We start from the raw sequence: 55,903 nt of genomic DNA, 5'->3' as shown, positions 1-55,903 counted from the left end.
GCCCGAAGGGACCCCCCTCCAGCCCTCCGCCCTTCAGCACCAGTGCCTGCCCGCTGTCGAGCACCCGCCGCAGCACATCCGTGAGCCAGGTGTTGCCGGCCGCGACCCTGCCGAGCCACTGCTGCTCACCGGCGTCCATGTGGGCGAAGGACACGGGTGTCAGTTCCTCGGGAAGACGCAGATGCACGATGCACCCCTCGGCGATGGCGGGAACGGCCGTGCGGGCCACCCTCCGCACGGTGCTCTCGACATCAAGGCTCGAATCCATCTGCAGCGACGCCTCCGCCAGGAAGGCGTCACTGACCTGACGCACCTCGTCGTCGCGCCGTGCGATGGTGCGCCTGTCCGAGACCATGGCGACCTCGGCCACCTGCTTCAAACGGGTCCGCAGCGTCTCGTCGACCGGGTCCCGGTCCGCGGTGCCGACCATGAACGATGCCCACTCGCCCCGCCCCAGCGGCACGGCACACTCGGTCACGCTCCGCGCACCGGATGCCTTCAGCACCTGGACGTGCGGCAGGGCGGCGTCGAGCCCCGACACCTCGCGAACGGTGACGGTGGGATCACCCTCCGGAGCCCCGGCGGCACCCCGGTCACCGTAATCCCGTTCGATCTCCACGAGCGACGGCTTCGGCTTCGACAAGGTGACGCTGCGTAGGTGGTGCAGCACTCCGCCGCTCCAGCGGGTCCCCACGACGACCAGCACACCGGGCATCCGCAGCAGCATGTCGTAGAGGGCACCGGCCAGCCCCGCCACGTCCTGCGCCGTCTCGGCGACGCGCCAGAGCTCGTGCAGACGGACGGACCACCATCGGTCATCCACCTGACGGGAAGCTCTGCCCTCGTGCTGCTCCACCGCTGATCCGCCGTCCCGTATCGCTGCTCTCGGCCCCGGCCCATCAGGAGAAACGCTATGCCAACCTCACGCCGGGCGCCTCCGCGTGAGACCCGAGGCGTTCATCGACGCCGCCGACGAGCAGGCCCCGATCGAGCGCGCACGGAGAAACGGCCGGTGGTGCCTTCGGCATGCTCGCGACACGTTCGCGATGCAACGTTCGGCGGTCGGTGAGCGTCTCAACGGGTGTGATGGATCTTCCTGAGACCACGAACCCCGTCGACACCCAGGACGAGCACGAGGACGAGCGGGTGCGGACCGGCCCGTGGTGGCACCACGCGCTGTGGGCGGCGCTCGTCACCGCCGCAGGAGTGACACTGGGGTGGTTGGGCGCCCTGTTCCGCATCGGCCCGGAGGAGTACGGCCTGCCGCCCGCCGCGCCGGGAGCGCTCTGGCCCTACCTGCTGGCCTGGGCCGTGATCGGCCTGGTGCTGGGCGCCGTCCTGCGGTTCGTGGCGGCCAGGGTGCCGGTCTACTCACCGGCGGAGGTCCTCCTCGGCACCGTCATGATCGGCACCCGGCTGTCCCTGGGCTGGCGGCCGGAGCCCCTCGAGGTCGCAGGCCTCGCCGCGGCCGCGCTGCTCCTGGTGACCGTATGGTGCGCCGTCGCGCTGCGCGGGGCAGCCGTCGTGCGACGTTCCCAGGACGATTCCGACGAAGCCGATGAACCCACGTCCGTGCGCCGCTCGGACTGAAGATCAAGTTGAGCGACGGCCACCGCAGTCCGTCGGAGACATGGAAGTGATCGGCGCGATGCGGGAGACCGTGGGCAGGGTGCAGGTCATCACTGAGGACGGGATATCCGGCATGGCTTGAGGTCCGTTCCAAAACGGAAACAGGTTCACGCCGGACGACGCGCACCGATGTCGCCGGGGACACCGGTGCGCGTTCACGCCCACGACCACCGGGACCGGCCTCCGCGAAGAACCCCGCGACCACCATGCTCGGCGAGCGGCCGGAGACCGGGTCCTACGTGCGGAGCTGGTTGTAGGTGCCGTAGGCCATCGCCTGCTGGCCCCACCTGTTCGGATGCGCCGGTGCGAGCTTCGTATCGATGGGCTCGATCCACCGGTCTGTTTCGTTCTGGCACATGTCATGGCCGATGGTCATCGCGTACGTGTCGGCGTACTCCGCTCCGGCGCTCCTGGCCCGGTCGGCGAGGGCCTGGTTGAGCTTCTTGTTCACATCGCGGAGGTAGGGCACGTCGCCGTCCGCGAAAGGGACGCCGGGACGGCAGGCCTTGCCGTCGTTCGGCACGAGCGACGGATATCCGACCACGAGGACCCGTGCCTTCGGCGCGAGGGCGCGTATGTACTGCAGGGTGACCGTCAGCTTGGCCGCCGTGGAGTTGATGCGCGTGGTGATGGCATCGCTGCCGGACGCGTTGTACCGCGTCTTGCAGGGGCTGCCGGTCGGATCGCCGAAGCTGCCGACGACGCAGTTGGTGATGATCTCGGTGAACCCGATGTCATTGCCCCCGATGGTCAGCGTGACCAGATCGGTGTCGGCCGACAGGGCGCTGAGCTGGGCCGGGTTGGTGCCCTGAGCCTTGGCCATCTCTGCCGTGGTGGCACCACTGCAGGTCATGTTCTTGAAGGACTTCGCCTTCACCGCGCCGGCGATGATCGCGGGGTAACCCTCCCCGGTGCGGTCACAGCCGGCGTCCTCCACCAGGCCGAGACCTGCGCCGGAGCCGTACGAGTCGCCGAGTGCGACGTAGCTGTCGTACGTCTGATCGGCCGGCTCGGCAGCGGATGCGGCCGGGGCCATGAGGCCACCGATCAGCCCGGCTGTGGAGCCGAGCGCCGCCACAGTCAGTGACGCGGTGCGGACGGTGTTGCGGAAGGTGCGTGCGAGTTGAGTCATCGGGCCTTCAGAGAGGGGGAGTTGACTGCCTGCGGCACCGACTATGAAGGGATTCGGATGTTCGGGGTTCCCTCTCTGACGCACCAGTTCCGCTCGGTCTCAGGCTTCGATCCCGTCGGGTGACAGCTCGATTCCGCCGCAGGGCAGTTGCTCGTTCACGGCGGGACTTCATCGGCGCGCTCGCTGCCTCCGGCCGTTCCCACCGCCCGGGAGATGGCCAGGCTCGCCGTCCGCAACGCGACTTGAGCGGCGACCCGGGACCCCCCTTCGTCGGGGGCGACCAGTGACAGCGCGCCCAGTGAGTCACCGCGGCGGTTCAGGATCGGGGCGGCGACCGTGGACATCGTGGTGGGCCCGGTGCGCAGTGGGTTGGGCACAGTCATGGCACATACGCCCTCCTGGCGGATGGTGGCCATGAGCCGACGGAGGTGCCCCGCGTCGGTCGCACCGGCCAGTACCTCGTCCTTCACCTGCGCGGGGGCGTGGGCAAGCAGCGCGATGCCGATGCCGGTGCCGGTGAGGGGGAGTCGGCCGCCTACGCGGTACTTGACCGCTGCCGCGTTCCGCGCTGACAGGCGCTCGACGAGGACGGCCTCGTGGCCGTCGCGTACCGCGAGGAGGATGTGCTGGCCGGTGACCTGGTGCAGGTCTTCCATGAACGGGAGCGCGGCGGCGCGCAGTCCGTGACCGCGGGGCGCCAGCGAGGCGATCTCGAGCAGTCGCAGACCGACGACGAAATCACCGTTGTCGAGGCGTTCGAGAGCGCCCACACCTGACAGTTGGGTCGCTATCCGCGACGTGGTGCTCTTGGGCAGACCAGCCCTAGCCGCGAGCTTGTGGAGCGGCAGCCCCTCCCCGGCCTCGGCGAAGGCACCCAGGATCCGGAACGCTCGCTCCAGGATCGGCTCACCGTGCAGCGGTCGTCCCGAGGTCCGTACCGGCGTGCCACTCATCGGAACAGCCGGTGCTCGGCGCTGGTCACGACTCGAATACTAGCGCCATGACTCACCCGAACGACGGTGCGCGGAGACCGGTTTCGATCGCAGGCCTCGGCCCCTGGGCCACTCCTGCACGGGTTCGCCGGTGATCGACGGAGACGGCAAGGAACCCGTGCCTCAGCACAGCGTGGAGAGCTGTGTCCACCAGTGCGTGCACGTGGACATCGGAAACCAGGAGAAGGAGCCGGCAACAATGACTGATCCCGCACCGCGCAACGTCCATGTCCCGCACAACTACCCCGAGCGGCAAGCCGATCTCGGTGAGATCACCATGAACTACGCCGAGGCCGGCAGCCCGGACAAGCCCGCCGTGCTGTTGATCCCCGAGCAGACCGGCTCATGGTGGGGATACGAGGAGAGCATGCGGCTGCTCGCCGAGGACTTCCACGTGTACGCCGTCGACCTGCGGGGCCAGGGGCGCAGCAGCTGGACCCCGAAGCGGTACAGCATCGACAACTTCGGCAACGATCTGGTCCGGTTCATCGCTCTGGTGGTGAAGCGCCCCGTCATCGTCGCGGGCAACTCCTCAGGTGGCGTCCTCGCGGCCTGGCTGTCGGCGTACTCCATGCCCCGGCAGGTCCGGGCCGTGTTGTGCGAGGATGCCCCGTTCTTCGCCTCCGAGCTCGTCACCACGTGCGGCCACTCGGTCCGCCAGGCGGCGGGCCCCTTGTTCGAGCTGTTCCGCACCTACCTCGGTGACCAGTGGACCGTCGGTGACTGGGAGGGCTACCTCCGCGCCGCCGGCGCCTCGGCGACGCCGATGGCGCGGTCCTTCGTGGCGGAGGAGATCCCGCAGCACATGAAGGAGTACGACCCGGAGTGGGCGCGGGTCTTCTGGGAGGGCACCGTCGGATTGCACTGCCCGCACGAGCGGATGCTGCCCCAGGTCAAGACGCCGGTGCTCCTCACGCACCACATGCGTGGCATCGACCCGGACACCGGGGACCTGATCGGAGCGCTCTCCGACGAACAGGCCGCCCGGGCCAGGCTGCTCATGGAGTCGGCGGGAGTGAAGGTCGACTACGAGTCGGTGCCGGACGCGGTGCACACGCTGCACCAGTTCGACCCTTCCCGGTACGTCGAGATCTTCAGGCAGTGGGCGGCCACGCTGGCGGAGTGACCGGTGGTGCGCTCCGCGGAGATCGTCGGCCGGCGGATGCGCGAGCGCATCGCTACACGTCATGATCGGCGAAGGAGAGGGAGACGTACGCCTTCACCTGAGTGTCACCGAACTCCTTCTGCGCTTTCCGAAGGCAGGCGCGCACATACGCCAGGCACTCCCGTACGAGGAGGGGCGTGCGTTCGTCCGTCGCAGTGGGCAGGTCGTAGTCCGTCATTCCCCTCCCTTTGATCGTCACCCATTCCGCAGCTACGTTCCGGAAGCAACACCTTCATCCGAGGATTGCTTCGCACGCTTGTCCGTTGTCTGGAACGGCGCGTCTTGACCCACCTCGCTCACCAGCTTTCATAGTCCTCGATGAGGCGGGCCACCAACTGATGGAGGGCCGCTGCCCTGTGCGGGTCCTCCCGCTGTACGCGTAGGGCCTGTTCGGTCGCACGGAGCCGGAGCCAGGCGCCCGGCTCCTTGTCCATCACCGCGTCGACCAAGGGCCGGGTGATCAGTGCCAGGTACTCGGCCAGTCGCAGCTTGGTGGCCGGGGCGGGAGGCGCGGGGTCGGGAGCGCTGTACCCGGTCGTCAGGTATCGGGCCGGGTCGGTCAGGCTCCAGCCGGTGACCGCCCCGGTCTGGATCAGGAGCGTCAGACCGGGGGCGATCTTGACCCGGGCGTCCAGCGGGGTGTCGAGGACCGCGAGGTCTCGCAGGCAGGTCAACTCCGTTGCTTCGGGATCGCAGCACAGCGTCTTCGTCCGTGCGAGGGCGAAATCGCGTACCTCCTCTGCGAGGAGGCCGCCCTGGACGGCTCGGGGCTCGGCGGGCAGACGGATGTGGGCCTGTACCGGAGCGGACGCGGCGGGCAGGTGGAGCCCTACGGCGACCATCTGGCGGCTGCTGTTGTCGAACAGGAGGTCGTCATTCTCCGAGCCCAGCCATTCCTGGCTTCCGAAGGTGCCGGGGAGCAGCCGCTCGAACCCCGCCCGGTCGGTGAACTCACCGACGACCAACTGGGGAATGTCGAGGGCGAGGCGTGGAATGGAAGTGAGCGGGGTGTCCGTCACCATGGCGCGGAGGGTGTTCAGGGCGATTTCCACAGGTCTACCACCTTCACCGGATCTGCTCGGCTATCCGATCCCGTCAGTGCTGTCCCCTCAGCCGTCGAGCCCCCGTTCACGTGCCACCGTCCACTGGCCCCGGTGCTGGTCACGGGTTCGAAACACCGTAGGACACCACGCTCGGCATGAACCAGCGGTTCCGCGACGCCGTCGATCCCCTGCTGCATCCCGTCGGCCGGCGCTTTGCAACGTGAGACCGGGGTCGACGGGGCGAACGACTGGCGGCGCGGGCTCATCACGCCGAGCCGACGGTGCGCACGCACGACGTAGCGTGGCCTGGACGACAAAGAAGCCCCCGGCCGCCGGCCTGGGGCTTTTCACGGAGCGGGTGACGGTCTCCATGCGGCCATCAGTCTTCGTGCGGAGCCTCCAGTTCCTGGAGTCGTTCGCCGATGTCGTCGCCCCATGCCTGTGCCCACTGCCGTAGCCCGGTGATTGCTTGCTCGTCGAGGCCGTAGGCGGCGAATTCTGTGTCGTCGATCCAGTCGGATCCACCCAGTCGGGCTTGCAACTCGCTCAGGTCGAAGGAGTCGCGCGCATGGCGCCGCCCGAGCTCTTCGAGCTCGACATGTCTCCAGCGGTCCGCAGCGGCCTGCACGTCGATCAGGTCTCTGGCGAGTCCGCGGTCGGCGAGTGCGCGGACCTTGGTCCCGACGACATCTTCGAGGGACAGCACCAAGCCGTGCTCTGTGTGTACGGGTGGCCGCCAGAGGGCTTCCTTGAGGATGTCGACCTCACACTCTTCACGGCTGACGGGATCGGTGACGATCAGGCGTGCGGAGAGCAGGTCTGTTTCCAGAGCGCTGACCTGCCACCCGTGTTGTTCCAGGCCGGCACGCACTGCAGCAGCAATGTCCTCATGCGATCAGGGTTCTCAGTGGCGACGTCGAGGTCTTGGCTGAGCCGGTCGACCAGGCCGTGTGCCTGGACCGCGTAGCCGCCGGTAAGCGCCAGAGGGTATGCACCCCCTACGGCGAGCACATCTGCAAGCAAGCGACGGTGCAGGTCGGTGAGGTTCACGCAGCGGCCCGGGCGCTGTGAGCCAACTCGTCGAAGGAGCGTTCCCAGACTTCACGAACATCACGGCTGATCAGTGTGCGCAGTGTTGGCCACAAGCTGACGAGGAGGCCGCGATTGAGATACCGGACCAGATCATCGTGCTGGCCCTCGGCCAGGACGATGCGGTAGTAGCTCATCCGTAGCCGGGGCTGGTCGAGGTCGAATGTGGTCAGGCCCGACCACGCCAGGTGAAGTGGCAGGCTTACTGTGCCGTGCTCGGGACCGGCAAGCTCGGTCAGTGCTGCGGGCACACGCCGGGCGAACTTGGCACGGCGGAGATCGGAAAGACTGGGCTGTGATGCCATACCCCGACTATCCAGGGAGAGGCCACCGGGGCCGACCGGACGGTGACAAGGCGCGGCACACAGAGAAGCCCCGGGCCGCTGGCCTGAACCTCCATCATGGAGCGGGTGACGAGAATCGAACTCGCGCTCTGAGCTTGGGAATCAACGGTTCTTGAACGGTCGTATTGGCCCTGACCTGCATTTTGGCTGAGACGCACGAGGTTGGGATGGTCTTCGGACGCCGTACCTGACCGCTGTTGTCCGCTCTGCTGGGCACGGATGGGGCACGAGCAGAGGGGGCCAGGGGGTCCTCACGCCCAAGCCGAGCAGTCCTCCAGCGAGATCTCCGCGACGGCCGCGTCCGTAACAGCCTCCAGGCCCGGGATATAGGGGCGGACGTCGGGAAGCGGGGTGCAGAAGGTGACGTTGGAGGTGAGGAGGGCCTCCTCGGTATCGGCGAAGGAGAGGGAGACGTACGCCTTCACTTGAGTGTCACCGAACTCCTCCTGCGCTTTCCGAAGGCAGGCGCACACATACGCCAGGCATCTCCGGACGAGGAGGGGCGTACGTTTGTCCGGTGCGGCCGGGAGGTCGTAATCAATCATTCCCCTCCCATTTACCGTCGTCTCCTCCGTGAGTCGGTCGACGTAGGTGCCAGGCGCCTCCGGACGGAGGTCGGTCAGCACGCGCCCACCGGCGGCCGTGAGGGACCACCCGCGCTCCACGACCTCAAGGAACATAGGGGGAATGTCCCGATCGCTCAGGTCGGTGACGTCTGTCCGAAGGATCTCCCGCATTCGAGGATTGTTTCGCATGCCTATCCCTCGCCGAGTGCGGCGAGCCCCTTTCTGATCCCTGCGATGAAGCCCGGACTGCTTCCGACAGCTTTCTCGACGCTGCGTGGAAGCCCTTCGAATTTTCCTGTATCGAAGTCGTACTGGTATTTCGCGCCCTTGTTGCTCTGGTCCTGGAAGTGGAGCTGCCCCGCTCGCCCGCCGGGGTCGGGGTTTTCCACGTCGATTCGGTACGGCCCATGGTTCCACAACGTCTTGCTGGTGATCTGTGTGCCGTTGGCCCCGATCATTCCCTTGGCATCGGGGTCCTTGACGCCGTAGAGCTCGCGATTCGCCTCGATTCGTCTCTCGACGACGTCAGGGTGGTACGGATCCTTCTGAAAGCCCGGGGACGAGGTGTACCCCTCGCGGAGGGGGTCGTACGGGGCGAGGCCGAGCGGGTCGCACCAGCGGTAGGGGTTGTGAACGTAGGCGAACGCGTTGGGAGCCGGTTCGAGCCCAAGAGGGTCGGGTGTGAGGTACCGGGCGGTTTCCGGGTCGTAGTGGCGGTTGACGTTGTAGTGCAGACCCGTTTCGGGATCGTGGTACTGGCCGGGGAAGCGCAGAGGGATGTGAGCTGTGCTGTTCCTGGCCCAGGTGGTCGTTCCCCAGAGAGACGTCCGCGTGCGCCAGGCGAGCTCGCCGGTCTCGTCGATCAGCTCGGTCGGAGAGCCGATGAGATCGGTAACGATGGCGAAGTACCGTTGGTCGATGGTCGACTGCGCGCTATCCCCGGCCAAGATGCGCTCGCTCTTTGCCAGCGGCCGCACGCCTTGGTGGTCCCACGTGAGGGCGACGGTGTGAGGCACGTCCGCCGAGGTGGTGGTCTGTTCGCAGAGGGTGGAGCCGTCCCAGGTGAACCTGGTCTCCTCCACCACGGTTCGCCCGTCGCCGCCCAGCCGCTGCTTGCGGGTTCGGCCCCGCCCTTGTCCCGCAGGGACACCCCGGTGACCCGCGCTTCGACCGTGGCCAGGACGAGGTTATAGCCGGCGGAATGGACGAGCGCCAGGGGTGTGCCGTCGTCGGTGCGGTCGATGCTGATGATGTTGCTGTTGCGGTCCGAGACCTGCAGGAGCCACGCAGTACCATTTTCGCCGGGCTCCGTTCCGGGAGGGCCGACGAAGTGCTTGGTCAGCCGGCTCTCGGGGTCGGTGAGCGTGTAGTCGCCCCCCTTGTCGCGGTTGAGAACCCTGCGTGAGGTGCCGGGACGCTGGCAGGCTCGCTACCCCGGAACCGACGGCGTACTGCGCGCGGCCCCGGAGACGTACGAGACCAAACGCGAAGCCGAGCTGTTCCTCGCCCAGGTCCAAGCCGACCAGGCCCGGGGCGACTGGATCGATCCGACCGCCGGCGAGGTGCTGTTCGCCGAGTACGCCACCCGCTGGATCGATGAGCGCGGCGTCGCGCCCACCACCGAGGAGCTGTACCGGCGGCTGCTTCGTCTCCACTTGGCGCCGACGTTCGGCAGCCAGTACGTCAACGCCATCAGCCCAGCCAAAGTCAGGACCTGGCGCGCAGAACGGCGGAAGGCGACCGGCGCCACTACGACCGCCAAGTCGTACCGTCTCCTGAAGGCCATCATGCAGACGGCCGTAGAGGACGACCTGATCCGCAGGAACCCCTGCTTCATCCGTGGGGCGGGCCGTGAGGACGCGGACGAGCGACCGGTGGCTACCGTTGAACAGGTCTTCGCCCTGGCCGAGGCCATCGGCATCCGCTGGCGGCTGATGGTCCTACTCGGTGCCTTCGCCTCCATGCGACCGGAGGAGCTGGCCGAACTGCGCTGCTCCGACGTTGACCTCGACGCGGGCTCGGTACGGGTCCGGCGGGCTGCCCCGGAGCTGAACACCGGGCGCCGGGTGATCGGCGATCCCAAGTCCCGAGCGGGTAAGCGGGAGATCATGTTGCCCGGCTTCATCGTCCTCGACGTCCGTCGGCACCTGGAGTGGTTCGCCCAGGAAGGACTCGACGGTCTGGTCTTCGTGGGGGAGCGAGGCGCCGCCCTGCGCGGCACCACCTTCGGCCGGAAGTGGCGCAAGGCCCGCGACGCAGTCGGCATGCCGAAGGAGTTCCGCTTCTACGACCTCCGGCACACCGGCAATACCCTCGCTGCTGACACCGGCGCCAAGCTGAAGGACCTCATGGTCCGCGCCGGCCAGTCCTCGGAACGGGCCCAGCTGATCTACCAGCACTCCACGAAGGCGCATCAGCGCAAGCTTGCCGACGATATCGACGCCGATGTACGCCGGCAGCGCACGACGGTGCGGGGCCCAGGTGGAGGCACGACCCTTGTCCACAGGTTCTCAGTTCTGCCTGCGGGGGGAACTGCGCGGGTGAGGTGACAGGCCCAAGGGGAGGTCCAGACTGGACCTCCACCTGCTGCCTCTCAGCCCTTAAAAGGGAGGCTCGGCTGCGGGGCTGGCCTTCGAGGGTTCCGCTGCCTCGATCAGCTTGTTGGTCAGTTCGACGGTGGCGAGGTACCACCAGAAGATCCAGTCGAGGAAAGCGTCGCTGTAGTTGGCGAGTTGGTCCGCGCGACGGTGACGCAGGCCAAATCTGTTGGCGATTTCGAACAGCGCGCCGTCGTCAGGCTTTCCCAGGTCCTCGCGGATCAGGGCGCGGCGCTCCTCCAGGATGCCGACGGCGGCAACGATGGCCGACCGCTTGCTCTCCAGAGATGCGTCGCGGGCGCGGAAGAGTGCGATGGCATGCCGGACGCGGTCGGTGACGGCGGGAGGACTGTCTTTGAGGACATGGTGCACCAGCTGACGACGCGCGTCGTCGGTTATGGCAACAAGCCGCCCCAGGTCCTCGCCTTCAGCCGCGAGCTCGTACTCGATCCCGGCTTCACGCAGTAGATCGTTGATCTCCGCGCGATAGAGGATGCGGGCCGGTCCGTTGTGGAACTCCGAGTGGTGCCAACCGCAACCGCTATAGGAGTGGAAGCTCCGGCGTCGGGGACGGCTGACGAGGTCGTGGAAGACCTCGATCAGACCGTAGAAGGTGTCCTCGTCCCAGGTGGTCGGAGTCAGGGGCCACAGGTCTGGAATGCCCAGGCGCCGTTCAATCAGCGCAGAGGCGTCGGGCAGGTCGTCCGACCCGTCGACGCACTCCTCACCGAACTGCTCGACCAGGTAGCCGTCGTCCGCGAAGTCGGCGACGATCCGTGCGAAGTCACGGCGCGCATCTCGATCGGTGCTCCCGTCGGCAATCAGGCCGCGTCCCTTTCGCTCCGGCCAGTAAGGCCGGGGCGCGAGTGCGGGCCGTATCTCCGAAGCGCGACTGATGAGCTCCGAGAACCAGTTCTCGCGCGTTCTCGTCAGGGTCCGGCTTTCCCGCGTGGTGGCCCAGGGATCACCGAAAGCATCGACCTCTCGGAAGTCCGTCACCGCTGTTGACCCGACCATCGCCTCGGTCAGGAGCCACTCCGCACGGTCCTCCCACTGAGAGGTCGGCGTCCTCAGGATGCGTTCCCCCTCTGACACGAACAGCGATGTCGGCCACACCAGCTCGTAGTTGCTCACATCCACGATCACGGCGCCATCATCACCCATTCCTGCGCAGAGCGGAGCGGGCTTCAAGGGTATGCGTCGGGCCGCCAGCCTCTGTCGGGACCATGTCGAATTTCCGGCGTGCAGGCGCAATCCTTCGGTTCGTGAGCGAGCTAGATCAATCTCACTCAGGTTCACGATCCGCGATCAGGGTCTGGATCGGCCTCCATCGTGACGCCGTCCGAGGTCCCATATGGCACGCGACCACCTGGAGGTCTAGACAACAATGAAGCCCCAGGTCTCCGACCTGGGGCTTCATGCAAGAGCGGGTGACGAGAATCGAACTCGCGCTCTGAGCTTGGGAATCAACGGTTCTTGGGCTGACAGAGGGGTCCTGAACTGGGGTTTCGTGGCGGGCGGGTGGATGGGCTCTTGTCTCTGACAGCCGTATCTGACCGCTGTTGTCCGCTCTGCTGGGCACGGATGGGGCCCGTCGACTGTGGGGCATCAGTCTGAGGTTCTGTGCTGGAGTGGGTGACGGGAAAACGGAACGGGAGCCACCTGTGCTGCAGACGCTCCGGTGGCTCAGACATCAGGCCCAGAAGGCTTCGGTGACGACGATCTGGGGATCGGCGCGGCGCCGCATGAAGGTGTAGATGAGCCAGCCGCGTCCGCCGGCCAGGTCCACGATGTGGGGGCCGCCGGGGCTTGTAGAGGCCAGAGGTCGGACGGTCATCCAGTGCGGGAGCGAGGCATCGGCGTCGATTCCCCGGAAGTACGGGTCTTCGGCAGTGATCAGTTCCGCACGGGCACTCATGACCAGGTCACTGCCCTCGGCGGGCATGCTCTGGAAGTCGTGCTGCGCCTGCTTCGTCCAGTCCATTTGCCAAGGCGGACGGAGTGGTTCGTCGATCACTCTCCGGGCTTCCTCTCAGCGGCTTCGTGCCGGAGGCGGCTGTACTCCTCCAGAAGCCGGATGGACTCCTCGGGGTCCTCGGACTCGGCGGCACGAGCTTCGAGATCGCGAAGGTGCGAATCGAGGACGGGATTCCGGGCGATGGCGTACTGCGTCCACCACAGGCGCATGAAGGCGGGCACGGGCGTGATGTTGAAGGCGTCTCCGATGACGCGCTTCCAGTGCGCCTCAAAGTCCGGAAGGAGGTGCGGAGTGTGTTCCTGAATCGCCAACCGAAGGGCTTGAGGCGTGTGTTCGGGCATGGGCGGCAACCGCAAGGGTTCCCCCTCGTACCCATCAAAGTGGAGTGCGTGGGCGGGCATGGTTCGTGCTCCTTGGTGTGGAGGATGGGTCAGGCCGCCTTGGGTCGGTCCTCGCGCGACTCGTGCCCGCGGGCCATCTGCTCGAACCACTCGGCCGGCACCAGGTAGGCGACCGTCTTTCCCTTGCGGGTGATGGCGGCGGCCTCGCCGGCGATCCGGGTCCGGTCCAGGATCTCGCCCATCCCCTTGCGCAGGTCGATGGTTGTGTACGTCTTCGTCTCCATATGCTGAAGCATATAGCAACTATCATAGTTGACATACATGCCCGTGGGGTGTGACGGCTGGAGAAAGCCAACGGGCGCGTCGGGTGCAGAGCGGGCGCGGGGTGCCTGAGATTGGGCTTGTGGCAAAAAGAAAGCCCCGGGCCGCTGGCCTGGGGCTTTTCATGGAGCGGGTGACGAGAATCGAACTCGCGCTCTGAGCTTGGGAAGCTCATGTTCTACCATTAAACTACACCCGCGAAGCGTGCCGGTGATCGGCTCCGCATCGTCGCACACTCTACCCCATCGCAGGCCCCCGGCGCGATCGCCGTGGGGTCCCTGTGTCGTTCCGTGGGGTGGACGCGGTTGTGGGTGGCGGGAGTTGGGGGCGTAGCGTGGGTGGTCGGAGTGCCGCCTGGAGTGGCGTCCTGTTCATCCCCTAATGTGGCGGTCTCGTCCAAGGCTGGTTGGGGAAGGGACTTGATGGAGTCGATGGAGCGCACCGTCGTCCGCTGTGCCGAAGGGCACGTTTTTGCTACCTCGTCGTTTCCGATGCAGCAGCTCGGATCCGGCCGGATCGGCCCCGGGAGGCTCATCCGCTGTCCGCGCTGTGCGCGGTTGAGGCAGGCGGTTCCCGTGGTGTTCGAGGAGCGGTAGAGGGCGCCGCAGGGCGTCGTAGGTGTGAGGCAGGCGCGCGCGGGGCGGTCCGGTTGGGGTCGGCTCGCGCGTTCTGCGTATCCTCGGTGCGTGCTTCTCTCAGATAAGGACCTCCGGGCCGAGATCGATGCCGGGCGGGTTCGCATTGACCCGTTCGACGCTTCGATGGTGCAGCCCTCGAGCATCGATGTGCGGCTGGACCGCTACTTCCGGGTGTTCGAGAATCACCGCTATCCGCATATCGATCCCGCCGTCGAGCAGCTGGACCTGACCCGTCAGGTCGAGCCGGACGGCGACGAGGCGTTCATCCTGCACCCCGGTGAGTTCGTCCTGGCCTCGACCTACGAGGTCATCTCGCTCCCCGACGACCTGGCGTCACGGCTGGAGGGGAAGAGCTCGCTGGGCCGGCTCGGGCTGGTGACGCACTCCACGGCCGGGTTCATCGACCCCGGTTTCTCGGGGCACGTGACCCTGGAGCTGTCGAATCTGGCGACGCTGCCGATCAAGCTCTGGCCGGGAATGAAGATCGGGCAGCTGTGCATGTTCCGGCTGACGTCCCCTTCCGAGTTCCCGTACGGATCCGAGCGTTACGGATCGCGCTACCAGGGCCAGCGAGGGCCGACCGCCTCGCGTTCCTTCATGAATTTCCATCGGACACAGGTGTGATGCGGCATGGCTGGTGAAGAGCGGGAGAACCTGACGTACGAGACCTTCGGGCTCGCCGTACGTGAGCTGGCGCAGGCGGTGGCGGACGACGGGTACGAGCCGGATGTCGTGCTGAGCATCGCGCGGGGCGGGGTCTTCGTCGCGGGCGGTCTGGCGTACGCCCTGGACTGCAAGAACATCCACCTGGTGAACGTCGAGTTCTACACCGGGGTCGGGACCACACTGGAGATGCCGGTCATGCTGGCGCCCGTTCCCAACGCCATCGACTTCACTCGGAAGAAGGTCCTCATCGCCGACGACGTCGCCGACACCGGCAAGACGCTGAAGCTGGTCCGCGACTTCTGCATCGACCACGTGGCCGAGGTGCGGAGCGCGGTCATCTACGAGAAGCCCCAGTCGCTGGTGAAGTGCGAGTACGTGTGGAAGAAGACCGATCAGTGGATCAACTTCCCGTGGAGCGTCGAGAAGCCCGTCGTGCGCCGTGAGGGTCAGGTACTCGACTCCTGAGCCTGCGGCACAGGGACGTGAAGGTACGGCAGGAACGCGAAGGGCCCCGGTGCGTCGCACCGGGGCCCTTCCGCATGACCGGTCAGATCGTGCCGAGCTTGATGATCGAGAGCAGCCCGATCAGCTGGATGGCGGAGGCGCCCAGGGCCTTCGGCCACGGGAGGTCGTGCGACTTGCTCACCATCGACGTGAACAGCGCGCCGGCGGCCAGCCAGGTGATCCAGCCGAGGATCTGCACCAGGGAGTTCTCGCCGCCGAGGAAGAGGGCGAAGACCAGGCGCGGGGCGTCCGTGATCGACATGATGAGCATCGACAGGCCCACGGTCGGCTGCCAGGAGCCCGTGCCGCCGAGCTGACGGGCCAGGGTGTGGGTGACCGCGCCGAGGACCAGTCCGCCGATGACGAAGCCGACGCCCGTGAAGATCACGTACGGGGCGACCGTGGAGACCTCCGCGTGGATCGCCTCGTCGCGCGCCTGGTCGAAGCCGAAGAGCGCGAGCAGACCGTAGATGAACGTGACGGTGATGGCGGTGCCCCAGACGGGGTAGTCGCGCATCTGCCAGAACGTCGGTCCCGGACGCAGCACGATGCCGCTCAGCAGCTGCTTCCAGTGCAGCCGCGGGCCCGAGGGCTGTGCGGGGGCCTGACCGGCCTGGTAGGTGTCCCCCGAGCCGTAGGGGTCCTCGTTGATGCTGAACGCCTGGGTGTGCCCCGGGGCGTTGGCATACGGGTCCTGCTGCGAGGGCTGGTGGTGCGGGTCGCCGAAGTACTCCGGTTCGCCGTGTCCGCCTGCGTGCCCGTTACCACCCCCGTGTCCGTTGCCGCCGTGCCCGCCGCCGTACGGGGCGCCCTGGGGGCCTCCGTACGGTGCGCCGTTGCCTCCTGCCGGGGGCCACGACTGCCCGCCGTACGGCGGCGGTGACGCCTGCGTGCCGTACGGCTGTTGCTGCTGCGGGTGTTGTTGCGGTGTGCGGTTGTCCCGGCCGCGTCCGATCCTGAATCCAGCCACGCATCGAACGTACCTGGTCCATGTGGGTGCGGTGTGGGGGCCGGGGGAAGACGGGCCCCATTGCGGCCTAGCTGTGACATCCCTTAGGGGAACCCTGGGGGGTCAGCCACCCCCCGGGACGCGCGTTCGCCACGCGCGTCCAGCACGCGCGGAAGCGGCCGGTCCTGCCCCCGAGGCAGGTCCGGCCGCTTCCGTGGTGGGAGACAGCTGTGGTGGGGGACGGCTACTGGACGGGTTCCGGTTCGGGCTGTCCTGCGGTCTCCGCCTCGCCCGCCGGGTCGGCCGGGGTCTTCACCGACTCCAGGAGCAGCTGCGAGACGTCGACGACCTGGATCGACTCCTTGGCCTTGCCGTCGTTCTTCTTGCCGTTGACCGAGTCGGTCAGCATGACGAGGCAGAACGGGCACGCGGTGGAGACGATGTCCGGGTTGAGGGAGAGGGCTTCGTCGACGCGCTCGTTGTTGACGCGCTTGCCGATCCGCTCCTCCATCCACATCCGGGCACCACCGGCGCCGCAGCAGAAGCCGCGCTCCTTGTGGCGGTGCATCTCCTCGTTCCGCAGACCCGGGACCTTCGCGATGATCTCGCGCGGGGGCGTGTAGATCTTGTTGTGACGGCCCAGGTAGCAGGGGTCGTGGTACGTGATCAGACCCTCGACCGGCGTCACCGGGATCAGCTTGCCCTCGTCCACCAGGTGCTGGAGCAGCTGCGTGTGGTGGATGACCTCGTACTCGCCGCCGAGCTGCGGGTACTCGTTCGCGATGGTGTTGAAGCAGTGCGGGCAGGTCGCGACGATCTTCTTCGTCGCCTTCGCCTTCTTGGTCGAGTCGTCCTCGTCGTCCTCGCCGAAAGCCATGTTCAGCATCGCGACGTTCTCCTGGCCGAGCTGCTGGAACAGCGGCTCGTTGCCCAGACGACGGGCGGAGTCACCGGTGCACTTCTCGTCGCCGCCCATGATCGCGAACTTGACGCCCGCGATGTGCAGGAGCTCCGCGAAGGCCTTCGTGGTCTTCTTGGCGCGGTCCTCCAGGGCGCCCGCGCAGCCGACCCAGTACAGGTAGTCGACCTCGCTGAGGTCCTCGACGTCCTTCCCGACGATCGGGACCTCGAAGTCGACCTCCTTGGTCCACTCGACGCGCTGCTTCTTGGCCAGCCCCCAGGGGTTGCCCTTCTTCTCCAGGTTCTTGAGCATCGTGCCCGCCTCGGACGGGAACGCGGACTCGATCATCACCTGGTAGCGGCGCATGTCGACGATGTGGTCGATGTGCTCGATGTCGACCGGGCACTGCTCCACGCACGCACCGCAGGTGGTGCAGGACCACAGCACGTCCGGGTCGATGACGCCGTTCTCCTCGGCGGTGCCGATGAGGGGGCGCTCGGCCTCGGCGAGGGCTGCCGCGGGGACGTCCTTGAGCTGCTCCTCGGTGGCCTTCTCGTTGCCCTCCATGTCCTTGCCGCCGCCGGCCAGCAGATACGGCGCCTTGGCGTGCGCGTGGTCGCGCAGGGACATGATCAGGAGCTTCGGGGAGAGCGGCTTGCCGGTGTTCCAGGCGGGGCACTGCGACTGGCAGCGGCCGCACTCGGTGCACGTGGAGAAGTCGAGGATGCCCTTCCAGGAGAACTGCTCGACCTGGGAGACACCGAAGGTGTCGTCCTCGCCCGGGTCCTCCCAGTCGATCTCCTTGCCGCCGCTGGTCATCGGCTGCAGCGCGCCGAGGGCGACGTCGCCGTCGGCGTTGCGCTTGAACCAGATGTTCGGGAAGCCGAGGAAGCGGTGCCAGGCGACACCCATGTTGGTGTTGAGCGAGACCGTGATCATCCAGATCAGCGACGTGCCGATCTTGATCATCGCGGTGAGGTAGATGAGGTTCTGCAGCGTGCCGAGGGCGATGCCCTTGAAGGCGAGTACCAGGGGGTACGAGACGAAGTAGGCGGCCTCGTAGCCCTCGACGTGGTGGATCGCGCCCTCGAGGCCGCGCAGGGCCAGGATCGCCAGGCCGATGATGAGGATGACGTACTCGACGAAGTACGCCTGCCAGGCCTTCGAGCCGGTGAAGCGGGACTTGCGGCCGGCCCGTGAGGGCAGGTTCAGCAGTCGGATGGCCATCAGCGTGACGATGCCGAGCACGGTCATGATGCCGATGAACTCGATGTACATCTCGAACGGCAGCCAGCCACCGACGATCGGCAGCACCCAGTCGGCCTGGAAGAGCTGTCCGTACGCCTGGAGCAGCGTCGGCGGCAGGGTCAGGAAGCCGATCGCGACGAACCAGTGGGCGAAGCCCACGATCCCCCACCGGTTCATCCGGGTGTGGCCGAGGAATTCCTTGACCAGGGTGATCGTGCGCTGCTTGGGGTCGTCGGTGCGGCTGCCTGCCGGCACCGGCTGTCCGAGACGGACGAACCGGTAGATCTGCGCGACGGCTCGGGCGATGAGCGCAACGCCGACGACAGTCAGCACCAGCGACACGATGATCGCGGCGAGTTGCATGTGGGGCTCCTCGGGCCTGCGAGGGTGGGATCCAGCGCGTACAAGTGATTACTAAGCAGTAACTTAATCAGTCTGTGCTGACACTATCCACTTATTCCGCCGCGCTGTAGCCGGGCAGTCGGTGATCTGTGTCGCTCAGGTGAGCCTTTCCCCGGCGGTGTGGCCGGCGCAGGGCCGCGCGCACCGGGATGCGTACGGATTGCGCCAGGATCGCCAGGTCGAGGCCCGTCCCATGATGCTCTGCGTAATGGGCGTCGAGGAGGGCGGGTTCGTCCCAGGGCATTCCGGAGCGGGCGCGGACCTGGGTCAGGCCGGTGAGTCCGGGGCGCAGGGCGTGCCGCCGGCGCGCTTCGCCCGGTCCGAGGCGGGCGGTCTCCTCCGGAGTGAGGGGGGCCGGGCCGACGAGGGAGAGCTCTCCCGTCACGACGTGGGGAAGCCGGGACAGCAGGTCGAGCCGGAGCAGCCGGGTGCACAGCGAGCGGAGCTCGAAGGGGTGGCCGCCGAGTCCGATCCTGGTCTCGCGCCGCAGTACGCCGGTCCTCCGGGGGTGCAGGGCGAGGGCCAGGGTGGCGACGGCCAGCGCGGGGACCGTCAGCAGCAGGAGGGCGGTGCCGAGCGCCAGGTCGAGGGACCGCTTCGCGGTCAGGGCCGACAGCGCCGCGGCGGCACGGTTCACCGCCGCGCCGGTCGCCGCGGCGACACGGGCACCCGCCGCCGCTCCCGCCGCCGACGTGGCGGGGGGTCGTGCCCTTCGTGCCGCAGCCTGCTTCGCGTTCCGCATGACACCTGCCCGGAGTCGGTGACGTGACGGTATGACCGTCTCGATGCATTTTGTGACAGAACGATCCCACGGTGCGATGGTGGGTGGGGTGTGTGTGACCTGCGGCGCATGCGGGGTGTCGCGGACCGCGGAGGTCGCGGAGCGGATATTTCGCCGCCCGGCGTGCGGAATTGCCTGGTCAGGGCTGTGATGAGCACATAAGTTGAGCGTAAGTGGCTCAGGTCCTTTGACTCCGGGGTGGGTGTCATGCATCCTTGAGTCAGATCCACTCAAGTAGTCAGTTGGAGGAATTGAAATGGCACGTGCGGTCGGCATCGACCTGGGCACGACTAACTCCGTCGTCAGCGTTCTCGAAGGCGGCGAGCCCACCGTCATCACCAACGCCGAAGGCGCCAGGACCACGCCGTCCGTCGTCGCCTTCGCGAAGAACGGCGAGGTGCTGGTCGGCGAGGTCGCCAAGCGCCAGGCGGTCACCAACGTCGACAGGACGATCCGTTCGGTCAAGCGCCACATGGGCACTGACTGGAAGATCGAGCTCGACGGCAAGAACTTCAACCCGCAGCAGATGAGCGCCTTCATCCTGCAGAAGCTGAAGCGCGACGCCGAGTCCTACCTGGGCGAGAAGGTCACCGACGCGGTGATCACCGTCCCGGCGTACTTCAACGACTCGGAGCGCCAGGCGACCAAGGAGGCCGGTGAGATCGCGGGCCTGAACGTCCTGCGCATCGTCAACGAGCCGACCGCCGCCGCCCTGGCGTACGGCCTCGACAAGGACGACCAGACGATCCTCGTCTTCGACCTCGGTGGCGGCACCTTCGACGTGTCCCTCCTGGAGATCGGCGACGGCGTCGTCGAGGTGAAGGCCACCAACGGTGACAACCACCTCGGTGGTGACGACTGGGACCAGCGCGTCGTCGACTACCTGGTGAAGCAGTTCGCCAACGGGCACGGCGTGGACCTGTCCAAGGACAAGATGGCTCTCCAGCGTCTCCGCGAGGCCGCGGAGAAGGCGAAGATCGAGCTCTCGTCCTCGACCGAGACCACGATCAACCTGCCCTACATCACGGCGTCCGCCGAGGGCCCGCTGCACCTGGACGAGAAGCTCACGCGCTCGCAGTTCCAGCAGCTGACCGCGGACCTCCTGGACCGTTGCAAGAACCCGTTCCACAACGTCATCAAGGACGCGGGCATCCAGCTCTCCGAGATCGACCACGTCGTTCTCGTCGGTGGCTCGACCCGTATGCCGGCCGTCGCCGAGCTCGTCAAGGAGCTCACGGGCGGCCAGGACGCCAACAAGGGTGTGAACCCGGACGAGGTCGTCGCCATCGGCGCCTCGCTCCAGGCCGGTGTCCTCAAGGGCGAGGTCAAGGACGTCCTGCTCCTCGACGTGACCCCGCTGTCCCTCGGCATCGAGACCAAGGGAGGGATCATGACGAAGCTCATCGAGCGCAACACCACGATCCCGACCAAGCGGTCCGAGATCTTCACGACGGCCGAGGACAACCAGCCGTCCGTGCAGATCCAGGTCTACCAGGGCGAGCGCGAGATCGCGGCGTACAACAAGAAGCTCGGGATGTTCGAGCTCACCGGTCTGCCGCCGGCCCCGCGCGGTGTGCCGCAGATCGAGGTCGCCTTCGACATCGACGCCAACGGCATCATGCACGTCGCCGCCAAGGACCTCGGCACCGGCAAGGAGCAGAAGATGACCGTCACCGGCGGCTCCTCGCTGCCGAAGGACGAGGTCAACCGGATGCGCGAAGAGGCCGAGCAGTACGCCGACGAGGACCACCGTCGTCGCGAGGCCGCCGAGTCGCGCAACCAGGGCGAGCAGCTCGTCTACCAGACGGAGAAGTTCCTCAAGGACAACGAGGACAAGGTCCCCGGCGACGTCAAGACGGAGGTGGAGACCGCGCTCACCGAGCTGAAGGAGAAGCTCAAGGGCGAGGACACCGCCGAGATCCGTACCGCCACCGAGAAGGTCGCGGCCGTCTCCCAGAAGCTGGGCCAGGCGATGTACGCCAACGCCGACGGTGCGACCCCGGGCGCCGAGGCGCCGGGTGACGGCCAGGCCAAGGCCGCCGACGACGACGTCGTCGACGCCGAGATCGTGGACGACGAGAAGGACACGAAGGGCGGTGCGGCGTGACCGAGGAGACTCCGGGCTTCGACGAGAAGCCTGACGTCCCCTCCGGCGCCGATGCCGACGACGCCGAGCCGAAGGCCGCCACCCCCTCCGAGGAGGAGGAGACGGCGGCCCCGGCCGGGGACGTACAGCAGACAGCGGCTCTGACGGCTCAGCTGGACCAGGTCCGTACCGCGCTCAACGAGCGCACGGGCGACCTCCAGCGGCTCCAGGCCGAGTACCAGAACTACCGGCGTCGGGTCGAGCGCGACCGGGTCGCGGTCAAGGAGGTCGCCGCGGCGAATCTCCTGACCGATCTCCTGCCCGTGCTCGACGACATCGGCAGGGCGCGGGAGCACGGCGAGCTCGTCGGAGGCTTCAAGGCGGTGGCCGAATCCGTGGAGACGGTCGTCGCGAAGATCGGCCTCCAGCAGTTCGGCAAGGAGGGCGAGCCCTTCGACCCGACGATCCACGAGGCCCTGATGCACTCGTACGCGCCGGACGTCACCGAGACGACCTGCGTGGCGATCCTGCAGCCCGGGTATCGCATCGGCGAGCGCACCATCCGCCCCGCGCGGGTGGCCGTGGCCGAGCCGCAGCCGGGCGCCACGCCCGCGGCGGCGAAGGAAGAGAAGGCAGACGACGAGGAGAGCGGTGGCACCGAAGAGGTCTGACATTCCGTCCGACCACTGCGGTGAACACCGACGGGGCGTGCGGCCGGCCACAGGGCCGGCCGCACGGCCGATCGTCCGGAAGGAGGGACGTCGATGAGCACGAAGGACTTCGTCGAGAAGGACTACTACAAGGTTCTCGGCGTCCCCAAGGACGCCACCGACGCCGAGGTCAAGAAGGCGTACCGGAAGCTCGCACGCGAGAACCACCCGGACGCCAACAAGGGTGACGCCAAGGCCGAGGAGCGCTTCAAGGAGATCTCCGAGGCCAACGACATCCTCGGTGACCCCAAGAAGCGCAAGGAGTACGACGAGGCGCGCGCCCTCTTCGGCAACGGAGGCTTCCGGGCAGGTCCCGGCGGGGCGGGCGGCAACTTCAACTTCGACTTGGGCGACCTCTTCGGGGGCGCCCCCGGCGGTGGCCAGGGTCCCGGCGCCGGCGGTTTCGGCGGAGGCGGCGGCGGCGGTCTGGGCGATGTCTTCGGCGGACTGTTCAACCGCGGCGGCGCGGGCACACGTGTCCAGCCCAAGCGCGGCCAGGACATCGAGTCCGAGGTGACGCTCAGCTTCACCGAGGCGGTCGACGGGGCCACGGTCCCGCTGCGGATGTCCAGCCAGGCACCCTGCAAGGCGTGTTCGGGCACCGGCGACAAGAACGGCACCCCTAGGGTCTGTCCGACGTGCGTCGGCACAGGTCAGGTGTCACGCGGCACCGGCGGCGGATTCTCCCTGACCGATCCCTGCGTGGACTGCAAGGGCCGGGGGCTCATCGCCCAGGACCCCTGCGACGTCTGCAAGGGCAGCGGGCGGGCGAAGTCGGCCCGCACGATGCAGGTCAGGATCCCCGCAGGGGTGTCCGACGGCCAGCGGATCCGGTTGCGCGGCAAGGGCAGCCCGGGCGAGCGCGGCGGTCCGGCCGGCGACCTCTACGTCGTCGTCCATGTCGACGCCCACCCGGTCTTCGGCCGCAAAGGCGACAACCTCACGGTCACCGTGCCCGTCACCTTCCCGGAGGCGGCACTCGGCGGCGAGGTGAAGGTCCCCACGCTCGGCGGCCCTCCGGTCACCCTGAAACTCCCGGCCGGTACGCCCAACGGGCGTACGATGCGGGCCCGGGGCAAGGGCGCCGTACGCAAGGACGGCACCCGGGGCGACCTCCTGGTGACCGTGGAGGTGGCCGTGCCCACGGACCTCGGCGCGGACGCCCAGGACGCGCTGGAGGCCTACCGGAAGGCGACCGCGAGGGAGGACCCGCGGGCGGAGCTGTTCCAGGCTGCGAAGGGAGCTTGAGATGGACGGCCGTCGACGCAATCCGTACCAGCTGACCGACGAATCACCGGTCTACGTGATCTCGATCGCGGCCCAGCTCTCGGGCCTGCACCCGCAGACACTGCGCCAGTACGACCGCCTCGGTCTCGTCTCGCCCGACCGCACGGCCGGGCGGGGTCGGCGCTACTCGGCCCGTGACATCGAACTGCTGCGCACCGTCCAGCAGTTGTCACAGGACGAGGGCATCAACCTCGCGGGTATCAAGCGCATCATCGAGCTGGAGAACCAGGTCGCCGCGCTCCAGCAGCGCGTCGCCGAGCTCTCGGCTGCGGTGGACGGCGCGGCCGTCGCCATGCAGCAGCGCGAGGCCCAGGTGCACGCCTCCTACCGGCGTGACCTCGTGCCGTACCAGGACGTGCAGCAGACCAGTGCGCTGGTGGTCTGGCGGCCCAAGCGGCCGAAGGACTGAAACGCCCGACGGCTGCTCGGCGTCCTACGGACCTCGCGGCCCGTTCCCGGAGTTCAGGCTCCGGGGGCGGGCCGTCGTGCTGCCGCCCCGGAGCCGGCGTCGGCGATGCCCGACCGCACGAGGAGCGCGCCGAGATGGGTGCGGCTGTGGGCGCCGAGCGTCTGCGTCAGCTTGGAGATGTGGGAGCGGCAGGTACGCACACTGATGCCCAGCTTCCGGGCCACGACGTCGTCGACGTCACCCTCGACCAGCAGGCGGGCGATGCTCTGCTGGACGGCCGTGACGGGGGTGCCGGGGGCGGCCGAGGGCAGTTGCTGTGCGAAGGGGACTGCCTGGGCCCAGAGGACCTCGTAGACCTGGACGAGGTAGGCGACCAGGGCGGGGTGGCGGAGCTGCAGCGCCATGGCGCGATCCGGCGTCGCGGGGATGAACGCGACGTCGCGGTCGAAGATGATCAGCCTCTCCACCGTCTGCTCGGTGGTCCGCACCTGCAGGTGGTCGGGGGATATCTGTGCCAGGTAGTCCCTGACGTTGGTGCTGTAGCGGGCCGGATGCTGGTAGATGTGCCGGAGCCGAGCGCCGTGCCCGATGGCGGTCCTGGCGTTGGCGATCGCCCGCTGCATGCCGCGCAGCGGCCGGTTGCTCCCCGGCTGCGCGGTGAGGACCTGTTCGGTGGCGGAGGCACTCGCCTCGTGCAGGGCGGTCTCGATCGCAGGCCTGCCCTCGAGCACCGTGATCGCCAGGTCGGGGTCGGCGCTGGCGACGCCCGCCAGGGGGGCCAGCGACCTGCTGAGCGTGGCGGCGAGCTGCACGCGTTCGTCCAGCTCCCGGGTGAGGGGCTGGAGCAGGTGAGCCAGGGCGGCGGACGGGTGCACGGGGCGCATCCACGTGTCGTCCCGCGGATCGGGATGGACGACGGCCATGTCGATCAGACACGGGACGGAAGCCAGTGCGGTCCTGGGGATACGCCCGGCACGCACCGCCTCCTCGTACAGGCGGACGGCCGGGGCGCACAGCGCTCTCGAACTGTGCGGATGCGCTTGGTTTGCCTCATCCGTAGTGATTTGGTGACCCCTCACTTCGTGCAGTGCAACAAGATGACGGTGGTGGAAGCGCGGCGGCCGGGGGAGTGTGGGTGGTGCGGGGGACGCCGGTCTTCCCCTTCGGTTGGGGGTGCTCCGCACTCCCTTCCGAAGGGGGGCTGCGCCCGACGGCCCGGGGGTGGGGACGTCAGGGGGCCGGCCGGTCAGGAGTCCTGGTCCAGGATTCCTGACCGGGCTATGAGGTAGCCGAGTTGGGCGCGGCTGGTGCTGCCCAGGGTGGCGGACAGCTTGGCGACGTGCGCCCGGCAGGTGCGGACGTTCATGCCGAGACGGCGGGCGATGGAGTCGTCCACATGTCCTTCGACGAGGAGTTGGGCTATGGAGCGCTGAACACCGCTGATCCCCTTGGGCGGTGGATCGTACCGGACCTCCCCGAGCAGCGGGGACGCACGGCTCCAGAGCTGCTCGAAGACCTTCACCAGGTAGTTGACCAGGCCCGGGTGGCGGAGTTCGAGAGCGACCCCGTCGTCGTTCTGGGCGGGTATGAAGGCCACGGTCCGGTCGAAGACGAGGAGGCGCTCGATGAGCTCCTCCAGGGTGCGGATCTCCACCTTGCCCTGGGACAGGCGTGCCGCGTAGGCGAGCGTCCCCTGGCTGTGCCGGACGGTGTGCTGGTAGAGGGTGCGCATGCTGACGCCCCGGTCGACCACCGACAGGGCGCGTTCCAGGCCTTCGCTGAGGCGGTCCTCGCCGCGGTCCCCACCGGGCTGGACGGTGAGTACCTCGGTGCGGCACTCGGCGGTGGCCAGGTCGAGTGCGGCGTTGATCCTGTTGCCGCCCTCCAGCACCGTGATGGCGTGGGTGGTCGGTGGGTCCTGGGCGCTGATGTCCATGAAGGGCTCGAAGGATTCGGCCAGCGCGACGGAACGCCGCCTGCGCTCCTTGATCTCGCGCTCGATGGGATGCAGGCGCTGGGCCAGTGCGGCGGACGGAGGGACCGGGCGGAGCCAGGCCGTGTCGTCCGGGTCCGGGTGCAGCAGCGCGAAATCCATCAGGCAGGGGGCGGGGCCGACTTCCGCGCGCGAGATCCGCCCGGACCGAAGAGCGCTGGCGTAAAGGCGTTTCCCCTCGTCGCACAGCTCGGTGACCCCATGGGGATGTGTCCCTGTTGTGTCACTTGTAGTCATATCTCCACCCCCCAGGTTCCTGAACATGCAGGAACATGATGCATCGTCCTGGTGGCGTTGTGTGGTCCGGGTGAGACATCGTCGTGGATGCGGGGGAGAGGAATCCACACGTGAGGACGAAGCCGACTATGGATAAGCGAAAGCTTCGCTCAGTGCTTGCCGCCGCTTTCGTCGCGGCCCTGGGCTTCGGCGTGGCGGGCGGCCTGGCCGGCAGCGCGGCCGGGCCCGGCGAGATCAGCTGGTCGGAGCAGGCTGCTGGGCCGGGGGAGATCAGCTGGTCCGTGGAAGCGGTCGCTGAGCCCGGTGAGATCAGCTGGGGCAAGCCCGCGTCCGGTGAGATCAGCTGGTCCACGCCGGCCTCCGCCCCCGGTGAGATCAGCTGGGGTGCGCCCGCCGCTGTCCCCGGCGAGATCAGCTGGTCCGTGCGGGCGGTCGCTGATCCCGGTGAGATCAGCTGGGGCATGCCCGCCTCCGGTGAGATCAGCTGGAGCGCGCCGGCAGGCGTAGCGAGCGCATGACCACGCCCCCGGACGACCGCACCTTCCGGCGGGAGATGGCCACGGCCTATCGGTCAGGGTGGCATTTCATCGATCTGCTCACGGCACTTACCCGCCAGGGCGATTCGTTGATGGTCACCCTGTTCGGAGAGCCGATTCTGGTCGTGATGGAAACGGATGATGATATCCGTGCCTATCGCTGTCTCCGCCGGCCTCGCGGAGCGCCACAACCTGTTCGCTGTGCCGTGAGGTACGGCATGATTTTCGTGAATCTCGATCAGCGCGACCACGAGCTGTTCGAACAAGAAGCCATTTCCGCCACCCCCCGCAGTGCCTGAACGATTCCCCCGTCGTTACATATCGTTCTGGCACTTCCCCCACACAACGGCGCCATCGTGACCTGAACACGGTGGCGCCGTTGTGCTGCCCGGACATCGCCGGGAAAGAGCATGGAACGCTCAGGCGTTTCCGAGGGCCCTGTCGACGGCGATCTCGATGACGATGCGCTCGGGGTTGTGCCGCGGGGTCCGCTCGTAGCGCTCCGCGTAGCGCCGTACCGCGTCCTGGATCTCGTCGGGCTCCGTGCGGACCACCGCCAGGCCCTCCAGGGTCGCCCAGCGGCGCCCCTGCATCTGGCAGACCGCGACCCGTGCCCCGTCCGGGCCCGCCGCCAGCACATGGGCGGCCTTCCGCGTGTTCCTGCCGGTGATGACGCGGGCGATGCGCGTCTCCGGGTCGTACGTCACGCCGACGGGCACCACATGAGGTGTGCCGTCCGGGCGGAGCGTGGTCAGGGTGCACACATGGCGCTCCCGCCAGAAGGCGAGGTACTCGGGGCCGGGGTTGCGTACGTCAGGCATGGGGTCAGCCTAGATACAGGGAGACCCGGGGGCCGAGACGGCACCCCCGACAGCCTTGAGTGGAATAGACTCAACTTTGTGCCCGTTGTTCCAGTCAAAGCCTGTGACGTACCAGTACCGAGGAGGAGACAGCGCCCGTGGACGCCGAGCTGACCAACAAGAGCCGGGACGCCCTCAACGCGGCCACCAGCAGGGCCGTCAAGGACGGACATCCGGACCTGACCCCCGGGCATCTGCTGCTTGCACTGCTCGCGGGCGAGGACAACGCGAACATCATCGACCTGCTGGCCGCCGCCGACGCCGATCAGGTGGCCGTGCGCGAGGAGACCGAGCGGCTCCTGGGCGCACTGCCCAGCGTCACCGGTTCGACCGTCGCGCCACCGCAACCGAGCCGGGATCTGCTCGCCGTGCTCGCCGACGCAGACCAGCGGGCCAAGGAGCTCGGTGACGACTACCTCTCCACCGAGCACCTGCTGATCGCCCTCGCGGCGAAGGGCGGCCGCGCCGGTGAGATCCTCGACGGACAGGGAGCCAGTGCCAAGAAGCTGCTGGACGCGTTCGAGAAGAGCAGGGGAGGGCGCCGGGTGACCACTCCCGACCCCGAGGGCCAGTACAAGGCCCTGGAGAAGTTCGGCACCGACTTCACGGCCGCCGCGCGCGAGGGCAAGCTGGACCCGGTCATCGGCCGCGACCAGGAGATCCGCCGCGTCGTGCAGGTGCTGTCGCGCCGTACGAAGAACAACCCCGTGCTCATCGGTGAGCCCGGTGTCGGCAAGACGGCCGTCGTCGAAGGGCTCGCCCAGCGCATCGTCAAGGGCGACGTACCCGAGTCCCTGCGGAACAAGCGGCTGGTCTCCCTCGACCTCGGCGCGATGGTCGCCGGTGCCAAGTACCGGGGTGAGTTCGAGGAGCGCCTCAAGACCGTCCTCTCCGAGATCAAGGAGAGCGACGGGCAGATCATCACCTTCATCGACGAGCTCCACACCGTCGTCGGCGCGGGCGCCGGCGGTGACTCGGCGATGGACGCGGGCAACATGCTCAAGCCGATGCTCGCCCGTGGTGAGCTCCGCATGGTTGGGGCCACCACGCTCGACGAGTACCGCGAGCGCATCGAGAAGGACCCCGCCCTGGAGCGCCGCTTCCAGCAGGTCATGGTCGCCGAGCCGTCCGTCGAGGACACCATCGCGATCCTGCGTGGTCTCAAGGGCCGCTACGAGGCGCACCACAAGGTCCAGATCGCCGACTCCTCGCTGGTGGCCGCCGCGACGCTCTCCGACCGCTACATCACCTCACGGTTCCTCCCCGACAAGGCCATCGACCTCGTCGACGAGGCGGCCTCCCGGCTCCGCATGGAGATCGACTCCTCACCCCTGGAGATCGACGAGCTCCAGCGGTCCGTCGACCGGCTGCACATGGAGGAGCTGGCCCTCAAGAACGAGAGTGACGCGGGCTCCAAGCAGCGCCTGGAGAAGATCCGCCGCGACCTCGCCGACAAGGAGGAGGAGCTGCGCGGCCTCACCGCCCGCTGGGAGAAGGAGAAGCAGGGCCTGAACCGCGTCGGTGAGCTCAAGGAGCGCCTCGACGAGCTGCGCGGCCAGGCCGAGCGCGCCCAGCGCGACGGTGACTTCGACACCGCGTCCAAGCTGCTGTACGGGGAGATCCCCGGCCTGGAGCGTGAGCTGGCCGAAGCGGACGAGGCCGAGCAGGAGGCCGCCGAGGACACCATGGTCAAGGAGGAGGTCGGCCCCGACGACATCGCCGACGTCGTCGGTGCCTGGACCGGCATCCCGGCCGGACGCCTCCTGGAGGGCGAGACCCAGAAACTGCTCCGGATGGAGTCCGAGCTGGGCACGCGCCTGATCGGCCAGACCGAGGCCGTGCGGTCCGTCTCGGACGCCGTACGCCGTACGCGTGCGGGGATCGCCGACCCCGACCGGCCCACCGGCTCGTTCCTGTTCCTGGGGCCGACCGGGGTCGGCAAGACGGAGCTGGCCAAGGCGCTCGCCGACTTCCTGTTCGACGACGAGCGGGCCATGATCCGCATCGACATGAGCGAGTACGGCGAGAAGCACAGCGTCGCCCGGCTCGTCGGCGCCCCGCCCGGCTACGTCGGCTACGAGGAGGGCGGCCAGCTCACGGAGGCGGTCCGCCGCCGTCCGTACAGCGTCGTACTGCTGGACGAGGTCGAGAAGGCCCACCCCGAGGTCTTCGACATCCTGCTCCAGGTGCTCGACGATGGCCGGCTCACCGACGGCCAGGGCCGGACGGTGGACTTCCGCAACACCATCCTGATCCTCACGTCGAACCTGGGCAGCCAGTTCCTGGTCGATCCGCTGATCGAGCCCGAGGCGAAGAAGCAGCGGGTCCTGGAGGTCGTACGGGCCTCGTTCAAGCCCGAGTTCCTCAACCGGCTCGACGACCTGGTCGTCTTCTCCGCCCTGTCCGGCGACGAGCTGGCCCACATCGCGGGGCTCCAGGTGGCACGTCTCGCAGGCCGCCTGGCCGACCGCAGGATCCACCTCGACGTCAGCCCGGACGCCCTGGCCTGGCTCGCGGAAGAGGGCAACGACCCGGCGTACGGCGCCCGGCCGCTGCGCCGGCTCATCCAGACGGCGATCGGCGACCGGCTCGCGAAGGAGATCCTCGCGGGCGAGGTCAGGGACGGCGACACGGTCCGGGTGGACCGGGCCGGTGACGGACTGATCGTGGGGGCGGCGCCCCAGGCGAAGACCCTCTAGGCGCCCTGCGTCCCCGGCCGGAGGACCTCGTCTCCCGGCCGGGGACACACGTCTGTGCGCGGGCCGGGGCGGTATTCATGCGTGCATGCCGCACGCTTCGTCGGTGGAAAACCCATGAATGTGAGCCATAAATTTCGCTTCCGTGGCTGAACGGCAGATACCGGCACGGGCGGGCCGTCGGTTTTTGTGCCGGGGCGGTACATATTCGTAGCCTCGGCCGGAGTCCGAGCGGACCGGTTTGCGAATGATCGTGTTCTGCGCGATACCGGGGAAAGCGGCCCCCTTTTTCCTTTGCGGCAGGGGCGCTACACCGTATGGGAAAGCCGGTAAGGTACGCGCATGACGGAGCGGATAACCGGCGAGGCGAGTGCGGAGCCGGAGCCGAAGAAACGCAGAAGCGACGGTCTCGCACGCGTCAGTGAATTCCGTGCGCTGTGGGTGGCATCCGCCCAGTCCGTGCTGGGCGATCAGCTGGCGAGAGTGGCGCTGTCGCTGCTGGTGTTCGAACGCACCGAATCGGCCGGCTGGACCGCGGCCACCTATGCCCTGACGACGCTGCCCGCTCTGCTGTCCGGGGTGCTCCTCTCCGGTCTGGCCGACCGTTTCCCCCGGCGCACGGTCATGATCGGGTGCGACCTCGTGCGTGCCGCCCTCGTCGGGCTGATGGCCCTGCCCGGTACGCCCCTGCCGCTGCTGGCCGGGCTGCTGGTGCTGGCGCAGCTCGCCGAGGCGCCGTTCGGGGCGTCGCAGGGCGCCCTGATGCCGGCCGTCCTGGGCGAGCGCCTGTACGAGCAGGGCCAGCGGGTCATGCTGATCACCCATCAGGCGGGACAGCTGGTCGGCTTCGCCGTCGGCGGGGTCCTCGTCGTGTGGCTGGGCAGCCATCTCTCGCTGGGGCTGAACGCGGCGACCTTCCTGATCTCCGCGGCCCTGATCAGGCTGGGGGTGAAGGCGCGGCCGGTCGACGCCGGTACCGACGCGCGGCCCAAGCGGATGCACACCCAGGTGGGGAGCGCCGTCGCGCTGATCTGGTCGGACCCCCGGCTGCGGTCGCTGGTCGCCCTGGGCTGGCTGGCGGGGTTCATCATGCTGCCGGAGGGGCTGGCGGCCCCCTTCGCGGAGGAGGCCGGCGGGAGCGCCGCGTCGGTCGGTCTCCTGCTCGCCGCGCACCCCGCGGGGATGGTCCTGGGCGCCGCCCTCCTGGGACGTGCGGGCTTCGGCGCCGAGCGGCGCCGCAGGCTGCTCGGGCCACTGGCGGTGGGTGCGAACCTTCCGCTGGTCCTCTACTGGGCGGGCCCCGGCGTGGGGACGGCCCTGCTGGCGCTCGTGGTGTCGGGTGTCTTCTCCGCGTACCAGATCACCGCGGGGGCGACCTTCGTCCTGCTCACCCCGGCCGGCCAGCGCGGTCAGGCGCTGGGACTGGCCAGGTCGGGGCTGACCGCCATGCAGGGGATCGGCGTCGCGGCGGGCGGCCTGGCGGCGGAGCTGTGCGGCTCCTCGGCCCGGACGATCGGAGGGGCGGGGATCGTCGGCACGCTCTGCGCGGTCCTGGTCGCGGTTTCCTGGTCTCGGGCCAGGGAAACGGGCACGGGAACGATTCCCCTGAGCGCGTAGGACTACCGGCCGCGATCGCGGCTAGGGTCGAAGCCAGGCAGGCAACCACGTGCGATCCACAGGAGTACCCAGCGATGTCTATCGACCCGTCCTCGATCCCCAACTTCGGGGGCAAGCCCGAACCGCAGACGGCAGGGCCCGAGGGCCCCGTGGTCCCCGACCAGGACCTCGTCAAGCAGCTTCTCGAGCAGATGGAGCTGAAGTTCGTCGTCGACGACGAGGGCGACCTCGCCGCGCCGTGGGAAGACTTCCGGACGTACTTCATGTTCCGCGGCGAGGAGGAGCAGCAGGTCTTCTCGGTCCGGACCTTCTACGACCGCCCCCACGACCTGGACCAGCGCGCGGTCCTGCTCGACGCGATCGACGACTGGAACCGCCGCACCCTGTGGCCCAAGGTCTACACGCACGCCCACGAGGGCGAGGAGGGCGCCACGGCCTCCGTGCGGCTCGTCGGTGAGGCGCAGATGCTCATCGGCACCGGCGTCAGCCTGGAGCACTTCGTCTCCTCGACGGTCAGCTGGGTGCGGGCCTCGATCGAGTTCGACAAGTGGCTCGTGGACCGTCTGGGCCTGGAGCCCGACGAGAAGAAGGCCGAGGCCGACGACGCGGCCACGGAGCAGTCCCCCGAGGCCTGATCCGGCCGACGGAGTGCAGAGGCCCGGTACGGGGCGTGGCCGGTGCGGCCGGAGCCCCGTACCGGGCCTCTGACGTGCGCGGTCAGGACGCCCGGAGGCTCGCCAGCCGGGCGACCGCCTCGGTGAGCACGTCGTCACGCTTGCAGAAGGCGAATCGGACGAAGGGGGCGCCTTCCTCGCGGTGGTCGTAGAAGACCGCGTTCGGGACAGCGACGACGCCGCAGCGTTCGGGCAGCGCGCGGCAGAAGGCGAAGCCGTCGGTCTCGCCGAGGGGGCGGATGTCGGCGGTGACGAAGTAGGTGCCCGACGGGCGGTACACGTCGAAGCCCGCCTCGGCGAGCCCGGCGGAGAGCAGGTCCCGCTTGGACCGGAGATCGGTGCGGAGATCGGTGAAGTAGGTGCGGGGGAGCCGTAGCGCCTCGGCCACCGCGTACTGGAACGGTCCCCCCGACACGTAGGTGAGGAACTGTTTGGCGCTGCGGACCGCCGACGTGAGCGCGGGGGACGCGGTGACCCAGCCGACCTTCCACCCGGTGAACGAGAAGGTCTTGCCCGCGCTGCTGATGGTGACCGTGCGCTCCCGCATGCCGGGGAAGGACGCGAGGGGGATGTGCTCGCCCTCGAAGACGACGTGTTCGTAGACCTCGTCGGTGACGACCAGGAGGTCCCGTTCGCAGGCGAGTGCGGCGACGGACGCCAGCTCGTCCCTGGTCAGGACGGTGCCGGTCGGATTGTGCGGGGTGTTGAGCAGGATCAGCCGGGTGCGGGGCGTGACGGCGGCGCGCAGCTCGTCGAGGTCGAGCCGGTAGGCGCCCTCGTGGGGCCGGAGCGTGACGGGGACGCGGGTGCCGCCGGCCATGGCGATGCAGGCGGCGTACGAGTCGTAGTACGGCTCCAGGGCGATGACCTCGTCTCCGGGCTCCACCAGGGCCAGCAGGGAGGCCGCCACCGCCTCCGTGGCGCCCGTGGTGACCAGGACCTCGGTGTCGGGGTCGTATTCCAGTCCGTAGTGCCGTTGTTGGTGCTCCGCGACCGCGGCGCGCAGTTCGGGGACGCCGGGGCCCGGTGGGTACTGGTTGCCGCGGCCGTCGCGCAGTGCGCGCACCGCGGCCTCGCGGACCTCCTCGGGGCCGTCGGTGTCGGGGAAGCCCTGGCCGAGGTTGATCGATCCGGTCCGCACGGCCAGCGCCGACATCTCCGCGAAGATCGTCGTGCCGAACTCGGTGAGGCGGCGGTTGAGCAGCGGTCGTCCCTGTGTCATGGGCGCCATCCTGTGCCGAAGCTCTGGAGTTGCTCAAGTCTGCTTTGGCTCCGGCGGGGCGCGGGAATCGAACGGTCAGCGCGACGCGGGGGCCTCGTTCCGGGGGCTTCGGGGGTTCGGGGGACAGAAGGACGTGAGGTCGGTGGAGTTGTTCGTTGTCATCGTGTTCCTGGTGATCGTGGCGGTGTGGGTCGCACCCCTGGCCCTGCGTTCGAGGCGCAGGCGGAAGTCGGGGGTGGGGCAGGGCTGGCACAGCGGCTCCGGCGGTGACGCGGGAGGCGGAGGAGGCGAATCCCACGGCGGCGGCTGGTGGGGCGGAGACAGTGGCGGCGGACATTCCTGCGGGGGCGGCAGCAGCAGCTGCGGTGGTGGCGGGGGCGGCTGCGGTGGTGGCGGCGGCAACTGAGACGGGCCCGCCCGCCCGCACTGGGTCGGGGCGGGTGTGACGGAGGCGCCTGGTGGGACACAACTCCCGCCGGGCGCTGTTTTGTTGGGATTCCTGGAACAGGTGAACCGTCCTGCCCCCTGAGGGATGGAAACCACGGCAGTTGGGCAAAAACGCTGTGAGCGCGACGTACTTCGTGATTGCATCGATGTATTGAACATTCAGCCCCCGGGCCCGTGTCGGGCCGGATCGGGCTCCTCCTCCCCCGAGCGCCGACGGGGGGACTTCCTGTCCGTGTGTCCCTGTGCGTTTGCGGAGCCGATCCATGCTCACCACCCTCCATACCACCTACTCCGATACTCGCGCCGCAGATCTGGCATGGACCCTGGGGCGGGAGCCGCTGCCCGCCCTTGCCGCACTCGACCTCGAACTGGCGGGCGCGAAAGTCCAGCTGAGGCTGCTCGGCGCCTCCCATCAGGTCCTGCTGGAGGAGAAGGGGCGCACGTGCTCCGAGACCGTGGCCTGTCTGCCGGGCAGCAGCACACCGCTGCCGCTGGGTGTCGCGAAGAGCCTCGGGGACTGGGACTACGAATTCGCGGCGCGCGTCGAGACGCTCTCCGAGGGCTCGTTCGCCGGTCGCGCCCAGGAACTGCTCGCGCTGGTGAGCGATCACCCGCATGGGCTGGCGGGGACGTTTCCCGGCAGTCCCTACGCCTTCACCGCGATGCTGGCACAGCGGACGGAGGGTCAGGTGCGCTGGCGTACCTGGCACGCGTACCCGCAGGAGGGGCAGTTGGTGGTGACCCGGACGAGAGTGGGGGCGCGGGTGCCGGCTGCGGTTTAGCACCCGTGTGGGTGACAAGCTGCGACCTCCTCGTCACGTAGCGTTCGTTTCATGATCGACCAGCGGACACCACTGCGTGCGGAAGCGACGGCGCTGTCCGTACGGCCGGGAACCGGCCGGTTCCTCGTGCTGGCCGTGGTCTTCGTCTGCGCGGCGTGCGGTCTGGTGTACGAGCTCGAACTGGTCGCGCTGGCCTCGTACCTGATCGGTGATTCGGTCACGCAGGCTTCCGTCGTGCTGTCCGTGATGGTGTTCGCGATGGGCATCGGGTCGCTCCTCGCGAAACGTTTTCGCAGCTGTGCCGCCGTGGGATTCGGCCTGGTCGAGGCCGCGCTGGCGCTCGTGGGCGGCACCTCGGCCCTCGTCCTGTACGCGTCCTTCGCCTGGTTCGGGGAGTCGCGTTACGCGCTGGTCGGCTTCTCGCTCACGATCGGGATCCTGATCGGAGCGGAGATTCCCCTGCTGATGACGATGATCCAGCGGGTCGACCGGCAGGACGCGGGCGGGGCCGTAGCGGATCTCTTCGCAGCCGACTACGTGGGGGCGCTGGTCGGCGGGCTCGCCTTTCCCTTCGTTCTGCTACCGATGATGGGCCAGTTGACCGGGGCACTGTTCACCGGCGCGGTCAACGCGGCGGCGGGCGGCGCACTGGTGCTGTGGGTGTTCCGGCGCGACCTGAGCCGGCGGTCGCGACGGCTGCTGATCGTCGTCAACATCGTGGTGATCGTCCTGCTGGCCACGGCCTCCGCCCTGGTGGACGAATTCGAGCGGGCGGCGCGGCGCGCGGTGTACGGCGACGAGGTGCGGGTCGCCCGGCAGACCGAGGTGCAGGAGGTCGTCCTCACCGGTTCGGGGCGCGGCACGCTCGACCTCTACCTGGACGGCCGCCTCCGGGTCAGCTCCCGGGACGAGCACCGCTACCACGAGGCACTCGTGCACCCGGCGATGAACGGGGCCCATCGACGGGTGCTCATCCTGGGCGGGGGAGACGGGCTGGCCGCCCGTGAGGTGCTGCGCTATCCGGATGTCGCGTCCGTCGTGGTGGTCGAGCTGGATCCGGCCGTCACCCGGCTGGCCCGTACGGATCCGGCGCTCTCCGGGATGAACGGGCACGCGCTGGAGGACCCCCGGCTGACGACGGTCGCCGGGGACGCCTTCACCTGGCTGAGGTCCACGCGCGACCGCTACGACGTGGTGATCTCGGACCTACCGGACCCGGGGATCACCGAGAGCACGAAGCTCTACGCCGCCGAGTTCTACGGGCTGGTCGCCGGGGCGCTGGACCCGGGAGGCCGGCTGGTGGTGCACGCGGGTCCGCCGAGCAGCAGACCGAGGACGTTCTGGACGGTGGAGGCGTCGGTCCGGGCGGGCGGCCTGGAGCCCCTGCCGTACAGCGTCGGCGGGCGCCTCTCGGGCTTCGCGGCGGGCCCGGACCGGGCCAGGGGCGGGGCGGGGGCACCACGGGACTGGGGATTCGTGCTGGCCGCGCGGCAGACGGTGGGCCGGCTCGGCATCGCCCCGGGGGCGCCCGCCCTGCGGACACTGGGGGAGCGGGAGCTGCGGGCCGGCCGGAGCTCGGCGGAGCGGGTACGGCAGCACGGGGTGGTGCCGTCGACCCTGGTCCATCCGCGGTACCGGGAAGAACCCTGAGCGCGGTGGCCCGGCCCGGGTCCTGCGGTGTCCGGGTGCCGAAGCGCTGACGGGACGGCCGGGGCTGAGTAGGCTCGGGCGGTATGGAGCATGAGGTGTTCGTTCCGGTTCCGGTCCCGTCCCTGCGGCGGACGCTGGGTGATCCCGCCCGTGTCGCGCGCTGTGTGCCAGGACTTCAGCGGGATGCCGACGCGTCGGCGGGCCCACTGGCGGGCCGGCTGAAGTTCCGGGCCGACGGCCACACGATCACGTATCGCGGTGCGCTGACCCTCCGGCCGGCCGGTGGGGGTGACTCCGGGAGTGACTCGTTCTCCGTGATCGGGGAGGGAGCGGAGGCCCGGGGCACGGGCTCGGCGAAGCTGGACCTGACCGTCGTCCTCACGGAGACGGACGGGGGGACGACGATCGGATTCACCGGCACGGCGAGCGGTGACGGCCGCATCGTGGACCTGGACCCGGACGCGGCACTCGCTGCGGCGCGGCGGCTGCTGGACCGCTTCACGCAGCAGCTGGTGACGGAGTCCCTGGCGGAGCGGGACGGTGAGCCGAAGCCGGAGCATGCGTCGGAACAGTCCGAGCCGACCGAGGCACCGGCGCCCGCGCCGGATGCGTCCGCGGAGTCGCCGTCCGGGGAGCCGTCGCCCGAGGAGCCGCCGTCCGCCGAGCCGCCGTCCGGTGAGAAGGGGGCCGTGTTCGACTCGCCGGTGCCGCCGCCGTCGCTCGACCCGTCGGCGGAGGAGCTGGAATTCACCGTGCCGGACGAGCCGCCCGCCGAGGCCGCGCACGCCCGTCGCACCATGATCGGCCGTAGCACGGAGGAGGTCGACCACGCCCCGCCGCGCGGCCGTTACGCCCCCGTGCCGTCGCCCGAGGCGGGTGCTGCGGGCATCACGCTGCGCTGGGCTGCCCCGGCAGCCGCCCTGGCGATCGCCTCGGCCGTGGTGCTGGGCAGGGCCCTGCGGCGCAGAAGGCCGTGAAGAGCCGCCCCGCGCCAGTAGTGTCGGAGGGTGAGCAGAGTTGTGAAGAACGCCCGGCTGACGGCCGGCGACGTCGAATTGACCGTTGACCCCGTTCATGGCTGCCGGATCAGCAGCCTGCGGATCGGGGGAACCGAACTGCTGCGCCAGGGCGAGCGGTACGGCTGCTTCCCCATGGTGCCGTGGTGCGGCCGTACCGAGAACGGCCTGTTCCGCAACGGCGGCGAGCCGCACCAGTTGCCCTTGAACTCCCCGCCGCACGCCATCCACGGCACCGGCCGCGACACCGCCTGGAAGCTTGCCCGGCAGGACGAGGCCGAGGTGGCCTTCTTCTACGACCTGGCCGACCCATGGCCGTACGAGGGCCGGGTCACACAGTCCTTCGAGCTGACCGAGGAGTCGCTGACGCTGAGTCTCGGCATCGAGGCGTCCGGGGATTCGTTCCCCGCGCAGGCCGGGTGGCACCCCTGGTTCCTCCGGAACCTCGGCGGCCAGGACGTGCGGATCGCGTTCGACGCGGCCTGGCAGGAGGAGCGCGGCGACAACCACCTGCCGACCGGCCGGCGAATCGATCCCCGGCCCGGTCCGTGGGACGACTGCTTCGGGATGCCCGACGGCGTCGACGTGAAGCTCACCTGGCCCGAGCAGCTGGAGCTGACGGTCAGGAGCCGGGACGAGTGGGTGGTGATCTACGACCAGCAGGCGGAGGCGGTCTGCGTCGAACCGCAGTCCGGGCCGCCGAACGGGCTGAACACGACCCCCCAGCTGGTCACCCCGATCGAGCCCCTGGAGATCACGTCGACGTGGAGCTGGGTGCGGCTCTGAGCCTCCGCAGCAGCGCTTACCCTCGTTGACATGACTGACGTACGCGCTGAGCTGCTCCAGCAGATCAAGGACAAGGCCGTGGTGCACGGCAAGGTGACCCTCTCCTCGGGGCTGGAAGCCGACTGGTACATCGACCTGCGCCGGATCACGCTGGACGGCAAGGCCGCGCCGCTGGTCGGCCAGGTCATGCTCGACACCACCGCCGAGCTGGACTACGACTGCGTCGGCGGTCTGACCCTGGGTGCCGACCCGGTGGCCACCTCGATGCTGCATGCCTCGGCGGCGCGCGGGAAGAGCCTGGACGCGTTCGTCGTGCGCAAGGCGCAGAAGGCCCACGGGATGCAGCGCCGCATCGAGGGCACGGACGTCAAGGGCCGCCGCTGCCTCGTCGTCGAGGACACCTCGACGACGGGGGGTTCGCCGCTGACCGCCGTCGAAGCGGTGCGGGAGGCGGGTGGCGAGGTCGTGGCCGTCGCCGTGATCGTCGAGCGCGGCGCCGCTCCGGCGATCGCCGAGGCCGGTCTGCCCTATGTCCACGTCTACTCGGTGGCGGACCTCGACCTGGGCTGACCTGGGGCTTCCTCGGGGCGCTCTCCGTTTCACGTGAAACGGAGAGCGCAACTCGACGGGCAGCGTGGAGCCGAGGCGAGAGTCTGGGAAGATGAGGGCGACGATGACGTCGCCCCCAGGTCAGGGACCAAGCCTGCACACCCGCACATCCCAAGGAGCGGACAGATGCCCATCGCAACCCCCGAGGTCTACGCCGAGATGCTCGACCGGGCGAAGGCAGGCAAGTTCGCCTACCCGGCCATCAATGTGACGTCGACCCAGACCCTGCACGCTGCACTGCGCGGCTTCGCGGAGGCGGAGAGCGACGGCATCGTCCAGATCTCCACCGGTGGTGCCGAATTCCTGGGCGGCCAGTACAACAAGGACATGGTGACGGGCGCCGTGGCCCTGGCCGAGTTCGCGCACATCGTCGCCGCCAAGTACGACATCACGGTCGCGCTGCACACCGACCACTGCCCCAAGGACAAGCTGGACGGTTATGTGCGTCCGCTGCTCGACGTCTCCGCGGAGCGCGTCGCCAAGGGTCTGAACCCGCTGTTCCAGTCCCACATGTGGGACGGCTCGGCTGAGACCCTCGCCGACAACCTGGCCATCGGCCAGGAGCTGCTGGCCAAGGCCGCCGCCGCCAAGATCATCCTTGAGGTCGAGATCACGCCGACCGGTGGCGAGGAGGACGGCGTCACGCACGAGATCAACGACGAGCTGTACACGACCGTCGACGACGCGCTGCGTACGGCCGAGGCGCTCGGCCTGGGCGAGAAGGGCCGCTACCTGCTGGCCGCGTCCTTCGGCAACGTCCACGGCGTGTACAAGCCGGGCAACGTCGTCCTGCGTCCGGAGCTCCTCAAGGACCTCCAGCAGGGTGTCGCGGCCAAGTACGGCAAGTCCGCCGGCAGCCAGCCGTTCGACTTCGTCTTCCACGGCGGTTCGGGCTCGACGGCCGAGGAGATCGCCACCGCGCTGGAGAACGGCGTCGTGAAGATGAACCTCGACACCGACACGCAGTACGCCTTCACCCGCCCGATCGTGGACCACGTGTTCCGCAACTACGACGGTGTGCTGAAGGTCGACGGCGAGGTCGGCAACAAGAAGGTCTACGACCCGCGCAGCTGGGGCAAGTCAGCCGAGGGCGGCATGGCCAAGCGGGTCACCGAGGCGTGTGCCAACCTGCGGTCCTCGGGGACCAAGCTGAAGTAGGCACGGTTCGTACGGCGGGCCCGGTCTCCCTTCGGGGCCGGGCCCGTGGCGTGTCCGCTACGCGGGGCTCTTCCCCTGCCCTCCCCTTCCCGAACCGGGGCTCCGCCCCGGACCCCGCTCCTCAAACGCCGGAGGGGCTGGGTGTGGGGCCGGGGAGGCCAGGAATGGCCGCCCGGTCGGGGCGCGGCGATGCTGTTGATATGACTGACGTGGACCGTGCGGGCGGCGCGGACGAGGGCGGGATCCGGGTTGCCTCGCCCGTGGGGCGATGGGTCGTGCTGACCACCGTGCTCGGGTCCAGCATGGCCCTGCTCGACTCCACCGTGATCAATGTGGCCCTGCCCCGCATCGGCCGGGATCTCGGCACCGACATGGCCGCCCTGCAGTGGACCGTGAACGCCTACATGCTCACCCTGGCGGGGCTCATCCTGCTCGGCGGTGCCCTCGGCGACCGCTTCGGGCGGCGGCGGGTGTTCGTGCTCGGGGTGGTCTGGTTCGCCGTGGCCTCGCTGCTGTGCGGGATCGCGCCGGACGCGGAGGTGCTGGTCGCGGCGCGGGCGTTGCAGGGGATCGGCGGCGCGCTGCTCACCCCCGGTTCGCTGGCGATCATCCAGGCGAGCTTCCACCCCGACGACCGGGCCCGCGCCGTGGGGCTCTGGTCCGGGCTGGGCGGAGTCGGGGCCGCCGTCGGGCCGTTCCTCGGAGGGTGGCTGGTGGACGGGCCCGGCTGGCGGTGGGTGTTCCTGCTCAATGTGCCGCTCGCCGCCGTCTGCGTACCCGTGGCCCTGCGCCACGTACCGGAGTCACGGGACCCGGACGCCCACGGGCGCTTCGACGTGCTGGGTGCCGTGCTGGCCGCGCTCGCGCTGGCCCTGGTCACGTATGCGCTGATCGAGATGGAGGAGCAGGGCGCGTCCGTCGTGGTCATCGGCGCGGCGGCCTGCGGTGTGGTGCTGGGGGTGGCCTTCGTACGGCTGGAGCGGCGCCGGGCCGACCCCATGGTGCCTCCGTCGATCTTCGCTTCCCGGCAGTTCACGGCCGTCAACATCGTCACCTTCTGTGTGTACGCGGCCCTCGGCGGGTTCTTCTTCCTGTCCGCGATCCAGCTCCAGGTGGTCGCCGGATACTCGGCGCTGGGCGCGGGCACCGCGCTCCTGCCCACGACGGTGCTGATGCTGCTGTTCTCCGCGTCGGCCGGTGACCTCGGGCGGCGCATCGGGCCGCGCGTCCCGCTCACCGTCGGCCCGCTGCTGGCGGCCGCCGGGATGCTCCTGATGCTGCGGGTCGGCCCCGGTGCCTCCTACCCGGTGGACGTCCTGCCCGCCGTGCTGGTGCTCGGCCTCGGCATGGTCACCCTCGTGGCGCCCCTCACGGCGAGCGTCCTGGCCGCTGTGGACACCGGGCGGGCCGGGCTCGCCAGCGGCATCAACAACGCGGCGGCGCGGGCCGCCGGGCTCCTGGCGGTGGCCGCGCTCCCGCTGCTGGCGGGGATGGGGCCCGAGGCCTACCGCGACGCGGGCGAGTTCGCCTCGACGTTCCGACGGGCCATGCCGATGTGCGCCGGGCTGCTGGTGGCGGGTTCGGTGATCGCCTGGTGGGCCCTGCGGAGGGCCCCGGAGCCCGGACGTGAGCCTCGTCCGCAGTGCTCGACGCACTGCGGCGTCACCGCCCCGCCCTTGGAGCCGGACCCCCGCCCCAGGCACACTTGAGCCATGTCCATCCACGAGAACCTGCTCGGGGGCCCTCCCCCGACCCATCTGCCCGACGACCCGGAGCCGCGCGAGCTGCTCGCAGGAGGCGCGGCGCCCGCCGACGTCGCGGCCAAGTACCCCAAGTCGTCGCTGGCCTGGGCCCAGCTCGCCGACGAGGCGTACGAGGGCGGCCGGGTCATCGAGTCGTACGCGTACGCGCGCACCGGCTACCACCGCGGCCTCGACGCCCTGCGCCGTGCGGGCTGGAAGGGCCACGGCCCCGTCCCGTTCGAGCACGAACCGAACCGAGGTTTCCTGCGGGCCCTGCACGCCCTGGCGCGCGCCGCGCAGGCGATCGGCGAGCAGGACGAGTACGAGCGCTGCTCGGACTTCCTGCGGGACTCCTCGCAGACGGCGGCCGACACACTGGGCTGAGCCGCCCGCTCGATCCGGGCCCCGCAGGTGCCGCCTGCGGGGCCCGGCGCATGCCGTGCGACGCCTGCGGGAGGCCGTGACGACCTCCCGCAGGACGCCGGGAGCCCGCTCGCTGTCGCGTGGAGGCCGTTAAGATGCCGGGCAGGGGACCGGAGCTCCACCACCTCAGAGGAAGGGGCGGACCGCTACCCGGAAGCTCGTGTCGAGGAGACAGAAATGTCGACGAACCACCCCGACCCCGAAGCCACCGGTGCGGACAACCCGCACCTGGACTTCGCGGGAACGACTCCGTACGAGGACTACGTCCAGGCCGATGTCCTGACCCACCTCCAGCACCTGCGCTCGGACGACCCCGGCGAGATGGTCTTCCTGGTCACCACCCAGGTCATGGAGCTGTGGTTCACGGTCATCGTCCACGAGTGGGAGACGGCGGCGCACGCCCTGCGCGAGGACCGCGTACCGGCCGCCCGCGACGCCCTGAAGCGGTCGCTGCGGGAGCTGGAGGCGCTGAACGCCTCCTGGAAGCCGCTGGCCGGCCTCACCCCCGCCCAGTTCAACTCCTACCGGGGCTCCCTCGGCGAGGGATCCGGCTTCCAGTCGGCGATGTACCGCCGGATGGAGTTCCTGCTGGGCGACAAGTCCGCCTCCATGCTCGTACCGCACCGGGGCGCGCCCCGGGTGCACGCCGAGCTGGAGAAGGCGCTCCACGAGCCGGGCCTGTACGACGAGGCGCTCGCCCTGCTCGCCAGGCGTGGGTACGCCGTGCCGCAGTCGGTGCTGCGGCGGGACCTGTCGCAGAAGTACGAGCCGTCCCCCGCCGTCGAGGCGGTCTGGGCGGAGATCTACGCCAACGCCGACCAGAACGACGAGCTCGTACGGCTCGGCGAGGTGCTGACCGATGTCGGCGAGCTGGTGTGGCGCTGGCGCAACGACCACCTGACCGCCACCCGGCGGGCGATGGGGTCGAAGACCGGGACCGGCGGATCGGCCGGGGTCGCCTGGCTGGAGAAGCGGGCCACCAAGAGTGTGTTCCCCGAGCTGTGGACGGCGCGTAGCCATGTCTGACTTCAAGGAGCGCGCCGAGGCGCTCGACACCGCCGACGGACTGGCCGCCCTGCGCGAGCTGTTCGTCCTCGACGACACCGTCTACCTCGACGGGAACTCGCTGGGCGCGCTGCCCCGCCACGTTCCCGCGCGCATGCAGGACGTCATCACACGGGAGTGGGGCGCGCTGCGCATCCGCTCCTGGGAGGAGAGCGGCTGGTGGACGGCGCCCGAGCGGATCGGTGACCGGATCGCCCCGCTGGTCGGAGCGGCCGCCGGACAGATCGTGGTGGGCGACTCCACCAGCGTGAACGTCTTCAAGGCGGTCGTCGCGGCGGCCCGGCTCGCGGGTGAGGGGCGGGACGAGATCCTCGTCGACGCGACGACCTTCCCGACGGACGGGTACATCGCCGGGTCGGCGGCCCGCATGACGGGCCACCGCGTCGTCCCGGTCGCCCCGTCCGACGTGCCGGCCGCTCTCGGACCGCGCACGGCAGCCGTCCTCCTGAATCACGTCGACTACCGCACGGGCCGGCTGCACGACCTGCCCGGCCTCACCGCCGCCGCCCACGGGGCGGGCGCCCTCGCCGTCTGGGACCTGTGCCACAGTGCGGGCGCCCTGCCCGTGGGCCTCGACACGCACGGCGTCGACCTGGCCGTCGGCTGCACGTACAAGTACCTCAACGGCGGACCCGGTGCGCCGGCGTACCTGTACGTCGCCGAGCGGCACCAGGAGGCCTTCGACTCGCCCCTGCCCGGGTGGACCTCGCACGCCGACCCGTTCGCGATGACTCCCGGATACGCCCCCGCGGAGGGTTCCGTACGGGGCCGGGTCGGCACGCCGGACATCCTGTCCATGCTGGCCCTGGAGGCGGCACTGGACGTGTGGGACGGCGTGGCGGTGGACGCCGTACGGGCCAAGTCGCTGGCGCTGACGGACTTCTTCCTGGAGTGCGTCACCGCCTACGTGCCCGAGGGCCGGGTCGTGTCCGTCACCCCGTCCGGGCACACGGAGCGCGGCAGCCAGGTCTCGCTGCGGTGCGTGAACGCGCGGGAGACGGAACCGGTGATGCGCGCGCTCATCGAGCGCGGCGTGGTCGGCGATCTGCGCCGGCCGGACGTCCTGCGCTTCGGTTTCACCCCGCTGTACGTCGGATTCGCCGACGCCGAACGGGCGGCGCGGATCCTCGCCGAGGTGCTGGCCGGCTGACGGCCGGACGGTGTGTCAGATGCCGTACGGGGCCACACTCCGGGCCCGTACGGCGGCGGTCCGTCGTACTGGTACCGTCCCCGCAGGTCAGTCCAGTTGGGCACGGGCCCAGGACGGTTGGAGCAGCATGTCGGATTCTTCCGCGCGTGAACGCGACGCCGCCGAGACCGAGTCGGCGTTCGCACATCCGGTGGTCGCCCCCGACGGATCCGGGGCCTATGGGAGCCACCCGGACCAGGTGATCGACTTCTTCGCCCCGCGCGACGGCCGGACCGGTGCGCCGCTCGTGGTGGTGCTGCACGGCGGGGCCTGGCGGGCGCCCTACGACCGGCAGCACGTATCGCCGTTCGCGGACTTCCTCGCGCGCCGCGGCTACGCGGTGGCCAGTGTCGAGTACCGGCGTGGCGGCGAGGCACCGCAGCAGGACGCGGCGGCCCCGGTCGCCGGTCGCTGGCCCGAGACCTTCGACGACGTGGCCGCCGCGATGGACGCCCTGCCGGCGTTGGCGGCCCGGGAACTGCCGGACGCCGATCTCCGCAAGACCGTGGTCACCGGGCACTCCGCGGGTGGGCAGCTCGCCCTGTGGGCGGCCGCCCGGCACGTGCTCCCGGAGGGGTCGCCGTGGCGGCTGCCCGCCGCGCCGCCGCTGCGCGGGGTCGTCGCGCTGGCACCCATCGGGGACTTCGCGAGCGCGGTGGAGCTGGATGTCTGCTCGGGCGCGCTGCACCAACTCCTCGGCGGGGATGACGCCTTCGAGGCGCGGGCCGCTCACGTCGATCCGGCCCTGCTGCTGCCGACCGGGATAGCGACAGCCGTCGTCCAGGGGGTGGACGACCTCACCGTGCCGCAGGCCGTCACGGAGGCGTTCGTGGACGCGGCGGCCAAGGCGGGGGAGATGGTGGGACTGACCCTGCTGGACGGGGTCGGGCACTTCCCGCTGATCGATCCGTCGGCCGACGCCTGCGCCGTGGTGGCCGAGGAGATCGCTCAGCTGGCTTGGTAGTACTTGCGACGGACGGTGAAGGATCCGCATCACTGCTGACGACCGGGGGCGGGGGCGCCACCTACCGTGGAAGCGTGACCGAGACCAAGACCCAGAGCCCTGAGCGCCGGGCCGCCACAGGAGCGATACACACCCTGCGGCAGGACCTCCTCCATAACGTCTTCGACTACCGCCCGCTGGGCCCGATGGGCACGGACGGGCCTGTGATCCGGCGCCTCCCGAAGTCCTTCCACAAGGTCGTCGTCTGGTTCCCGCACGCGGTGGTGGGCCTGGTCGCGCTGATCTCGCTGATGGAAGGCGTCTTCACGGCGAACACCTACTCCCCGTTCGGGATCACGACGCTCGTCACCGGGTTCCTGCCGGCCGCCACGCTCCTGATGACGCTGGTCCGTCCCGTCCTCGCGTTCTGGGTGTCGATCGCGTCGACCCCCATGGTGGCGGTCCTGGGCAACGGCGACTGGCCCTGGGAGCCGAGCGCCTTCGCCTGCCACCTGGGTGTGCTGATCGTGGTCGCGGCCAGGACGCGGCCCCGTACCGCCGCCTGGATGTGGGTGATCACCCTGTTCCTCGGGAGCTTCATGGGGAATGTGGGGCCCGGATTCTCCAACACCGCGCCTATGGTGGTCGCCTCCGCGTTCGCCCTGCTCCTCGTCTCCATCGTGCAGGTACGCCGTGAGGCCGAGCGGGAGGTCACCGTGCAGCGCACCGTCACCGCCGTGGAACGCGACCGCCGCACGCTCCTGGAGGAGCGCACCACCATCGCCCGTGAGCTGCACGACGTCGTCGCCCACCACATGTCCGTCGTGGCGATCCAGGCCGAGGCGGCCCCGTACCGGGTGGAGAATCCGCCGCCCGAGCTGGAGCAGGCCTTCGTGACCATCCGGGAGAACGCCGTGGCGGCGCTCACCGAGCTGCGCCGCGTCCTCGGCGTCGTACGGGCGGAGGACTACGAGGCACCGGACGCCCCGCAGCCCACCCTCGCCGAGCTCGACCGGCTGCTGGACAACGTCCGGGAGACGGGGCTGGAGACGGAGAAGACCGTCACCGGTGCGGTCCGCGAGCTTCCGCAGGGCGTCGAGCTCTCGGCCTACCGGATCGTCCAGGAAGCGCTGAGCAACACGCTCCGGCACGCGCCGGGGGCCACCGCCAAGGTGGAGATCGGCTATGTGCTCGGCGGGCTCGGGGTGCGCGTGGTCAACGGGCCGGCCCGTGGGCTGGTCAAGCCGTCACCGGGCGCAGGGCACGGGATCACGGGGATGCGGGAGCGGGTCGCGATGCTGAACGGTGAGATGACGGCGGGGGCCACCGACGACGGAGGGTACGAGGTCGCCGTGTTCCTCCCCGTGCCGGTGCTGCGGGACAGCGTGGAGGAGGGTGAGGGAGCGTGAACGACACCCCCATCCGGGTCCTGATCGTCGACGACCAGATGATGGTCCGCGAGGGTTTCTCCGTGCTGCTCAACGCGATGCCCGGCATCGAGGTGGTCGGCGAGGCCGTCGACGGACGGCAGGCCGTGTCCCAGGTCGCCGCACTGCGGCCCGACGTGGTGCTGATGGACATCCGCATGCCGGAGCTCAACGGCATCGAGGCGACCCGCGAGATCGTCGCCGCCGACGCGGACGCCAAGGTGCTCGTCCTGACCACGTTCGATCTCGACGAGTACGTGTACCAGGCCCTGCGGGCCGGTGCCTCGGGCTTCCTGCTGAAGGACGCCTCGGCCCGGCAGCTCGCCGAGGGCGTGCGGGTGGTGGCGTCCGGCGAGGCGTTGCTCGCCCCGACGGTGACCCGGCGGCTGATCACCGAGTTCTCGAAGATCGCCGACGCACCGCGGCCGCCCGCCATGGCGCGGATCGGTGATCTCACCGAGCGGGAGACGGAGGTGCTCGTGCTGATCGCCCAGGGGCTCTCGAACCTGGAGATCGCCTCGCACCTCGTGGTCGCCGAGTCGACGATCAAGACCCACGTCAGCCGTGTCCTGGTGAAGCTGGGGCTCCGGGACCGGACCCAGGCCGCCGTGTTCGCGTACGAGGCGAGGCTGGTCACGCCCGGATAGCGTCGGCTCATGCACGTGTCCTTCGACCCATGGTCCCCCGCGTTCGTCGCCGACCCGTACCCCGCCTACGCCGCCCTGCGCGCCACCGGCCGGGCGCACTACTTCGAGCCGACGCGGCAGTGGCTCGTCCCGCACCACTCCGATGTGTCCGGGCTGCTGCGTGACCGGCGGCTGGGGCGGACCTATCTGCACCGCTTCAGCCACGAGGAGTTCGGCGTCACCGTCCCACCCGCCGCCCATGAACCGTTCCACACGCTCAACGGGCACGGGATCCTCGATCTGGAGGCCCCCGACCACACCCGGATCCGGCGGATGGTCGCCCAGGCGTTCACACCGCGCAGGGTCGAGGCGCTCGCCCCGACCGTGGAGCGGCTGGCCGCCGGTCTCGTCGACGGCTTCGTCGAGGCCGGCGGCGGTGATCTGCTGAGCGCGGTGGCCGAGCCGCTGCCGGTGGCCGTCATCGCCGAGATGCTGGGTGTTCCGGAGGCCGACCGGGGGCTGCTGCGGCCGTGGTCGGCGGCGATCTGCGGAATGTTCGAGCTGAACCCGCCGGAGGAGACCGCACGGGCCGCCGTGCGGGCGTCGGTCGAGTTCTCCGGTTATCTGCGTGAACTGATCGGCGCGCGGCGCGCGGATCCGGGGCCGGACCTGATCTCCGGGCTCATCGCGGCGCACGACGACGAGGACCGGCTGACCGAGCAGGAGATCGTCTCCACCTGCGTACTGCTCCTCAACGCAGGTCACGAGGCGACCGTCAACGCCACCGTCAACGGCTGGTGGATGCTCTTCCGGCACCCGGAGCAGCTGGCCGCGCTGCGCGGTGACCACAGCCTGCTGCCGACCGCGGTGGAGGAACTCCTGCGCTACGACACCCCGGTGCCCATGTTCGCGCGGTGGGTACTGGACGACATCGAGATCGACGGCACCGTCATCCCGCGCGGTTCACAGGTCGCGCTGCTCTTCGCGTCCGCCAACCGGGACCCGGAACGCTTCGCCGACGCGGAGACGCTGGACCTGTCCCGGCAGGACAACCCGCACATCTCCTTCGGCGCGGGCATCCACTACTGCCTGGGTGCCCCGCTGGCGCGCCTCGAACTGCGCGCCTCCTTCGGGGAACTGCTGCGCAAGGCGCCCGGTATGCGGGTGACGGCGGAGCCGGAGTGGAATCCGGGGTACGTGATCCGGGGACTGCGAGGGCTAGAGGTCGAGATCTGAGGCGACGGTGCCGAAGAGCCTCTCGTGGTACGGGTTGTGCGGGTTCGCCCAGGTGTACAGGCCCCAGACGGATACCGCGAGGACGCCCGTGGTGCAGACCGCCGCGACCAGGGCGCGGGTGCGCAGGGGAGTGCGCCCCCGCAGCAGACGCAGGGTCAGCAGCCATGCCGCCGGGGGGATCAGGGCCCCGGCGAGCAGGACGAGGGGCAGCTCCGTCCAGAGGACGGAGATGTCCGTGCCCTCGCCCTCGAAGCCCCCGCCCATGTGCCGGTGGGTACGCCGGGAAGACCCCCAGACGTACAGGGCGGCGGCCGCCCCGAGTGCTGAGGCCCCGCATCCGCCGTACCTTGCCGCGTCCCTCTGGTCCATGCGTGTCAGGACGCCGACGCAGCGCGGCCGGTTCCTACGTGGTCCGCAGGTCCCGGCGTCGGAAGCCTTCCAGGCCGAACAGGATCAGTGCGGTGGCGACCACGGTCAGGACCACCATCGGTGTCCACTCCATCTCCGCCGCCGGCAGCCGCGGCACGTGGCCGAACGGGGACACGGTGTTCGTCCAGCGCGGGAACCGCAGCAGCTCGCCCAGGTAGCCGACCACGAACGCGTACACGGGTACGGCCCAGGCCGCCGAAGCCGCGCGGGGCAGGTGGCCGAAGAGGACGGCCGCGACTCCGACGGTGACCCACAGCGCCGGCGCGTACGCCAGTGAGGCCCCCACCAGCTTCAGGACCAGACCCGGGTCGCCGGTGGACGCCGCACCCGCGACGCCCATGCCGAGTCCGGCGACCAGCAGCAGGAGCGTGCCGCCCGCCAGCGCGACGGCGAGGTGGCTGCCCGCCCATCGGGCGCGGGACAGGCCGGTCGCGAGCAGCGCCTCCACCCGGCCCACGCTCTCCTCGGACCTCGGGCGCAGGGCGGCCATCACCACGTACACGGCGGCGACGACGGCGAGGACCACCATGACCATCGACGCGAACGACTCGGCCGTCGTCGTTCCGCCGGTGGCGTGGAGTGCCTCCTGGAGCGGTTCGATGTCCTTCAGCATGGCGTCCGCGTCGCCGAGGATCGATCCGTACATCGCGCCCATCAGGAAGAGACCCGCGCCGAAGCCGGCCAGCGTGGACCGGTGCAGCCGCAGGGCGAAGCCCAGTGGCCGGGTCAGGGACGCGGAGGCGGACGGGCGGCCGAGCCGGGCGGCGCGCAGCCCGGCGCCCACGTCCCGCCGGGTGGACAGGACGAATCCGGCCCCTGCGGTGAGCACGGTGAGGGCGAGGCAGAGCAGCAGCGGCCACCAGCGGTCGTCGACGTAGACGTAGGTGCGCTGGACCCAGCCGATCGGGGAGAGCCAGGACAGCGCGTCGCTGCCGCCGGCGTCGCCGGCGGCCCGCAGGACGTAGGCGACGCCGATGACGGCCATGGCCGTCCCGGAGGCGCCCCGGGTGTGTGCGGTGATCTGCGCGGTGACCGCCGCGACGCCCGCGAAGACGAGGCCAACGGCCGCGTGCGAGAGCCCGTAGAGCAGCGAGCCGCCGCCGTGGTCGTCGAGGCCCATCGAGCCGAGGCCGATGGCCAGCAGCAGTGCGAGGGCGAGGTTGGCGAGCGCCGCGACGGACAGGGCGGCGGCCAGGTGGGCGTGCCGGCCGACGACGGTGGAGCGGACCAGTTCGGCGCGGTTGGTCTCCTCCTCGTCGCGGGTGTGCCGGGTGACGACCAGGACGCTCATGAGGCCGACCAGTACGGCGGTGAAGCCGAGCAGCTGGTGGCCCGTCATCGAGCCGAAGCCGTAGTCGTCGAGATAGCGCTCGGGGCCGGTCATGGCGAGTCCGGCGGGGCTCGCCATGGTGGAGGCGGTTGCGGCGCGGTCCGCCGGATCGGCGTACAGGGTCCTGTAGCTGCCCGCCGTGGAGACCGTGGAGAGGAACAGGGCGAGGATCCAGACGGGCAGCCGCACCCGGTCACGGCGCAGGGCGAAACCGATCAGGGCGCGGGTTCCGGCCAGAGGGCCACCACGGTGCGTGAGGGACCGTGCGGGGACCCGGGTCGTGGTGGCGGCGGTCATCGCCGGCCTCCGCGGGCCCGGCCGCCCACCGCGAGCTCGTCGCCGTAGTGGCGCAGCATGAGCTCCTCGAGGGTCGGAGGGTGGCTGATCAGGCTGCGTACGCCGCATTCGGCCAGCCTGCTCACGGCGCCGTCGAGGTGGGCACCGTCCACGTCGAACCTCACCCGGCCTCCGGCGCCGTCCTCGGTGACCTCCACGGAGTGCACCCCGGGCAGCCCGTCGAGGCCGGTGGCCGGGCGGGCGGTCTCCGCCTCGATGGTCGTACGCGTCAGATGGCGCATCTCGCCCAGCGACCCGGACTGCACGATCCGGCCGAGCCGGATGATGCTGACGCGGTCGGCGAGCTTCTCCACCTGGGCCAGGATGTGGCTGGAGAGCAGCACCGTCTTCCCCGCGGTCTTCGCCTGCAGGATCACGTCCTGGAAGACGACCTCCATCAGGGGGTCGAGCCCTGCGGTCGGTTCGTCGAGGAGCAGCAGTTCCGCGTCGGAGGCGAGTGCGGCGACGATCGCGACCTTCTGGCGGTTGCCCTTGGAGTAGGCCCGCCCCTTCTTGGTCGGATCGAGGTCGAATCGCTCGATCAGCTCGTCACGGCGTCGCTTGTCGGCCCCGCCGCGCAGCCGGGAGAGCAGATCGATGGCCTCGCCGCCGGTGAGCCCCGGCCACAGCTCCACATCGCCCGGCACATAGGCCAGGCGCCTGTGCAGCTCGACGGCGTCGTGCCACGGATCCTTCCCGAGCAGCCGGGCCGCGCCCGAATCGGCGCGCAGCAGCCCCAGCAGGATCCGGATGGTGGTGGACTTCCCGGCGCCGTTGGGCCCGAGGAAGCCATGGACCTCGCCCGTTTCGACGGTGAGGTCGAGGCCGTTCAGCGCCTGTGTCCGTCCGAACGCCTTGTGCAGTCCGGACACGGTGATTGCCTTCGTCATGTTTCTGAACGTACGCGGATTTCACAAAATTGTGAAGTTAAGGAAGTGTATAAAGTTGGGTCATGATCGGAGCAGAGGAGGCGGCTGAGGCCATGACCACGAACGGGACCGGAGGACCCGGGGCGACGGGCGGTGGTGCCGGAGCCGGGCGTGACGAGGACGCGGTCGCACGCTTCGTCGAACGTTTCGCGGCCGAGATGACGGAGGCGGGGATGCAGCGGATGGCCTCGCGGGTCTTCGCGGCACTCCTCGCGGACGACGACGCCTCCATGACCTCGGCGGACCTCGGCAGGCAGCTGCGGATCAGCCCCGCTGCCGTGTCGGGGGCGATCAGCTATCTCACCCAGGTCAGCATGGTCGGCCGCGAGCGGGACCCCGGCTCACGCCGTGACCGCTACCGCCTCCACGAGGAGATGTGGTACGCCACCTTCGCCGACCGCAACCAGGTGCTCACGCGCTGGGAGCGCACGCTGCGGGACGGCGCGCGCTCCCTCGGTGAGGACACCCCGGCGGGCGCGCGCCTCGCGGAGACGGCGGAGTTCTTCGCGTTCATGCAGAAGGAGCTGGTGGGCGTCCTGGAGCGGTGGCGCGAGAGCCGCGGGACGTCCGGGTGAGGCCCTTCGGGCCGGGTCTCAGGCGGACGCCGTGGGGAGCACCAGCCCCCAGGCACCCGCTCGTACGGTCCATGTGCGGGTCCTGACGGGGCCCGCGGTCCGTATGTCCGCGCGGTAGCGGAAGTCCGGCCCGGAGGCCGTGACGGCCTTGGCCTCCGCCGTGAGGGTCTCGCCGGAGACCGTGTGGATCACCACGTCGGCCAGTCCGCCGCCGCCCTGGGCGGTCACCGAGACGTCGAGGACGGGTCGGTCCAGGTCGTTCAGCAGGACCCCGTCCGCCTCCACCCGCAGCCGGTGGGTACGGGAGGGCCCCGACGGCGAGGGCGGGGCGGGGCGGACCAGCGAGGCCACCAGGGTGCGGCAGGCGTCCCAGACGGTGTGCGGCGGGCCGGGTGCGCGCCTGGCCGCCGGGATGCTCAGCCCGCCGAGGACGACCCCGTCGCTGTCGTCGACCAGGAGGTCCAGCCGGCGCACCACCCCGTCGAGCGCCGTGCGTGCCGCCGCGACCGTGCTCCGGGGCACGCCGAGCGCGTAGCTGAGTTCCAGCGTCTGTGCCGCGCCGACCGGGATCAGGGAGAGGGCGCTGTCGGAGAGCTCGCGCTCCCGGTGGAGCTGGGACACGGCGCGCAGCAGCGCGTGGTCGTCGCCGACGACGACCGGACGCCTGGAGCCGCGCCGGGACAGGGCCTTGGCGAAGTCGTCGGGGCCGTCCGCGAAGCAGATCTTGGTGTGCGCGCCGGCGCTCAGCACGTCCTTCGCGATGCGCACGGACTCGCCGTCGTAGCGGCGGGCAAGGGGGTCGATGAGCACGAGTAGCTGATGGTCGCCGTCGCCGGGGGGCTCTGCAGCCGACACCTCGGTCCTTCCTCGGGTAGCATCTTGGTGCAAGAGCCCCTTGCGCTATTGCGCCAGGGGCTTCGTCTATTCCGGGGCACCCGGTTCGACGGCTCAGGCTTTGCCGTACATCGTCGTGCGGCAGGTACGACCTTTACGTACGCCCCCTGACCTTGGACATGCCCCGCCCGGAAGGGGTGTACGCCTGTGCCCGCACTTGTGCTGCTCGGTGCTCAGTGGGGTGACGAGGGCAAGGGGAAGGCCACCGACCTCCTCGGTGGATCCGTTGACTATGTGGTGCGTTACCAGGGCGGCAACAATGCCGGCCACACGGTCGTCGTCGGCGACCAGAAGTACGCACTGCATCTCCTCCCCTCCGGAATCCTGTCGCCGGGGTGTACCCCGGTCATCGGTAACGGTGTCGTCGTCGACCCGGCGGTCCTGCTCTCCGAGCTGAGCGGTCTGAACGAGCGGGGCGTCGACACGTCCAAGCTCCTGATCAGTGGCAACGCTCATTTGATCACTCCGTACAACGTCACCGTCGACAAGGTGACGGAACGCTTCCTCGGCAAGCGGAAGATCGGCACCACCGGGCGCGGTATCGGCCCGACCTACGCCGACAAGATCAACCGGGTGGGCATCCGCGTCCAGGACCTCTACGACGAGTCGATCCTGGAGCAGAAGGTCGAAGCGGCGCTGGAGCAGAAGAACCAGCTCCTGGCCAAGGTCTTCAACCGGCGCGCGATCGAGGCCGGCAAGATCGTCGAGGAGATGCTCCAGTACGCGGAGCAGATCAAGCCGTACGTCGCCGACACGACGCTGATCCTCAACGACGCCATCGACGAGGGCAAGGTCGTCCTCTTCGAGGGCGGCCAGGGAACCCTGCTGGACGTCGACCACGGCACGTACCCCTTCGTCACCTCGTCGAACCCGACCGCGGGCGGCGCCTGCACCGGATCCGGTGTGGGCCCGACGAAGATCAGCCGGGTCATCGGCATCCTCAAGGCCTACACCACCCGCGTCGGTGCCGGACCCTTCCCGACGGAACTTCTCGACGAGGACGGCGAGGCGCTGCGCCGGATCGGCGGCGAACGCGGTGTCACCACCGGCCGTGACCGTCGCTGCGGCTGGTTCGACGCCCCGATCGCGCGGTACGCGACCCGGGTCAACGGGCTCACCGACTTCTTCCTCACCAAGCTGGACGTGCTGACCGGCTGGGAGCAGATCCCGGTGTGCGTGGCGTACGAGATCGACGGCAAGCGCGTCGAGGAGCTCCCGTACAGCCAGACCGACTTCCACCACGCGAAGCCCGTCTACGAGATGCTGCCGGGCTGGTCCGAGGACATCACGAAGGCCAAGACCTTCGGTGACCTGCCGAAGAACGCGCAGGCGTACGTGAAGGCGCTGGAGGAGATGTCCGGCGCCCCGATCTCCGCGATCGGTGTCGGCCCCGGCCGTACCGAGACGATCGAGATCAACTCCTTCCTGTAGGACCTGTAGGACCTGTACGACGGCGGCCGGACCTTCCACCTGGAGGGTCCGGCCGCCTCGTTTGCCGGGGTTCCTTCCCGTGACCTACGCCCTGTCTCCAACACGCCTGTGCGGACGCGGAGTTTGTCTGGATCGCGGCGGTCGAGTTTTGGTCTAGACCTTGACAGGTCCAGACCATCGACGCTTGAGTGGCCGTAACCCCCCCATGGTGGCGCCCGCTCGCGCGGGCGCCGCGCCGAAGGAGTGATCACGTGGCCAAACGTGTCATGAGCCTGATCGCCGCGCTGGGCGCGGTCATCGCTACGCTCGTCATCCTCCCCGCCTCCACGGCGTCGGCCGCGGCCTGCGCCCCGGCCTGGAGCGCCTCCGCCGTCTACTGGGGCGGCGGCTCCGCCTCGTACGGCGGCCACAACTGGTCGGCGAAGTGGTGGACCCAGAACGAACGCCCCGGCACCGCCGACGTCTGGGCCGACCAGGGCAGCTGCGGAACCGGCGGCGACACGGACCCGGGGGAGCCGGACCCTTCGGGCTTCCTCGTCAGCGAGTCCCAGTTCAACCAGATGTTCCCGAACCGGAACTCCTTCTACACCTACAGCGGCCTCACCTCGGCCCTGAGCGCCTACCCCGGCTTCGCCAACACCGGCAGCGACACGGTGAAGAAGCAGGAGGCGGCGGCGTTCCTCGCCAACGTCAGCCACGAGACCGGTGGCCTGGTGCACATCGTGGAGCAGAACACCGCGAACTACCCGCACTACTGCGACACCAGCCAGCCCTACGGCTGCCCGGCCGGGCAGGCGGCCTACTACGGCCGGGGCCCGATCCAGCTCAGCTGGAACTTCAACTACAAGGCCGCCGGTGACGCCCTCGGCATCGACCTGCTCGGCAACCCCTGGCAGGTGGAGCAGAACGCGTCCGTGGCCTGGAAGACCGGCCTCTGGTACTGGAACACCCAGTCGGGCCCCGGCACGATGACGCCCCACAACGCCATGGTCAACGGCGCCGGCTTCGGCGAGACCATCCGGTCGATCAACGGCAGCATCGAGTGCAACGGCGGTAACCCCGCCCAGGTCCAAAGCCGCATCGACAAGTACAAGGCGTTCACCCAGATCCTCGGCACCACACCCGGCTCGAACCTGAGCTGCTGAACCCGGCCCCACCCCGAGGACGAGGGGGCGCGCCCGGCCTGGACTCCCAGGCCCAGTCCGTCGCCAGCCAGGGGTCCGCCTTGTCGGTGGGGCGGATCTGGTTGGTCATCGCCAGCGGCTCG

Annotated in this window: 54 protein-coding genes, 1 tRNA gene and 2 pseudogenes (1 of these 57 cut by a window edge); 32 read left to right on the top strand and 25 right to left on the bottom strand. The window is 69.6% G+C overall.

Annotation, left to right across the window (positions count from 1 at the left end; translation table 11 throughout):
* Nucleotides 1–823 carry the 5' end (the start) of a PP2C family protein-serine/threonine phosphatase gene (locus ABT001_RS09955; protein WP_351274930.1) on the bottom strand. Its footprint begins 917 nt before the window's first position, so 823 of the gene's 1,740 nt are visible here — the first part of the coding sequence; it begins with the start codon at nt 821–823; its stop codon lies off the left edge, out of view.
* 263 nt (nt 824–1,086) lie between these two features.
* Here ABT001_RS09955 and ABT001_RS09950 point away from each other — a divergent pair, with 263 nt between their 5' ends.
* A complete protein-coding gene (locus ABT001_RS09950) occupies nt 1,087–1,590 on the top strand; it encodes a hypothetical protein (protein WP_351274928.1) in 504 nt (167 codons plus the stop codon).
* A 274-nt stretch (nt 1,591–1,864) separates the two neighbouring features.
* On the opposite strand, the gene ABT001_RS09945 is transcribed toward ABT001_RS09950, so the two are convergent.
* Both ABT001_RS09945 and ABT001_RS09940 read right to left on the bottom strand, forming a co-directional pair.
* Nucleotides 1,865–2,761, bottom strand: a complete 897-nt coding sequence (locus ABT001_RS09945) for an SGNH/GDSL hydrolase family protein (RefSeq protein WP_351274926.1) — start codon at nt 2,759–2,761, stop codon at nt 1,865–1,867.
* Between the two features lie 155 nt (nt 2,762–2,916).
* Nucleotides 2,917–3,714, bottom strand: a complete 798-nt coding sequence (locus ABT001_RS09940) for an IclR family transcriptional regulator (RefSeq protein WP_351274924.1) — start codon at nt 3,712–3,714, stop codon at nt 2,917–2,919.
* Between the two features lie 238 nt (nt 3,715–3,952).
* Here ABT001_RS09940 and ABT001_RS09935 point away from each other — a divergent pair, with 238 nt between their 5' ends.
* Nucleotides 3,953–4,879 (top strand): alpha/beta hydrolase, encoded by a 927-nt coding sequence (locus ABT001_RS09935; RefSeq protein ID WP_351274922.1) that lies wholly within the window; start codon nt 3,953–3,955, stop codon nt 4,877–4,879.
* A gap of 52 nt (nt 4,880–4,931) precedes the next feature.
* On the opposite strand, the gene ABT001_RS09930 is transcribed toward ABT001_RS09935, so the two are convergent.
* The 6 genes and pseudogenes from ABT001_RS09930 to ABT001_RS09905 form a co-directional block, all read right to left on the bottom strand.
* Nucleotides 4,932–5,096, bottom strand: a complete 165-nt coding sequence (locus ABT001_RS09930) for a hypothetical protein (protein WP_351274920.1) — start codon at nt 5,094–5,096, stop codon at nt 4,932–4,934.
* 118 nt (nt 5,097–5,214) lie between these two features.
* On the bottom strand, nt 5,215–5,970 hold the full coding sequence (locus ABT001_RS09925) for a hypothetical protein (RefSeq protein ID WP_351274918.1): 756 nt from the start codon (nt 5,968–5,970) through the stop codon (nt 5,215–5,217).
* 370 nt (nt 5,971–6,340) lie between these two features.
* Nucleotides 6,341–7,011: pseudogene (locus tag ABT001_RS09920) on the bottom strand (nucleotidyl transferase AbiEii/AbiGii toxin family protein).
* Nucleotides 7,008–7,355, bottom strand: a complete 348-nt coding sequence (locus ABT001_RS09915) for a transcriptional regulator (RefSeq protein WP_351274916.1) — start codon at nt 7,353–7,355, stop codon at nt 7,008–7,010. Before ABT001_RS09915 ends, ABT001_RS09920 begins: the two are co-directional and overlap by 4 nt.
* 290 nt (nt 7,356–7,645) lie before the next feature.
* Nucleotides 7,646–8,131, bottom strand: a complete 486-nt coding sequence (locus ABT001_RS09910) for a hypothetical protein (RefSeq protein ID WP_351274914.1) — start codon at nt 8,129–8,131, stop codon at nt 7,646–7,648.
* A 20-nt stretch (nt 8,132–8,151) separates the two neighbouring features.
* Nucleotides 8,152–9,084: pseudogene (locus tag ABT001_RS09905) on the bottom strand (RHS repeat-associated core domain-containing protein); the annotation flags it as partial.
* 255 nt (nt 9,085–9,339) lie between these two features.
* On the opposite strand from ABT001_RS09905, the gene ABT001_RS09900 reads away from it, so the two are divergent.
* On the top strand, nt 9,340–10,509 hold the full coding sequence (locus ABT001_RS09900) for a tyrosine-type recombinase/integrase (protein WP_351274912.1): 1,170 nt from the start codon (nt 9,340–9,342) through the stop codon (nt 10,507–10,509).
* Between the two features lie 51 nt (nt 10,510–10,560).
* On the opposite strand, the gene ABT001_RS09895 is transcribed toward ABT001_RS09900, so the two are convergent.
* From ABT001_RS09895 to ABT001_RS09875, 5 genes are all read right to left on the bottom strand, one after another.
* Nucleotides 10,561–11,721, bottom strand: a complete 1,161-nt coding sequence (locus ABT001_RS09895; RefSeq protein WP_351274910.1) for a hypothetical protein — start codon at nt 11,719–11,721, stop codon at nt 10,561–10,563.
* A 529-nt stretch (nt 11,722–12,250) separates the two neighbouring features.
* Entirely contained in the window at nt 12,251–12,541 is a 291-nt protein-coding gene (locus tag ABT001_RS09890) for a hypothetical protein (protein ID WP_351274908.1), read from the bottom strand.
* Between the two features lie 29 nt (nt 12,542–12,570).
* Nucleotides 12,571–12,936 (bottom strand): hypothetical protein, encoded by a 366-nt coding sequence (locus ABT001_RS09885; RefSeq protein WP_099173423.1) that lies wholly within the window; start codon nt 12,934–12,936, stop codon nt 12,571–12,573.
* Nucleotides 12,937–12,965: 29 nt separating this feature from the next.
* On the bottom strand, nt 12,966–13,160 hold the full coding sequence (locus ABT001_RS09880) for a type II toxin-antitoxin system Phd/YefM family antitoxin (RefSeq protein ID WP_351274905.1): 195 nt from the start codon (nt 13,158–13,160) through the stop codon (nt 12,966–12,968).
* A 162-nt stretch (nt 13,161–13,322) separates the two neighbouring features.
* A tRNA-Gly gene (locus ABT001_RS09875) sits at nt 13,323–13,396 on the bottom strand.
* A 487-nt stretch (nt 13,397–13,883) separates the two neighbouring features.
* On the opposite strand from ABT001_RS09875, the gene dcd reads away from it, so the two are divergent.
* Entirely contained in the window at nt 13,884–14,459 is a 576-nt protein-coding gene (gene dcd / locus ABT001_RS09870; protein ID WP_351274904.1) for a dCTP deaminase, read from the top strand.
* Nucleotides 14,460–14,465: 6 nt separating this feature from the next.
* The gene (locus ABT001_RS09865) at nt 14,466–14,966 is read left to right on the top strand and encodes a phosphoribosyltransferase (protein ID WP_351274902.1); all 501 of its coding nucleotides are present in this window, start codon (nt 14,466–14,468) and stop codon (nt 14,964–14,966) included.
* A gap of 82 nt (nt 14,967–15,048) precedes the next feature.
* Here ABT001_RS09865 and ABT001_RS09860 read toward each other — a convergent pair whose 3' ends face one another.
* The 3 genes from ABT001_RS09860 to ABT001_RS09850 all read right to left on the bottom strand — a co-directional run bounded on the left by ABT001_RS09860 (nt 15,049) and on the right by ABT001_RS09850 (nt 19,247).
* Nucleotides 15,049–15,975, bottom strand: a complete 927-nt coding sequence (locus ABT001_RS09860; protein WP_351274900.1) for a Yip1 family protein — start codon at nt 15,973–15,975, stop codon at nt 15,049–15,051.
* A 223-nt stretch (nt 15,976–16,198) separates the two neighbouring features.
* The gene (locus tag ABT001_RS09855) at nt 16,199–18,466 is read right to left on the bottom strand and encodes a heterodisulfide reductase-related iron-sulfur binding cluster (protein ID WP_351274898.1); all 2,268 of its coding nucleotides are present in this window, start codon (nt 18,464–18,466) and stop codon (nt 16,199–16,201) included.
* A 91-nt stretch (nt 18,467–18,557) separates the two neighbouring features.
* Entirely contained in the window at nt 18,558–19,247 is a 690-nt protein-coding gene (locus ABT001_RS09850; RefSeq protein ID WP_351274896.1) for a sugar transferase, read from the bottom strand.
* Nucleotides 19,248–19,542: 295 nt separating this feature from the next.
* Here ABT001_RS09850 and dnaK point away from each other — a divergent pair, with 295 nt between their 5' ends.
* The 4 genes from dnaK (at nt 19,543) to ABT001_RS09830 (ending at nt 23,778) form a co-directional block, all read left to right on the top strand.
* Nucleotides 19,543–21,393 (top strand): molecular chaperone DnaK, encoded by a 1,851-nt coding sequence (gene dnaK, locus ABT001_RS09845; protein WP_351274894.1) that lies wholly within the window; start codon nt 19,543–19,545, stop codon nt 21,391–21,393.
* Entirely contained in the window at nt 21,390–22,043 is a 654-nt protein-coding gene (grpE, locus tag ABT001_RS09840; RefSeq protein WP_351274892.1) for a nucleotide exchange factor GrpE, read from the top strand. The genes dnaK and grpE overlap by 4 nt, the downstream gene beginning before the upstream one ends.
* 93 nt (nt 22,044–22,136) lie before the next feature.
* Nucleotides 22,137–23,330, top strand: coding sequence for a molecular chaperone DnaJ (gene dnaJ / locus ABT001_RS09835; RefSeq protein ID WP_351274890.1), 1,194 nt, complete (start codon nt 22,137–22,139; stop codon nt 23,328–23,330).
* A 1-nt stretch (nt 23,331) separates the two neighbouring features.
* On the top strand, nt 23,332–23,778 hold the full coding sequence (locus tag ABT001_RS09830; RefSeq protein WP_014155378.1) for a heat shock protein transcriptional repressor HspR: 447 nt from the start codon (nt 23,332–23,334) through the stop codon (nt 23,776–23,778).
* Between the two features lie 53 nt (nt 23,779–23,831).
* On the opposite strand, the gene ABT001_RS09825 is transcribed toward ABT001_RS09830, so the two are convergent.
* Nucleotides 23,832–24,842, bottom strand: a complete 1,011-nt coding sequence (locus ABT001_RS09825) for a LuxR C-terminal-related transcriptional regulator (RefSeq protein WP_502967454.1) — start codon at nt 24,840–24,842, stop codon at nt 23,832–23,834.
* 182 nt (nt 24,843–25,024) lie between these two features.
* The gene (locus tag ABT001_RS09820) at nt 25,025–26,035 is read right to left on the bottom strand and encodes a helix-turn-helix transcriptional regulator (RefSeq protein ID WP_351274886.1); all 1,011 of its coding nucleotides are present in this window, start codon (nt 26,033–26,035) and stop codon (nt 25,025–25,027) included.
* Nucleotides 26,036–26,160: 125 nt separating this feature from the next.
* Here ABT001_RS09820 and ABT001_RS09815 point away from each other — a divergent pair, with 125 nt between their 5' ends.
* Both ABT001_RS09815 and ABT001_RS09810 read left to right on the top strand, forming a co-directional pair.
* The gene (locus tag ABT001_RS09815) at nt 26,161–26,526 is read left to right on the top strand and encodes a hypothetical protein (protein WP_351274884.1); all 366 of its coding nucleotides are present in this window, start codon (nt 26,161–26,163) and stop codon (nt 26,524–26,526) included.
* On the top strand, nt 26,523–26,843 hold the full coding sequence (locus ABT001_RS09810) for a Rieske (2Fe-2S) protein (RefSeq protein WP_099173435.1): 321 nt from the start codon (nt 26,523–26,525) through the stop codon (nt 26,841–26,843). The genes ABT001_RS09815 and ABT001_RS09810 overlap by 4 nt, the downstream gene beginning before the upstream one ends.
* Before the next feature lie 120 nt (nt 26,844–26,963).
* Here the strand turns inward: ABT001_RS09810 and ABT001_RS09805 are convergent, their stop codons facing one another.
* Nucleotides 26,964–27,365, bottom strand: coding sequence for a pyridoxamine 5'-phosphate oxidase family protein (locus tag ABT001_RS09805; protein ID WP_351274881.1), 402 nt, complete (start codon nt 27,363–27,365; stop codon nt 26,964–26,966).
* A gap of 137 nt (nt 27,366–27,502) precedes the next feature.
* Between ABT001_RS09805 and clpB the strand changes: the two genes are divergently transcribed.
* The 3 genes from clpB (at nt 27,503) to ABT001_RS09790 (ending at nt 32,352) form a co-directional block, all read left to right on the top strand.
* Nucleotides 27,503–30,103: an ATP-dependent chaperone ClpB gene (clpB, locus tag ABT001_RS09800; RefSeq protein ID WP_351274879.1), complete on the top strand. Its 2,601-nt coding sequence runs from the start codon at nt 27,503–27,505 to the stop codon at nt 30,101–30,103.
* 339 nt (nt 30,104–30,442) lie between these two features.
* Nucleotides 30,443–31,717 carry an MFS transporter gene (locus tag ABT001_RS09795; protein ID WP_351274877.1) on the top strand — a complete coding sequence of 425 codons (1,275 nt, stop codon included), beginning with the start codon at nt 30,443–30,445 and terminating at the stop codon, nt 31,715–31,717.
* 74 nt (nt 31,718–31,791) lie between these two features.
* A complete protein-coding gene (locus ABT001_RS09790) occupies nt 31,792–32,352 on the top strand; it encodes a type III secretion system chaperone family protein (RefSeq protein ID WP_351274876.1) in 561 nt (186 codons plus the stop codon).
* An 82-nt stretch (nt 32,353–32,434) separates the two neighbouring features.
* On the opposite strand, the gene ABT001_RS09785 is transcribed toward ABT001_RS09790, so the two are convergent.
* Nucleotides 32,435–33,613, bottom strand: coding sequence for a pyridoxal phosphate-dependent aminotransferase (locus ABT001_RS09785; protein WP_351274874.1), 1,179 nt, complete (start codon nt 33,611–33,613; stop codon nt 32,435–32,437).
* Between the two features lie 142 nt (nt 33,614–33,755).
* Between ABT001_RS09785 and ABT001_RS09780 the strand changes: the two genes are divergently transcribed.
* The 15 genes from ABT001_RS09780 to ABT001_RS09710 all read left to right on the top strand — a co-directional run bounded on the left by ABT001_RS09780 (nt 33,756) and on the right by ABT001_RS09710 (nt 48,712).
* Entirely contained in the window at nt 33,756–34,019 is a 264-nt protein-coding gene (locus ABT001_RS09780; RefSeq protein ID WP_351274872.1) for a hypothetical protein, read from the top strand.
* Nucleotides 34,020–34,323: 304 nt separating this feature from the next.
* Nucleotides 34,324–34,842, top strand: a complete 519-nt coding sequence (locus tag ABT001_RS09775; RefSeq protein ID WP_351274870.1) for a DUF2617 family protein — start codon at nt 34,324–34,326, stop codon at nt 34,840–34,842.
* 51 nt (nt 34,843–34,893) lie between these two features.
* Nucleotides 34,894–36,492, top strand: coding sequence for a polyamine aminopropyltransferase (locus ABT001_RS09770; RefSeq protein ID WP_351274868.1), 1,599 nt, complete (start codon nt 34,894–34,896; stop codon nt 36,490–36,492).
* Between the two features lie 83 nt (nt 36,493–36,575).
* Nucleotides 36,576–37,469 carry an SRPBCC family protein gene (locus ABT001_RS09765; RefSeq protein ID WP_351274866.1) on the top strand — a complete coding sequence of 298 codons (894 nt, stop codon included), beginning with the start codon at nt 36,576–36,578 and terminating at the stop codon, nt 37,467–37,469.
* A 30-nt stretch (nt 37,470–37,499) separates the two neighbouring features.
* On the top strand, nt 37,500–38,294 hold the full coding sequence (locus tag ABT001_RS09760; protein ID WP_351274864.1) for an aldose epimerase family protein: 795 nt from the start codon (nt 37,500–37,502) through the stop codon (nt 38,292–38,294).
* 30 nt (nt 38,295–38,324) lie between these two features.
* Nucleotides 38,325–38,864, top strand: coding sequence for an orotate phosphoribosyltransferase (pyrE, locus tag ABT001_RS09755; protein ID WP_351274862.1), 540 nt, complete (start codon nt 38,325–38,327; stop codon nt 38,862–38,864).
* Nucleotides 38,865–39,029: 165 nt separating this feature from the next.
* Nucleotides 39,030–40,061 carry a class II fructose-bisphosphate aldolase gene (gene fbaA, locus ABT001_RS09750; RefSeq protein ID WP_351274860.1) on the top strand — a complete coding sequence of 344 codons (1,032 nt, stop codon included), beginning with the start codon at nt 39,030–39,032 and terminating at the stop codon, nt 40,059–40,061.
* A gap of 200 nt (nt 40,062–40,261) precedes the next feature.
* A complete protein-coding gene (locus ABT001_RS09745) occupies nt 40,262–41,770 on the top strand; it encodes an MFS transporter (RefSeq protein ID WP_351274858.1) in 1,509 nt (502 codons plus the stop codon).
* A 3-nt stretch (nt 41,771–41,773) separates the two neighbouring features.
* Nucleotides 41,774–42,187 carry a DUF3151 domain-containing protein gene (locus ABT001_RS09740; RefSeq protein ID WP_351274856.1) on the top strand — a complete coding sequence of 138 codons (414 nt, stop codon included), beginning with the start codon at nt 41,774–41,776 and terminating at the stop codon, nt 42,185–42,187.
* 216 nt (nt 42,188–42,403) lie between these two features.
* Nucleotides 42,404–43,252: a tryptophan 2,3-dioxygenase family protein gene (locus ABT001_RS09735; RefSeq protein ID WP_351274854.1), complete on the top strand. Its 849-nt coding sequence runs from the start codon at nt 42,404–42,406 to the stop codon at nt 43,250–43,252.
* Nucleotides 43,245–44,441 (top strand): kynureninase, encoded by a 1,197-nt coding sequence (kynU, locus tag ABT001_RS09730; protein WP_351274852.1) that lies wholly within the window; start codon nt 43,245–43,247, stop codon nt 44,439–44,441. The genes ABT001_RS09735 and kynU overlap by 8 nt, the downstream gene beginning before the upstream one ends.
* Nucleotides 44,442–44,568: 127 nt before the next feature.
* Entirely contained in the window at nt 44,569–45,444 is an 876-nt protein-coding gene (locus ABT001_RS09725; RefSeq protein ID WP_351274850.1) for an alpha/beta hydrolase, read from the top strand.
* A gap of 74 nt (nt 45,445–45,518) precedes the next feature.
* Entirely contained in the window at nt 45,519–46,832 is a 1,314-nt protein-coding gene (locus tag ABT001_RS09720; protein ID WP_351274848.1) for a sensor histidine kinase, read from the top strand.
* A complete protein-coding gene (locus ABT001_RS09715) occupies nt 46,829–47,497 on the top strand; it encodes a response regulator (protein ID WP_351274846.1) in 669 nt (222 codons plus the stop codon). Before ABT001_RS09720 ends, ABT001_RS09715 begins: the two co-directional genes overlap by 4 nt.
* Before the next feature lie 9 nt (nt 47,498–47,506).
* Nucleotides 47,507–48,712, top strand: a complete 1,206-nt coding sequence (locus ABT001_RS09710; protein WP_351274844.1) for a cytochrome P450 — start codon at nt 47,507–47,509, stop codon at nt 48,710–48,712.
* Here ABT001_RS09710 and ABT001_RS09705 read toward each other — a convergent pair.
* Genes ABT001_RS09705 through ABT001_RS09695 form a run of 3 tightly spaced genes read right to left on the bottom strand, consistent with a single transcriptional unit; the run spans nt 48,695 to nt 51,697 of the window.
* Nucleotides 48,695–49,081: a hypothetical protein gene (locus ABT001_RS09705; protein WP_351274842.1), complete on the bottom strand. Its 387-nt coding sequence runs from the start codon at nt 49,079–49,081 to the stop codon at nt 48,695–48,697. The two genes, ABT001_RS09710 and ABT001_RS09705, sit on opposite strands and share 18 nt — an antisense overlap.
* Before the next feature lie 34 nt (nt 49,082–49,115).
* Nucleotides 49,116–50,768: an ABC transporter permease gene (locus ABT001_RS09700; protein ID WP_351274840.1), complete on the bottom strand. Its 1,653-nt coding sequence runs from the start codon at nt 50,766–50,768 to the stop codon at nt 49,116–49,118.
* Nucleotides 50,765–51,697, bottom strand: a complete 933-nt coding sequence (locus ABT001_RS09695) for an ABC transporter ATP-binding protein (protein WP_351274838.1) — start codon at nt 51,695–51,697, stop codon at nt 50,765–50,767. Before ABT001_RS09695 ends, ABT001_RS09700 begins: the two co-directional genes overlap by 4 nt.
* A 92-nt stretch (nt 51,698–51,789) precedes the next feature.
* On the opposite strand from ABT001_RS09695, the gene ABT001_RS09690 reads away from it, so the two are divergent.
* On the top strand, nt 51,790–52,311 hold the full coding sequence (locus tag ABT001_RS09690; RefSeq protein WP_351275222.1) for a GbsR/MarR family transcriptional regulator: 522 nt from the start codon (nt 51,790–51,792) through the stop codon (nt 52,309–52,311).
* Between the two features lie 18 nt (nt 52,312–52,329).
* On the opposite strand, the gene ABT001_RS09685 is transcribed toward ABT001_RS09690, so the two are convergent.
* Nucleotides 52,330–53,166 carry a diacylglycerol kinase family protein gene (locus ABT001_RS09685; RefSeq protein ID WP_351274836.1) on the bottom strand — a complete coding sequence of 279 codons (837 nt, stop codon included), beginning with the start codon at nt 53,164–53,166 and terminating at the stop codon, nt 52,330–52,332.
* Between the two features lie 186 nt (nt 53,167–53,352).
* On the opposite strand from ABT001_RS09685, the gene ABT001_RS09680 reads away from it, so the two are divergent.
* Both ABT001_RS09680 and ABT001_RS09675 read left to right on the top strand, forming a co-directional pair.
* Entirely contained in the window at nt 53,353–54,636 is a 1,284-nt protein-coding gene (locus tag ABT001_RS09680) for an adenylosuccinate synthase (protein WP_351274834.1), read from the top strand.
* Nucleotides 54,637–54,887: 251 nt separating this feature from the next.
* Entirely contained in the window at nt 54,888–55,781 is an 894-nt protein-coding gene (locus ABT001_RS09675) for a glycoside hydrolase family 19 protein (protein WP_351274832.1), read from the top strand.
* Nucleotides 55,782–55,903: the final 122 nt, after the last annotated feature.

The sequence above is a fragment of the Streptomyces sp. NPDC002793 genome, from assembly GCF_040295485.1.
In the GTDB taxonomy this organism is placed as follows: domain Bacteria; phylum Actinomycetota; class Actinomycetes; order Streptomycetales; family Streptomycetaceae; genus Streptomyces.
The sequence above is the reverse complement of the archived record's forward strand: the minus strand, read 5'-3'. Positions and strand labels throughout refer to the sequence as shown.

Coding starts and splice junctions, on each gene's coding strand:
- ABT001_RS09690 (WP_351275222.1), top strand. CDS start 51,790: ATGACCACGAACGGGACCGGAGGACCCGGGGCGACGGGCGGTGGTGCC.
- ABT001_RS09935 (WP_351274922.1), top strand. CDS start 3,953: ATGACTGATCCCGCACCGCGCAACGTCCATGTCCCGCACAACTACCCC.
- fbaA (WP_351274860.1), top strand. CDS start 39,030: ATGCCCATCGCAACCCCCGAGGTCTACGCCGAGATGCTCGACCGGGCG.
- ABT001_RS09910 (WP_351274914.1), bottom strand. CDS start 8,131: ATGCGGGAGATCCTTCGGACAGACGTCACCGACCTGAGCGATCGGGAC.
- ABT001_RS09880 (WP_351274905.1), bottom strand. CDS start 13,160: ATGGAGACGAAGACGTACACAACCATCGACCTGCGCAAGGGGATGGGC.
- pyrE (WP_351274862.1), top strand. CDS start 38,325: ATGACTGACGTACGCGCTGAGCTGCTCCAGCAGATCAAGGACAAGGCC.
- ABT001_RS09805 (WP_351274881.1), bottom strand. CDS start 27,365: ATGCCTGACGTACGCAACCCCGGCCCCGAGTACCTCGCCTTCTGGCGG.
- ABT001_RS09710 (WP_351274844.1), top strand. CDS start 47,507: ATGCACGTGTCCTTCGACCCATGGTCCCCCGCGTTCGTCGCCGACCCG.
- ABT001_RS09930 (WP_351274920.1), bottom strand. CDS start 5,096: ATGACGGACTACGACCTGCCCACTGCGACGGACGAACGCACGCCCCTC.
- ABT001_RS09940 (WP_351274924.1), bottom strand. CDS start 3,714: ATGAGTGGCACGCCGGTACGGACCTCGGGACGACCGCTGCACGGTGAG.
- dnaK (WP_351274894.1), top strand. CDS start 19,543: ATGGCACGTGCGGTCGGCATCGACCTGGGCACGACTAACTCCGTCGTC.
- ABT001_RS09705 (WP_351274842.1), bottom strand. CDS start 49,081: ATGGACCAGAGGGACGCGGCAAGGTACGGCGGATGCGGGGCCTCAGCA.
- dnaJ (WP_351274890.1), top strand. CDS start 22,137: ATGAGCACGAAGGACTTCGTCGAGAAGGACTACTACAAGGTTCTCGGC.
- ABT001_RS09790 (WP_351274876.1), top strand. CDS start 31,792: ATGTCTATCGACCCGTCCTCGATCCCCAACTTCGGGGGCAAGCCCGAA.
- ABT001_RS09695 (WP_351274838.1), bottom strand. CDS start 51,697: ATGACGAAGGCAATCACCGTGTCCGGACTGCACAAGGCGTTCGGACGG.
- ABT001_RS09885 (WP_099173423.1), bottom strand. CDS start 12,936: ATGCCCGCCCACGCACTCCACTTTGATGGGTACGAGGGGGAACCCTTG.
- ABT001_RS09945 (WP_351274926.1), bottom strand. CDS start 2,761: ATGACTCAACTCGCACGCACCTTCCGCAACACCGTCCGCACCGCGTCA.
- ABT001_RS09795 (WP_351274877.1), top strand. CDS start 30,443: ATGACGGAGCGGATAACCGGCGAGGCGAGTGCGGAGCCGGAGCCGAAG.
- ABT001_RS09725 (WP_351274850.1), top strand. CDS start 44,569: ATGTCGGATTCTTCCGCGCGTGAACGCGACGCCGCCGAGACCGAGTCG.
- kynU (WP_351274852.1), top strand. CDS start 43,245: ATGTCTGACTTCAAGGAGCGCGCCGAGGCGCTCGACACCGCCGACGGA.
- ABT001_RS09950 (WP_351274928.1), top strand. CDS start 1,087: ATGGATCTTCCTGAGACCACGAACCCCGTCGACACCCAGGACGAGCAC.
- ABT001_RS09770 (WP_351274868.1), top strand. CDS start 34,894: ATGATCGACCAGCGGACACCACTGCGTGCGGAAGCGACGGCGCTGTCC.
- ABT001_RS09745 (WP_351274858.1), top strand. CDS start 40,262: ATGACTGACGTGGACCGTGCGGGCGGCGCGGACGAGGGCGGGATCCGG.
- ABT001_RS09855 (WP_351274898.1), bottom strand. CDS start 18,466: ATGCAACTCGCCGCGATCATCGTGTCGCTGGTGCTGACTGTCGTCGGC.
- ABT001_RS09765 (WP_351274866.1), top strand. CDS start 36,576: ATGGAGCATGAGGTGTTCGTTCCGGTTCCGGTCCCGTCCCTGCGGCGG.
- ABT001_RS09830 (WP_014155378.1), top strand. CDS start 23,332: ATGGACGGCCGTCGACGCAATCCGTACCAGCTGACCGACGAATCACCG.
- ABT001_RS09820 (WP_351274886.1), bottom strand. CDS start 26,035: ATGTTCAGGAACCTGGGGGGTGGAGATATGACTACAAGTGACACAACA.
- ABT001_RS09735 (WP_351274854.1), top strand. CDS start 42,404: ATGTCGACGAACCACCCCGACCCCGAAGCCACCGGTGCGGACAACCCG.
- ABT001_RS09775 (WP_351274870.1), top strand. CDS start 34,324: ATGCTCACCACCCTCCATACCACCTACTCCGATACTCGCGCCGCAGAT.
- ABT001_RS09865 (WP_351274902.1), top strand. CDS start 14,466: ATGGCTGGTGAAGAGCGGGAGAACCTGACGTACGAGACCTTCGGGCTC.
- ABT001_RS09785 (WP_351274874.1), bottom strand. CDS start 33,613: ATGACACAGGGACGACCGCTGCTCAACCGCCGCCTCACCGAGTTCGGC.
- ABT001_RS09890 (WP_351274908.1), bottom strand. CDS start 12,541: ATGGACTGGACGAAGCAGGCGCAGCACGACTTCCAGAGCATGCCCGCC.
- ABT001_RS09810 (WP_099173435.1), top strand. CDS start 26,523: ATGACCACGCCCCCGGACGACCGCACCTTCCGGCGGGAGATGGCCACG.
- ABT001_RS09850 (WP_351274896.1), bottom strand. CDS start 19,247: ATGCGGAACGCGAAGCAGGCTGCGGCACGAAGGGCACGACCCCCCGCC.
- ABT001_RS09915 (WP_351274916.1), bottom strand. CDS start 7,355: ATGGCATCACAGCCCAGTCTTTCCGATCTCCGCCGTGCCAAGTTCGCC.
- ABT001_RS09895 (WP_351274910.1), bottom strand. CDS start 11,721: ATGGGTGATGATGGCGCCGTGATCGTGGATGTGAGCAACTACGAGCTG.
- ABT001_RS09740 (WP_351274856.1), top strand. CDS start 41,774: ATGTCCATCCACGAGAACCTGCTCGGGGGCCCTCCCCCGACCCATCTG.
- ABT001_RS09700 (WP_351274840.1), bottom strand. CDS start 50,768: ATGACCGCCGCCACCACGACCCGGGTCCCCGCACGGTCCCTCACGCAC.